This is a genomic window from Leucobacter celer subsp. astrifaciens (assembly GCF_001273835.1).
Lineage (GTDB): Bacteria > Actinomycetota > Actinomycetes > Actinomycetales > Microbacteriaceae > Leucobacter > Leucobacter celer.
Genome location: NZ_JHEI01000135.1, coordinates 230,107 through 286,270, shown reverse-complemented (window position 1 = coordinate 286,270; position 56,164 = coordinate 230,107). Strand labels below are relative to the sequence as shown.

The 56,164-nt window shown below is 70.8% G+C and carries 53 protein-coding genes (2 of these 53 running past the window's edge); 36 read left to right on the top strand and 17 right to left on the bottom strand.

The window, feature by feature from the left end; translation table 11 throughout:
- The 5 genes in view from AMS65_RS07825 to AMS65_RS07805 are tightly spaced (at most 1 nt apart) and all read left to right on the top strand, a layout consistent with a single transcriptional unit that may run on beyond the window.
- Positions 1-113 carry the end of an ABC transporter permease gene (locus AMS65_RS07825; RefSeq protein ID WP_083451557.1) on the top strand. 739 nt of this gene lie to the left of the window's left edge, so the window shows 113 of its 852 coding nt (coding positions 740-852); its start codon lies off the left edge, out of view; the stop codon is at positions 111-113.
- Complete coding sequence (locus tag AMS65_RS07820) at positions 110-895, top strand: ABC transporter permease (RefSeq protein WP_053383583.1); 786 nt, start codon at positions 110-112, stop codon at positions 893-895. Before AMS65_RS07825 ends, AMS65_RS07820 begins: the two co-directional genes overlap by 4 nt.
- Complete coding sequence (locus AMS65_RS07815; protein ID WP_053383582.1) at positions 895-2,088, top strand: ABC transporter ATP-binding protein; 1,194 nt, start codon at positions 895-897, stop codon at positions 2,086-2,088. Before AMS65_RS07820 ends, AMS65_RS07815 begins: the two co-directional genes overlap by 1 nt.
- Positions 2,085-3,497, top strand: a complete 1,413-nt coding sequence (locus AMS65_RS07810; protein WP_241489377.1) for an NAD(P)/FAD-dependent oxidoreductase — start codon at positions 2,085-2,087, stop codon at positions 3,495-3,497. The genes AMS65_RS07815 and AMS65_RS07810 overlap by 4 nt, the downstream gene beginning before the upstream one ends.
- A 1-nt stretch (position 3,498) precedes the next feature.
- Entirely contained in the window at positions 3,499-4,191 is a 693-nt protein-coding gene (locus tag AMS65_RS07805; protein ID WP_053383581.1) for a TetR/AcrR family transcriptional regulator, read from the top strand.
- 32 nt (positions 4,192-4,223) lie between these two features.
- On the opposite strand, the gene AMS65_RS07800 is transcribed toward AMS65_RS07805, so the two are convergent.
- Positions 4,224-4,835 carry a class I SAM-dependent methyltransferase gene (locus AMS65_RS07800; protein WP_053383580.1) on the bottom strand — a complete coding sequence of 204 codons (612 nt, stop codon included), beginning with the start codon at positions 4,833-4,835 and terminating at the stop codon, positions 4,224-4,226.
- Between the two features lie 149 nt (positions 4,836-4,984).
- On the opposite strand from AMS65_RS07800, the gene AMS65_RS07795 reads away from it, so the two are divergent.
- The 4 genes from AMS65_RS07795 to hflX all read left to right on the top strand — a co-directional run bounded on the left by AMS65_RS07795 (position 4,985) and on the right by hflX (position 11,561).
- The gene (locus tag AMS65_RS07795; protein ID WP_053383678.1) at positions 4,985-5,959 is read left to right on the top strand and encodes an AAA family ATPase; all 975 of its coding nucleotides are present in this window, start codon (positions 4,985-4,987) and stop codon (positions 5,957-5,959) included.
- Positions 5,956-7,341 carry a DUF58 domain-containing protein gene (locus tag AMS65_RS07790; RefSeq protein ID WP_053383579.1) on the top strand — a complete coding sequence of 462 codons (1,386 nt, stop codon included), beginning with the start codon at positions 5,956-5,958 and terminating at the stop codon, positions 7,339-7,341. The genes AMS65_RS07795 and AMS65_RS07790 overlap by 4 nt, the downstream gene beginning before the upstream one ends.
- On the top strand, positions 7,334-9,757 hold the full coding sequence (locus AMS65_RS07785; protein ID WP_053383578.1) for a transglutaminase-like domain-containing protein: 2,424 nt from the start codon (positions 7,334-7,336) through the stop codon (positions 9,755-9,757). The genes AMS65_RS07790 and AMS65_RS07785 overlap by 8 nt, the downstream gene beginning before the upstream one ends.
- A 169-nt stretch (positions 9,758-9,926) precedes the next feature.
- Positions 9,927-11,561: a GTPase HflX gene (gene hflX, locus AMS65_RS07780; RefSeq protein ID WP_157502141.1), complete on the top strand. Its 1,635-nt coding sequence runs from the start codon at positions 9,927-9,929 to the stop codon at positions 11,559-11,561.
- Between the two features lie 116 nt (positions 11,562-11,677).
- Here hflX and AMS65_RS07775 read toward each other — a convergent pair whose 3' ends face one another.
- Entirely contained in the window at positions 11,678-13,081 is a 1,404-nt protein-coding gene (locus AMS65_RS07775) for an aspartate aminotransferase family protein (RefSeq protein WP_053383577.1), read from the bottom strand.
- A 212-nt stretch (positions 13,082-13,293) separates the two neighbouring features.
- On the opposite strand from AMS65_RS07775, the gene AMS65_RS07770 reads away from it, so the two are divergent.
- From AMS65_RS07770 to AMS65_RS07755, 4 genes are all read left to right on the top strand, one after another.
- Positions 13,294-14,862: an S-layer homology domain-containing protein gene (locus AMS65_RS07770; RefSeq protein WP_053383576.1), complete on the top strand. Its 1,569-nt coding sequence runs from the start codon at positions 13,294-13,296 to the stop codon at positions 14,860-14,862.
- Positions 14,863-15,084: 222 nt separating this feature from the next.
- Entirely contained in the window at positions 15,085-17,436 is a 2,352-nt protein-coding gene (gene metE, locus AMS65_RS07765; protein ID WP_053383575.1) for a 5-methyltetrahydropteroyltriglutamate--homocysteine S-methyltransferase, read from the top strand.
- Positions 17,433-18,737 carry a uroporphyrinogen decarboxylase/cobalamine-independent methonine synthase family protein gene (locus AMS65_RS07760; RefSeq protein ID WP_241489376.1) on the top strand — a complete coding sequence of 435 codons (1,305 nt, stop codon included), beginning with the start codon at positions 17,433-17,435 and terminating at the stop codon, positions 18,735-18,737. Before metE ends, AMS65_RS07760 begins: the two co-directional genes overlap by 4 nt.
- The gene (locus AMS65_RS07755) at positions 18,734-19,639 is read left to right on the top strand and encodes a methylenetetrahydrofolate reductase (RefSeq protein WP_053383574.1); all 906 of its coding nucleotides are present in this window, start codon (positions 18,734-18,736) and stop codon (positions 19,637-19,639) included. The genes AMS65_RS07760 and AMS65_RS07755 overlap by 4 nt, the downstream gene beginning before the upstream one ends.
- Positions 19,640-19,921: 282 nt before the next feature.
- Here AMS65_RS07755 and lipA read toward each other — a convergent pair whose 3' ends face one another.
- The 3 genes from lipA to lexA all read right to left on the bottom strand — a co-directional run bounded on the left by lipA (position 19,922) and on the right by lexA (position 22,423).
- Positions 19,922-20,941: a lipoyl synthase gene (gene lipA, locus AMS65_RS07750; RefSeq protein WP_193787012.1), complete on the bottom strand. Its 1,020-nt coding sequence runs from the start codon at positions 20,939-20,941 to the stop codon at positions 19,922-19,924.
- Positions 20,938-21,651, bottom strand: a complete 714-nt coding sequence (gene lipB, locus AMS65_RS07745; protein ID WP_083451555.1) for a lipoyl(octanoyl) transferase LipB — start codon at positions 21,649-21,651, stop codon at positions 20,938-20,940. The genes lipA and lipB overlap by 4 nt, the downstream gene beginning before the upstream one ends.
- A gap of 106 nt (positions 21,652-21,757) precedes the next feature.
- A complete protein-coding gene (lexA, locus tag AMS65_RS07740) occupies positions 21,758-22,423 on the bottom strand; it encodes a transcriptional repressor LexA (RefSeq protein WP_053383573.1) in 666 nt (221 codons plus the stop codon).
- Positions 22,424-22,676: 253 nt separating this feature from the next.
- Here lexA and AMS65_RS07735 point away from each other — a divergent pair, with 253 nt between their 5' ends.
- Positions 22,677-23,150 carry a LysM peptidoglycan-binding domain-containing protein gene (locus AMS65_RS07735; RefSeq protein WP_083451554.1) on the top strand — a complete coding sequence of 158 codons (474 nt, stop codon included), beginning with the start codon at positions 22,677-22,679 and terminating at the stop codon, positions 23,148-23,150.
- A gap of 120 nt (positions 23,151-23,270) precedes the next feature.
- Here the strand turns inward: AMS65_RS07735 and AMS65_RS07730 are convergent, their stop codons facing one another.
- Positions 23,271-23,609 (bottom strand): DUF7882 family protein, encoded by a 339-nt coding sequence (locus tag AMS65_RS07730; protein WP_075200905.1) that lies wholly within the window; start codon positions 23,607-23,609, stop codon positions 23,271-23,273.
- 244 nt (positions 23,610-23,853) lie between these two features.
- Between AMS65_RS07730 and AMS65_RS07725 the strand changes: the two genes are divergently transcribed.
- The gene (locus AMS65_RS07725; protein ID WP_053383571.1) at positions 23,854-24,489 is read left to right on the top strand and encodes a flavodoxin family protein; all 636 of its coding nucleotides are present in this window, start codon (positions 23,854-23,856) and stop codon (positions 24,487-24,489) included.
- A 98-nt stretch (positions 24,490-24,587) separates the two neighbouring features.
- Here the strand turns inward: AMS65_RS07725 and AMS65_RS07720 are convergent, their stop codons facing one another.
- Positions 24,588-25,241, bottom strand: coding sequence for a response regulator transcription factor (locus tag AMS65_RS07720; RefSeq protein ID WP_075200904.1), 654 nt, complete (start codon positions 25,239-25,241; stop codon positions 24,588-24,590).
- A 28-nt stretch (positions 25,242-25,269) separates the two neighbouring features.
- Between AMS65_RS07720 and AMS65_RS07715 the strand changes: the two genes are divergently transcribed.
- The 7 genes from AMS65_RS07715 to AMS65_RS19390 all read left to right on the top strand — a co-directional run bounded on the left by AMS65_RS07715 (position 25,270) and on the right by AMS65_RS19390 (position 31,295).
- A complete protein-coding gene (locus AMS65_RS07715; protein ID WP_053383570.1) occupies positions 25,270-26,349 on the top strand; it encodes a histidinol-phosphate transaminase in 1,080 nt (359 codons plus the stop codon).
- Between the two features lie 43 nt (positions 26,350-26,392).
- Positions 26,393-27,001, top strand: coding sequence for an imidazoleglycerol-phosphate dehydratase HisB (hisB, locus tag AMS65_RS07710; RefSeq protein ID WP_053383569.1), 609 nt, complete (start codon positions 26,393-26,395; stop codon positions 26,999-27,001).
- Positions 26,998-27,723, top strand: coding sequence for an imidazole glycerol phosphate synthase subunit HisH (gene hisH / locus AMS65_RS07705; RefSeq protein ID WP_053383568.1), 726 nt, complete (start codon positions 26,998-27,000; stop codon positions 27,721-27,723). The genes hisB and hisH overlap by 4 nt, the downstream gene beginning before the upstream one ends.
- An 88-nt stretch (positions 27,724-27,811) precedes the next feature.
- Entirely contained in the window at positions 27,812-28,558 is a 747-nt protein-coding gene (gene priA / locus AMS65_RS07700; protein WP_053383567.1) for a bifunctional 1-(5-phosphoribosyl)-5-((5-phosphoribosylamino)methylideneamino)imidazole-4-carboxamide isomerase/phosphoribosylanthranilate isomerase PriA, read from the top strand.
- Between the two features lie 15 nt (positions 28,559-28,573).
- Positions 28,574-29,455: an SseB family protein gene (locus AMS65_RS07695; RefSeq protein WP_053383566.1), complete on the top strand. Its 882-nt coding sequence runs from the start codon at positions 28,574-28,576 to the stop codon at positions 29,453-29,455.
- Positions 29,456-29,520: 65 nt separating this feature from the next.
- Complete coding sequence (locus tag AMS65_RS07690; protein WP_053383565.1) at positions 29,521-31,125, top strand: sodium-dependent transporter; 1,605 nt, start codon at positions 29,521-29,523, stop codon at positions 31,123-31,125.
- Positions 31,122-31,295: a methionine/alanine import family NSS transporter small subunit gene (locus AMS65_RS19390; RefSeq protein ID WP_075200903.1), complete on the top strand. Its 174-nt coding sequence runs from the start codon at positions 31,122-31,124 to the stop codon at positions 31,293-31,295. Before AMS65_RS07690 ends, AMS65_RS19390 begins: the two co-directional genes overlap by 4 nt.
- A gap of 48 nt (positions 31,296-31,343) precedes the next feature.
- On the opposite strand, the gene AMS65_RS07685 is transcribed toward AMS65_RS19390, so the two are convergent.
- Together AMS65_RS07685 and AMS65_RS07680 are read right to left on the bottom strand one after the other, a co-directional pair.
- Complete coding sequence (locus AMS65_RS07685) at positions 31,344-31,676, bottom strand: branched-chain amino acid transporter permease (RefSeq protein WP_053383564.1); 333 nt, start codon at positions 31,674-31,676, stop codon at positions 31,344-31,346.
- Positions 31,673-32,497, bottom strand: coding sequence for an AzlC family ABC transporter permease (locus tag AMS65_RS07680; protein WP_206541977.1), 825 nt, complete (start codon positions 32,495-32,497; stop codon positions 31,673-31,675). Before AMS65_RS07680 ends, AMS65_RS07685 begins: the two co-directional genes overlap by 4 nt.
- Positions 32,498-32,576: 79 nt before the next feature.
- On the opposite strand from AMS65_RS07680, the gene AMS65_RS07675 reads away from it, so the two are divergent.
- Both AMS65_RS07675 and AMS65_RS07670 read left to right on the top strand, forming a co-directional pair.
- The gene (locus AMS65_RS07675; protein WP_053383563.1) at positions 32,577-33,011 is read left to right on the top strand and encodes an Lrp/AsnC family transcriptional regulator; all 435 of its coding nucleotides are present in this window, start codon (positions 32,577-32,579) and stop codon (positions 33,009-33,011) included.
- A 72-nt stretch (positions 33,012-33,083) separates the two neighbouring features.
- The gene (locus AMS65_RS07670; RefSeq protein ID WP_053383562.1) at positions 33,084-34,139 is read left to right on the top strand and encodes an aldo/keto reductase; all 1,056 of its coding nucleotides are present in this window, start codon (positions 33,084-33,086) and stop codon (positions 34,137-34,139) included.
- 259 nt (positions 34,140-34,398) lie between these two features.
- On the opposite strand, the gene AMS65_RS07665 is transcribed toward AMS65_RS07670, so the two are convergent.
- Positions 34,399-34,776, bottom strand: a complete 378-nt coding sequence (locus AMS65_RS07665; RefSeq protein ID WP_053383561.1) for a DUF1844 domain-containing protein — start codon at positions 34,774-34,776, stop codon at positions 34,399-34,401.
- A 177-nt stretch (positions 34,777-34,953) separates the two neighbouring features.
- Between AMS65_RS07665 and infC the strand changes: the two genes are divergently transcribed.
- The 5 genes from infC to AMS65_RS07640 all read left to right on the top strand — a co-directional run bounded on the left by infC (position 34,954) and on the right by AMS65_RS07640 (position 38,847).
- On the top strand, positions 34,954-35,616 hold the full coding sequence (gene infC, locus AMS65_RS07660) for a translation initiation factor IF-3 (protein ID WP_075200919.1): 663 nt from the start codon (positions 34,954-34,956) through the stop codon (positions 35,614-35,616).
- 79 nt (positions 35,617-35,695) lie between these two features.
- Positions 35,696-35,890 (top strand): 50S ribosomal protein L35, encoded by a 195-nt coding sequence (rpmI, locus tag AMS65_RS07655; protein WP_024356294.1) that lies wholly within the window; start codon positions 35,696-35,698, stop codon positions 35,888-35,890.
- A 45-nt stretch (positions 35,891-35,935) separates the two neighbouring features.
- Entirely contained in the window at positions 35,936-36,319 is a 384-nt protein-coding gene (rplT, locus tag AMS65_RS07650) for a 50S ribosomal protein L20 (protein ID WP_053383560.1), read from the top strand.
- A gap of 263 nt (positions 36,320-36,582) precedes the next feature.
- The gene (locus tag AMS65_RS07645) at positions 36,583-37,395 is read left to right on the top strand and encodes a TrmH family RNA methyltransferase (protein WP_193787011.1); all 813 of its coding nucleotides are present in this window, start codon (positions 36,583-36,585) and stop codon (positions 37,393-37,395) included.
- Between the two features lie 270 nt (positions 37,396-37,665).
- Positions 37,666-38,847 carry an S-layer homology domain-containing protein gene (locus tag AMS65_RS07640; protein ID WP_053383559.1) on the top strand — a complete coding sequence of 394 codons (1,182 nt, stop codon included), beginning with the start codon at positions 37,666-37,668 and terminating at the stop codon, positions 38,845-38,847.
- A gap of 102 nt (positions 38,848-38,949) precedes the next feature.
- Here the strand turns inward: AMS65_RS07640 and AMS65_RS07635 are convergent, their stop codons facing one another.
- From AMS65_RS07635 to AMS65_RS07620, 4 genes are all read right to left on the bottom strand, one after another.
- Positions 38,950-40,224 (bottom strand): Dyp-type peroxidase, encoded by a 1,275-nt coding sequence (locus AMS65_RS07635; protein WP_053383670.1) that lies wholly within the window; start codon positions 40,222-40,224, stop codon positions 38,950-38,952.
- On the bottom strand, positions 40,211-40,837 hold the full coding sequence (locus AMS65_RS07630) for a copper chaperone PCu(A)C (RefSeq protein WP_075200902.1): 627 nt from the start codon (positions 40,835-40,837) through the stop codon (positions 40,211-40,213). The genes AMS65_RS07635 and AMS65_RS07630 overlap by 14 nt, the downstream gene beginning before the upstream one ends.
- Positions 40,834-41,562, bottom strand: a complete 729-nt coding sequence (locus AMS65_RS07625; RefSeq protein WP_053383558.1) for a copper resistance CopC family protein — start codon at positions 41,560-41,562, stop codon at positions 40,834-40,836. The genes AMS65_RS07630 and AMS65_RS07625 overlap by 4 nt, the downstream gene beginning before the upstream one ends.
- Positions 41,563-41,656: 94 nt before the next feature.
- Entirely contained in the window at positions 41,657-42,283 is a 627-nt protein-coding gene (locus AMS65_RS07620) for a hypothetical protein (protein ID WP_053383557.1), read from the bottom strand.
- 131 nt (positions 42,284-42,414) lie between these two features.
- Between AMS65_RS07620 and AMS65_RS07615 the strand changes: the two genes are divergently transcribed.
- From AMS65_RS07615 to pheT, 6 genes are all read left to right on the top strand, one after another.
- Entirely contained in the window at positions 42,415-43,170 is a 756-nt protein-coding gene (locus AMS65_RS07615; protein ID WP_053383556.1) for a LamB/YcsF family protein, read from the top strand.
- Between the two features lie 128 nt (positions 43,171-43,298).
- Positions 43,299-45,014, top strand: coding sequence for a 5-oxoprolinase subunit B/C family protein (locus AMS65_RS07610; RefSeq protein WP_241489382.1), 1,716 nt, complete (start codon positions 43,299-43,301; stop codon positions 45,012-45,014).
- A gap of 326 nt (positions 45,015-45,340) precedes the next feature.
- The gene (locus AMS65_RS07605) at positions 45,341-46,603 is read left to right on the top strand and encodes a low temperature requirement protein A (RefSeq protein WP_241489375.1); all 1,263 of its coding nucleotides are present in this window, start codon (positions 45,341-45,343) and stop codon (positions 46,601-46,603) included.
- Between the two features lie 35 nt (positions 46,604-46,638).
- Positions 46,639-48,018 carry a DUF2252 domain-containing protein gene (locus AMS65_RS07600; RefSeq protein ID WP_053383555.1) on the top strand — a complete coding sequence of 460 codons (1,380 nt, stop codon included), beginning with the start codon at positions 46,639-46,641 and terminating at the stop codon, positions 48,016-48,018.
- Between the two features lie 156 nt (positions 48,019-48,174).
- On the top strand, positions 48,175-49,224 hold the full coding sequence (gene pheS / locus AMS65_RS07595) for a phenylalanine--tRNA ligase subunit alpha (RefSeq protein WP_053383554.1): 1,050 nt from the start codon (positions 48,175-48,177) through the stop codon (positions 49,222-49,224).
- Positions 49,224-51,830, top strand: coding sequence for a phenylalanine--tRNA ligase subunit beta (gene pheT / locus AMS65_RS07590; protein ID WP_053383553.1), 2,607 nt, complete (start codon positions 49,224-49,226; stop codon positions 51,828-51,830). Before pheS ends, pheT begins: the two co-directional genes overlap by 1 nt.
- A gap of 18 nt (positions 51,831-51,848) precedes the next feature.
- On the opposite strand, the gene AMS65_RS07585 is transcribed toward pheT, so the two are convergent.
- The 3 genes from AMS65_RS07585 to AMS65_RS07575 are packed head-to-tail and all read right to left on the bottom strand — an operon-like array spanning position 51,849 to position 54,879.
- Positions 51,849-52,709, bottom strand: a complete 861-nt coding sequence (locus AMS65_RS07585) for a sulfurtransferase (RefSeq protein WP_053383552.1) — start codon at positions 52,707-52,709, stop codon at positions 51,849-51,851.
- A 26-nt stretch (positions 52,710-52,735) separates the two neighbouring features.
- Positions 52,736-53,527 (bottom strand): SDR family NAD(P)-dependent oxidoreductase, encoded by a 792-nt coding sequence (locus AMS65_RS07580; protein WP_053383551.1) that lies wholly within the window; start codon positions 53,525-53,527, stop codon positions 52,736-52,738.
- A complete protein-coding gene (locus AMS65_RS07575; RefSeq protein WP_053383550.1) occupies positions 53,524-54,879 on the bottom strand; it encodes an aspartate aminotransferase family protein in 1,356 nt (451 codons plus the stop codon). Before AMS65_RS07575 ends, AMS65_RS07580 begins: the two co-directional genes overlap by 4 nt.
- A 140-nt stretch (positions 54,880-55,019) precedes the next feature.
- Here AMS65_RS07575 and AMS65_RS07570 point away from each other — a divergent pair, with 140 nt between their 5' ends.
- Positions 55,020-56,164, top strand: the 5' portion of a protein-coding gene (locus AMS65_RS07570) for a M20 family metallopeptidase (protein WP_075200899.1). 100 nt of this gene lie beyond the right edge of the window; the window shows 1,145 of its 1,245 coding nt (coding positions 1-1,145); its start codon is at positions 55,020-55,022; the stop codon falls past the right edge of the window.

The window sequence follows — 56,164 nt, the reverse complement described above, 5'->3', positions numbered from 1 at the left end:
GGCCCGTGATGGCGAGCGCCCTCGGACTGGTCCTGCTCGTGGGCACACTCGTCTCGCTCGCTCTGCTGCTCGCCCTGCGACGTATCGGTTCCGACAGGAGGATCGTACGATGAGACGCATCCCGCTCCGCTGGCTCTTCCTCGGCGCGTTCGCCGCACTGGTCGGTGTCTATCTGATGCTGCCGACGCTCATCGTCATCCCGATGTCGCTGAACGCGTCCTCGGTGCTCGGGGTCTTCGGCGACGGCTGGACGCTCGCCTGGTTCGAACAGATCATCTCGGATCGGAACTGGGGGAGGACCGCGTTCACCAGCCTGCAGGTCGCGCTCGGCACCGTGGTGCTCGCCACGTCGATCGGCACCGCCGCGGCGCTCGGGCTGCAACGGGTGGCGGCGAGATGGCGCCTCCCGATCACGGCGGTCATCGTGAGCCCGATGATCATTCCTCCGGTCATCATCGGCATCGGCACCTACGTGCTCTACCTGAAGTGGTACCTCGACGGCTCGGTGATCGGTCTGATCCTGGCGCACAGCGTGCTCGCTCTGCCGTTCGTCGTCGTCACGGTCACCGCGACGCTGTCGCAGCTGGACCCGGTCTACGACCGGGCGGCGGCGAGCCTCGGGGCCGGGCCCTGGACGCGGTTCCGCCGGGTCACGGTGCCGCTCATCGCCCCCGGCATGTTCGCGGGCGCGCTGTTCGCGTTCGTCATGAGCTGGGACGAGGTCGTGGTCTCGATCTTCCTGACCGACGCGCAGAGCCGGACGCTGCCGGTCTTCATGTGGACGCAGATCCGCACGCAGCTCACGCCCACTCTCGCAGCGGTCGGCGTATTCCTCACCGTCCTCTCCATCGTCGCGCTCGTCTCGATGCGTCGACTCCAGAAGGGAAACGACTGATGTCGCACAACACGAACGCCCGTTCGGGCGCGCAGGGACCCGCCGGGTCCGCCTACGCGCTCGAGGTGAGCGGCGTATCGAAGCACTACGGATCGCAGACGGCGGTGGACGACGTGTCGTTCGCACTCGAGCCGGGCACGTTCCTCACGATGCTCGGCCCGTCCGGGTCGGGCAAGACCACCACGCTCAGCATGATCGCCGGATTCACGATGCAGGACCGCGGCACCATCACGGTCGCGGGTCGCGACATCTCCGCGATCCCGCCTCACCGGCGCGGTATCGGCGTCGTCTTCCAGAACTACGCGCTGTTCCCGCACCTGACCGTGGAGCAGAACGTCGCCTTCCCGCTCGAGATGCAGGGGATGCGGCGTCGCGAGGCGCTGGCGAAAGCGCGGGAGGCGCTCGAGATGGTCGAGCTGGGCAATCGCGCGACCTACAAGACCCGCGAGCTCTCCGGCGGACAGCAGCAGCGAGTCGCACTCGCTCGGGCCGTCGTCTTCGAACCGCTGCTGCTGCTCATGGACGAGCCGCTCGGCGCGCTCGACAAGCGCCTGCGCACGCAGATGCAGATCGAGATCATGCGGATCAGCCGCAACCTCGGCTCGACCGTGGTGTATGTGACGCACGACCAGGAGGAAGCGCTCGTGATGAGCGACCTGATCGCGGTCTACAACAACGGTGGAATCGAGCAGCTCGGGACGAGCCGCGAGCTCTACGAGACGCCGAGGACGCGCTTCGTGGCCGACTTCATCGGCGAGTCCGTACTGCTGCCGTGCATCGCCGAACCCGATGGCAGCTGCCACGGCGTCGGCTGGCACGGCCGGCTTCCGAGCCGTTCCGAGCTGCGTGACGGTCGTGGTGTGCTCGTGCTGCGGCCCGAGGATCTGACGCTTGTCCGGGACGTCGATCCGGGGCGCGGAGCAGCGTCCGACGTCGCGCACAGCATCGCGGGCGTTGTGACCGATGTGATCTACGTCGGTTCCGCGCTCATCTCCTTCGTGAAGACCGGCGACGGAGTGGAGCTCGAGGTGCGGACGCCCCGGTCCGAGGCGGCGCTGTCGGTGCGCCAGGGCGACCGGGTGCGCGTGCGGTGGCAGGCGGAGCACGCGGTCGTCGTGCCGGACGAGGAGCGCACGGCGCGCGGCGGAGACGGCGAACTCACCACCCGGCAGCTCCTGGCGTCCGGACGGTGACCGGGGCCATGAAGAACGGCGAGATCTCGCACTGGATGCGGTCGCGCGGGCTGTCCGCGGGACAGCCGACCGCTGCGCGCCCCGAGCTCGCGGGGGACATCGACGCCGACGTCTGCATCGTCGGCGCCGGCTACACCGGGCTGTGGACGGCCTACCACCTGCAGCGTCTGGACCCCGCGCTCAGGATCGTGCTCCTCGAGCGCGAGATGGCCGGGTACGGCGCTTCCGGCCGCAACGCGGGCTGGCTCTCGCCGCTCGTCCCCGGCAACCGGCGAGTCTTCTCGCGCACGGCGGGATCGCGGGAGGCGGGGACGCAGCTGCAGCGCCGCATGCTGGAGGCCGTGGACGAGGTGCTCGATATCGTGCGCGCGGAGTCGATCGATGCGGCCGCGATTCGGAGCGGCAATGTGGTCGTCGCCCGCAACCAGGCGGCGATGCAGCGGCTCCGCGATCGGCTCGCGAGCGATCGCAGCTGGGGCTACGACGACGAGGAGGGCATGGAGCTCTCCTCCAGAGAGGTCGCGGAGCGGATCCGCGTGCACGGCGCGGTCGGGGGTCTCTACTATCCGACCGTCGGTCGCGTCGATCCCGGGGGACTCGTGCGCGGACTCGCCGAGCTCGTGGAACGGCGCGGCGCGGTCATCCACGAGCAGAGCCCGGTCACGCGGATCGAATCCGGTGTCGCGCGCACCCCGCGGGGCTCGGTGCGCGCCGGCGCGGTGCTGCGATGCACCGAGGGGTACTCGGCCGAGGTGGCCGACGATCCCCGTCGGATCATCCCGATCAACAGCTCGATCATCATCACGGATCCGCTTCCTCAGAGCGTCTGGGACGAGATCGGATGGGCGGGCAAGGAGCTCTTCAGCGACGCCGCTCACGTCTTCAGCTACTCGCAGCGCACCGATGACGGTCGTATTCTCATCGGCGGTCGGGGCAATCCGTACCGCTTCCGCTCGGGCACCGGGGGAGCCGGCGAGGTCGACCGTGCGACCGTCGACTCGCTCGTGCGCAGGCTGCACGCCATGTTCCCGGTGGTCGAGGGGCACGGGGTCGCGCACGCGTGGTCGGGGGTGCTCGGTGTCACGCGCGACTGGTGCGCGTCGGTGCGCTTCGACGACACGAGCGGGCTCGGCCATGCGCAGGGATACGCCGGCCACGGGGTCACCTCGGCGTATCTTGCCGCCAAGACCCTCGCCGAGCGGATGACCGGGCAGGCGGGCGGAGACGCCTCGCTGCCGTGGTCCGGACGCCAGACGCGCAGCTGGGAGCCCGAGCCGATCCGCTGGATGGGGGTGCACGCCATGTACCGCATGTTCGCCTTCGCCGACTGGTCCGAGGAGCGTGGCAGCGCCACGAAGACCTCGCTGTTCGCGCGCATCGGCTCACGTCTCGCCGGCCTCCACGAGTAGGGTGGAGCTGTTCGGCGGTGAGGCCGCCATCGAGGTCGAGGAGTGGGGCATGGCGACAACGGCGCTCACGGAGGTTCCCGCATCCGGTGAGACGCGCGGGCTGGATCCTGTCGCGGAGGAGCGGCGGCGTACGATCCTGGCCGCCGCTTCCGAGTGCATCGCTCTGCAGGGCTACGACGGGGTGCGGCTCCGCGATGTCAGCAAGCGGGCGGGCGTCTCCGTCGGACTGATCCAGCACTACTTCGAGACGCGCGATGAACTGCTCGCCCAAGCCATCCGGCATCTGAGCGAGGAATTGCTCGCCGGCTTCTCCCAATCCGAGGCGGGACCGCTCGGCGCCTGGGAGCGCATCGAGGCGCTCGTCGACCGGCTGTGCTCGGTGTCGGACCTGCAGGAGCACAGCTTCATGTGGATCGCGTTCGGGTCGGCGGCGGCCGGACACCCCGAGCTGCGACCGCATCTCGAGCGGGTCTACCGCCTGTGGGAAGCGTATGTGAGGCACGCCGTCGAAGCGGGCATCGAGAACGGCGAGCTGTCGCCAGTCGGAGACCTCGACGACACGATCGCCGTCTACCTCGCGTTCTTCGACGGGTACGAGTACGACATGGGCGCGGGGCTCGTACCCGCGGATGTCGAGGATCTCAGGCGCCGCGCGCTCCTGCTCGGCCGCGCTCTCCTCCGACCCGCCGGGTGAGACGCGGCGCTCCGGACGGACCCGCGGCGCGGTCAGGCCGCGGAGCGGATGGCGCGGATCACGTGGAAGCCCTTGTCGCGGGCCGCGCGATCCACGTCCAGCTCGGGGAACTCCGCGCCGATCCAGCGCTGCAGCGAATCGGCCCCGAGGTGCTTCGCCACCACGAGGTGCGCCGCGCCGCCCTCCGCGAGCCGGGGGAGCCACTGCCGCAGGATCCCGTGCAGCGCGTCCTTGCCCACCCGGATCGGGGGGTTCGAACGGATCTCGGCGAAGCGCAGCTCCTGCGGCACCTCGTCGGGGGCGGCGACGCGCACGTTCGCGAGGCCGAGACGCGCCGCGTTCTGGAGCGTAAGCTCCCGCGACCGCTCGTTGACATCGATCGCCCACACCGCCCGCTCGGGCGCGCGCAGTGCCGCGTCGAGCGCGATCGGCCCCCACCCGCAGCCGATATCGAGGATCGGGCCGGATCCCTCGCCCGCGTCATCGAGCGCGCGCAGCAGCACGGCGGTGCCGCGGTCGAGGTGCTCGGGGCTGAACACGCCGCCGGCGGTGGTCACGGTGCGGGGAGCGCCGGCGAGGTCGACCTCGATCTCGCGGGCCCGGTACTCGCCCGCGGGCGTCTCTGAGAAGTAGTGCTGCGTCACCCCTCAAGTATTCCAGGCGGCCGTGTGACTTTCTCAGTCTGGGCTGCGAGCATAGACAGCACGGTCCCATCTCGCGTCCGGCGAGCACCGGGGCGGACCGGGCAACGGCGGCGGCGACGGCGCAGACGACAGGACTGATGACGGAGCTGATGACGCAGACGACAGCACGGGAGGCGGCGGCCGTCGCGGCGATCGCGCGCGGGATCGCCGACGAGGTCGGCAAGGCAGTGGTCGGCAAAGCGGCCGAGGTCGACGCCTCGGTGGCCACGCTGCTCGCGGGCGGGCATCTGCTCATCGAGGACGTGCCCGGTGTGGGTAAGACCACCCTGGCGTCGGCGCTCGCCCGCAGCTTCGGCGCGCACGCTGCGCGCATCCAGTTCACGTCCGACCTGCTGCCGACCGATGTCACCGGCGTCTCGGTGTTCGACCAGGCGACGAAGGAGTTCCGGTTCCACGACGGGCCCATCTTCGCGAACGTCGTCGTCGCCGACGAGGTGAACCGCTCCACGCCCAAGACGCAGTCCGCCCTGCTCGAGGCGATGGGCGAGGCGCGGGTGACGGTCGACGGCACCACGTACCCGCTGCCGAACCCGTTCATGGTGGTCGCCACCCAGAACCCGCAGGACATGGAGGGCACGTTCCCGTTGCCGGAGGCGCAGCGGGACCGCTTCATGACGCGCATCTCGCTGGGGTACCCGTCGCTGGAGGCGGAGGTCTCCCTGCTCGGGCCGCGCTCCGCCGAGGGAGTGCTCGCGGAGGTCGACGCCGTGGTGCCGCTCGGCCAGGTCGTCGCGGCCAGGCGCGCGGTATCCCACGTGCACCTCGCGCCGGAGGTGGCCCACTACCTGGTGTCGATCGTCTCGGCGACGCGCGAGCATCCGGGAATCGCGCACGGGGCGAGCCCGCGGGCCTCGCTGCACCTGGCGCACATGGCCCGGGCCCGGGCGGCGATGTCCGGCAGGGCCTACGCCTCTCCCGATGACGTGGCGGCGATGGCCGGGATCGTGCTCTCGCACCGCATCGTCACCGGCGACATGCACGCCTCCGCGGCCGACGCGCTCGCGACCGCGGAGCAGATCGTCCGCGGTGTGGTCGCTCGCACGCCGGTCCCCGGCTTGCGATGACCGGGCCGCTGCGGTCGCTGCGCGCGATTCCGCTGACCCTCACCCGCCGCGGCCTGGCACTGCTCGGACTCGTCGTCTCGGTCTGCGCGCTCTGGGCCGCGGTGCGGCTGCGGGATCTGCTGGCCCTCGCGGCGCTCGCCGCCGCGGTGCTCCTGGTGGCTCTGGTCCTGGTGCTGCTGACGCGTGCGCGCGTTCGGGCCCGAGCCGAGATCTCGAGCGACGTGCTCACGCCCGCAATGGGAGAGATCGTGACGACGACCGCCTCCGTGCGGCACGCGCTGCCGTTCTCGCAGAGCGCCGCGCTCGTGTGGGAGGGGCCGAGCAGCCGCAGGAGCCTGCCGCTCCTCCTGCCGCGTCGCGGTGAGGCGCGGCAAGCCGTGCACTGGGGTGCCGAACGGCGCGGCCCGCTCCCGCTCGCGGCCGCCGCGCTCATCATCACGGATCCTCTGGGCGTCGCGAGCATCAGGGTCCCGCTCGCCGCCCGCGTGGAGGTGCTCGTGCTGCCGACTCTGCTGCCCGCCGAGCGCCTGCCGTCCGAGCTCACGGGGCGGGGCGGGGCGCGCGGCCCCGGCGGCGGGCGCGCCTCGGACGCGGCGTCCGGATCCGGCCGCGGTGGGAGCAGCGCCGAGGAGGCCGGTGGCGGGCTGCGCGAGTACCGCGCGGGGGACCCTCCGCGGCGCGTCCACTGGAAGCAGAGCGCCAGACAGGACCGTCTGCTGGTCAACGTTCCCGAGCACGGGGCGGGGGAGCACCTCGCGATCGCGCTGATGGTGGAGGCCGGCGCGTATCGAGGATCCGCGGAGGACCGCGAGCGGGCGGACTTCGAGCACGCGGTCTCGCTCGCCGCGACGCTCGTGACGCTGCGCACGGGACTCGGCGGTGCCCGCGGGACGCGCAGCGGGGCTCATGGCGGAGGAGGAGGTCGTACCTCCGTCACGCTGTGCACGGTGCGCGGCGGAGGCGGCGCGCCGGAGGTCGAGCGCTCGGCCTCCTCCGCGGCGGAGGCGCTCCGCACGCTCGCGCGGGTGCAGCTGGTGAGCGATTCCGCGTCCTCCCGACGCGGAAGGGTCGGGAGGAACGGAAAGACCGACCGGAGCAGAGACGTCGACGGCGGAGGACTCGTTCGTGAGCCGCTCCCGGAGGCCGCCTCATCCGCGTTCCGCCCCACCGTGATCGTCACCGGCGCGCTCACCCCTGCAGCGGCGGCGCTCGCATCTCGATCCTCGGCCGGGATCGTCATCGCGGTCTCGCCGGCCGAGGGAGCAGGGGCGCCCGGCGGGATCCTCCCCTCGGGGTGGCGGCTCGTGCGCTCGCCTCGGCCCGAGGGCACGGCGGTGGCACGCGCGGCGGCGGTTCCCGCGGAGGAGAGGCGTCATGGCTGACACTCGTGCCCGGCGATCATGGCGCCCGCTCCTCGGTGCCGCGCTGCTGTGCGCGCTGTGGGTCGTGTGCCTGGTCGCGCTGCGCGAGCTCTTCGTCGGCGACGCCTGGACGTGGCGCGCCCTGGGCTCCGCCGGCGCGGTGGTGCTCGTGGCCGGCGCCGTGCGGACGACGCTGCCCGCGTACCGCACAGCGGCGTGGGCGCTCGGAGTGGTGGCGGGCGCCGGACTGCTCGTCTGGTGGTTGGCGCAGGAGGGACGCCTCGCGGCCTGGCTCCGCGAGCCGCTGCGGCTGATCCAGGAGACGTGGCTCGCGGTCTCCGAGGGGGTGCCGCCGGTCGAGCTGACGGGCCCGCTGCTCGATGTCGTGCTCTCGGTGTGGTTCGTCGGCCTGGCGCTGTCTTCGCTGCTGCTCACGCGCTTCGGCATGTTCTTCGCATCGGGCATCGTACCCGCGCTTCTCATGCTCGCTCCGGTGACCGTCACCTCGCTGCGGGTACCGGCTCCGCAGCTGCTGTGGTCCGGCGCACTGCTGCTCCTGCTGCTCTGGGCGGGTGCCCCGCGGGCGGCGGGCCGATGGCGGGGGATCGCGGCGGCCGGGATGGCGCTCGCGCTCGCCGCCGGATTGATCGCCGCCCTGCCGCCGAGCCAGGATCGCATCTGGAACTCCGCCGCGGTCACCGTATCGCCGGTCTCGTCGAGCGTGCCGGACGTCACCATCGCGCTGGCGCGGGATCTGCAGGAGCGCAGCGAGACCGTCGCCTTCGACTACCGATCGACGGAATCGGACCAACCCGTCAGATTCACGCTGGCGGTGCTCTCCGATTTCGAGCGGGGGACCTGGCTGCCGGAGGACGAACTCGGCGCGGCCGACGACACGGTCGAGACGCCCAGAGGCGCGGGGCCGGACACGGAGAGCGCGGGTGCAGAGCCTACCGGAGCCGCTCCCTCCATCACCGTGCGCACCAAGGGGCTCCTGAGCGCCTGGCTCCCGCTGCCGCAGGGGGTCGAGCGGGTCGAGGCGGTGGGCGGATCCTTCGACCCGTCACGGTGGATCTGGGTCGACGGCACGGCGACCGCACGCTCCGACACCGCGCTGACACGACCGGGCGACGAGTACCGCGCCATCACGGAGACGCGGGCCTTCGGCGAGTTCTGGCAGCCCGAGCAGCTCTCCCCGGAGCAGGAGGAGTCGTTCGATCCGGAGCGCTATCTCGCGCTGCCGGAGGGCGCTCCGGCGGCGATCGCGGAGGCCGCACGAGAGGTCACAGCGCCGTTGGACCTCGGGGCGACCGCGCTGTGGGATCCGGGCCAGGGACCGACCGCGTCAGAGATATCCTCCGGATCATACGTGGAGGTCCACGTGACCGACGGCACCGTCGTATGGACGTCCGAGGAGCCGCGGGGGATGAGCAGCGATGCGCGCCAGGGACTGGGCACCGCCAGCCTGCTCGAGGCCTGGTTCCGATCGGGGGAGTTCGTGTACGACGAGCGTGCGCCATACGAGCCCGGCGCCGATCCGGATGATCCCTACGCCGTGATGGAGGCCTTCCTCGAACAGCGATCCGGGTACTGCGTGCACTTCGCCTCCACCTACGCGGTCATGGCCCGCTCGCTCGGCCTGCCGAGCCGGGTGGCGGTGGGATACGCCTCGCGGCCCGCGAGCAACGCGGGGTGGACGTCGGTGCGGGCCCGCGAACTCCACGCCTGGCCCGAGGTCCACATCGACGGGCTCGGATGGATCGCCTTCGAACCGACCCCGGGCGGTGCGGGGTACCGGGCCGAGACGGGGCAGCCCTACCGGGCGGAAGATGCGCCCACCCCCGACCTGTCGGCACTCGTCGACACGCGGGACCCGTCGGTGCAGACCGACGATCAGCCGGAATCGGCTGAGGAGCCGGAGGAACTCGCGGGCGACGGTGTCGCCGCAGGCGAATCGGGCGACTCGGGCGCCCCCGGGCCGCTCGGCCTCGGGATCCCGCTCGCGGCGCTCGGCCTGATCCTGGGCCTGCTGTGCATCGCTCCCGGCGTGCGTCTGGGGCGCAGGCTGCGCAGGAGGCGCCGCATCGGGCGCGACGAGGACCCCGCAGCGCAGGCCTGGGCCGAACTCGTGGACACCGCGGTCGATCTGGGGCTGTACCTCCCGGCCGAGGGCGCGGCGCGGGCGCGCACGCCCGAGGCCGTCGCCGAGCACCTCGCCGGGCGGGGTCTGCTGAGCGATGGGGCCGCCGCCGCTCGCACCCTGGCCCGCGCCGTCGTGGAGGAGCTCTACTCGGGCGCGGCGGGCGGCGCATCGCCGCGGGATCCCGGATCCCTCGTCGCGGCAGCGGATCTGGCAATCGGCTCCCTCCGATCCCGGGCCGGATGGCGGGCGCGGTTCCGCGCGGCGGTGCTCCCACGATCCGTGATCGGGAGGTGAGGGAGCCGCGCAGGGGCGGTGCCGGGGTGGCGCGGGAGCGCGGGAAACGCGTGCGGATCCCGAGCTCTGCCGTCGGCCTCCGCCTTGCGGCGCGGTGCCGGACCGGGGGTCTGCGCCCAGGGCGAACGGCCGACACGCCCGGCCCTGATCCGCGTACACTGGAGGCCAGATGACGAAACGCTTCACAGACGATTCAGCCCGCACGTTCGATACCGACGAGTCGCGCGACGACGCGCTCGACTCGATCGCGCCCGAGACGACCGCCGAACCCGGCACGCCCGAGGCGAGCGACGACCCGCTCGACCGAGTGCTCTCGCGCACCGCGAGATCGGGATCCGCCACGGTGATCCGCGATCGCGGCGCCGACCTGCTCGGCCGGGGCGCCCAGGCGCTCGGCGACGAGGCCCACGATCAGCTCGCAGAGGATCTTGAACTGATCCGCATGGAGCGCGAGGATCGCGCCTCGCTCAAGCGCGTCGTCGGGCTCTCCACCGAACTCGAGGACGTCACCGAGGTCGAGTACCGTCAGCTGCGTCTCGAGAACGTGGTACTCATCGGGGTCTACACGGGCTCGAACCGCAACAGCGTCGAAGACGCCGAGAACTCCCTGCGCGAGCTCGCCGCGCTCGCCGAGACCGCGGGCGCCCGCGTGCTCGACGGCCTGCTGCAGCGCCGTGCCACCCCCGATCCTGCGACCTATCTCGGAAAGGGCAAGGCCCAGGAGCTCACCGAACTCGTCGCGGCGGTCGGCGCGGACACGGTCATCGCCGACACCGAGCTGGCTCCCTCGCAGCGCCGCGCCCTGGAGGACGTGGTGAAGGTCAAGGTGATCGATCGCACCGCCGTGATCCTCGACATCTTCAGCCAGCACGCGAAGAGCCGCGAGGGCAAGGCCCAGGTCGAGCTCGCGCAGCTCGAGTACCTGCTGCCGCGGCTGCGCGGCTGGGGCGAGTCGATGTCGCGCCAGGCGGGCGGTCAGGTGGGCTCCGCTGGAGCCGGCATGGGATCGCGCGGCCCCGGCGAGACCAAGATGGAGCTGGACCGGCGCAAGATCCACACCCGCATGGCGAAGCTGCGCAAGCAGATCGCGGGCTTCGCACCGGCGCGCGATGCCAAGCGCGCCAACCGCAAGCGCGGCGAGGTGCCCTCGGTCGCCATCGCCGGCTACACAAACGCCGGCAAGTCGAGCCTGCTGAACCGCCTCACGGGCACGCAGGAGCTCGTGCAGAACCAGCTCTTCGCCACGCTCGACACGGCCGTGCGCCACGCGGAGACCGCGGACGGGCGCCGCTTCACCTACGCCGACACCGTCGGCTTCGTGCGCAACCTGCCGCACCAGCTGGTCGAGGCGTTCCGCTCGACCTTCGAGGAGGTGGGCGAGGCCGACGTGATCCTGCACGTGGTCGACGGATCCCACCCCGACCCCGAGGCCCAGCTGCGCACGGTGCGCGACGTGATCGCCGAGGTCGATGCCCAGGGCATCCCGGAGCTGGTGGCGTTCAACAAGGCCGATCTGCTCGACGAGTCGCAGCGCATGGTGCTGCACGGGCTCGCACCCGACGCCGTGTTCGTCTCGGCGCGCACGGGCGAGGGGATCGAGGAGCTGCGGCGGCGGATCGACGCGGCGCTGCCGGTTCCGGATCGCGAGGTCACCGTCGTGGTGCCCTACGACCGCGGCGAGCTGGTGGCCGAGATGCACGAGCGCAACCGGGTGCTGTCGACCGAGTACGTCGAGCACGGTACGCGTGTGCGCGCCTACGTGACGGCGGAGATGCTGGCCAAGCTCGAGCCCTACGTGGAGTAGGGCGGCCTTCGCCGTCCGCTCCGCTGGTTGAGCGAGCGGAGCGAGTCGAAACCGAGGATCCCGGGCCCTCGGTTTCGACTCCGCGCTGCGCGCTCCGCTCAACCAGCGGGGTTCGCCTACGCCCGCAGCTCCTGCGCCAGCGAGCGGAAGTCCTCGATGAGGATCCTCATGTCGTCCTCGGTGTGCGCGAGCGACACCAGCCACTGCTCGTCCAGGCCGGGAGGGGTGAGCACACCGCGGTTCACGCCCCACAGCCACGAGAGTTCGGCGACGCCGAAGTCGGTGGCCTTATAGTCGCGGTAGTTGCGCACCGGTGTGGTGGACCAGGTGACGCAGCCCTTTGCTCCGAGACCGACCGTGTGCGCGGGCAGCTCGTACTCGGCGATGATCGAGTCCATGGTGTCGAGAGTACGGTTGTTCAGATCCTCGAGCCGCTGGCTCGCCTCGGGGGTGATGAGCTTGTCGACGGCGCTCGCTGCGGCCATCACGAGGGCGTTGCCGTTGTAGGTGCCGAAGTGGTCCATGCGGCCGTCCACGACGACGTCCATGATCTCCTGCTTGCCGCCGAACGCGGCGAGCGGCAGGCCGCCGCCGATCGACTTCGCGAGCGTGATGAGGTCGGGCTTGACCCCGAGGCGCTGCGCGGCTCCGCCGTGGCCGGCCGTGAGGCCGGTCTTGACCTCGTCGAAGATGAGCACGACGCCGTACTGATCGCACAGCGCGCGCACGCCCTCGAGGTACCCCTCGTCCGGCAGCACGATGGCGAGGTTCTCGATCACGGGTTCCACCACGAACGCGGCGATCTCATCGCCGTGCTCGCGGAATGCTCGCTCGAGCTGGCCGAGGTCGTTGTAGGCCACCACGTGGACGTCGCCGGTGATGGCGTCGAAGGGAGCGTCGGGGGTCGGATTGTCGGCCGGGCCGATGTCCGCGAGAGCCGGCTTCACCGACACCTGCAGCGCGTCGTAGCCGCCGTGGTATCCGCCCTCGATCTTCGCGATCGCCCGGCGCCGGGTGTAGGCGCGCGCGGTGCGGATCGCGTACATGAGCGACTCGGTGCCCGAGTTGGTGAAGCGCAGCATGTCGAGATCGAAGCGCTTCTTGAATCGCTCGGCCATATCGGTGGCCTGCGGCGAGGGCGTCACGAACAGGGTGCCGGTGTGGTTGAGCGCGTTCGTGACCTCCTCGACCACCAGCGGGTTCAGGTGCCCGACGAGTCCCGCGCCGAAGCCCATGGAGAGATCGAGCAGCTTGTTGCCGCCCACGTCGGTCAGCCAGGCGCCGCGAGCCGTCTCGACGGTGATGGGGTAGGGATCCCAGTACTGGAAGGAGCTGGTCACGCCGAGCGGAAGCGACTCGGCGGCGCGCTTGTTGTGCTCGCCCGAGGCCTGCGACCAGGAGACGAAGCGCTCCCACTCCGACGCGAGCAGCTGCTGCACGCGGCCGGGGTCTACGGGCTTCGACTCGGCGGGGAGTACGCGTCGGGTTCCCGGGGCGTTGGACGGGGTGCGGTCGGTCATGGAATTCTCCTCCTTCGCAGCGGCGGACGCCGTGCGGCGCCGCCTCGCTCAAGGTACCCCGCTGGCGGCCCCCAGAACAAGGGGATTCGGAGAGCTCGCACGTCATTCCGCCGGGGTTCGGCTTGGGGTGGATGCATCCTTCGGGTAGCGTGCTGTGGAGCCGTTTCTCACAGGAGATCCGGGGGGATGACCAGGTATCGAAAGGGAAACGCATGAGCACGTTGCCGAAGACCGAGCTGTTCTCGCGCGGACGCGCACTGGCGATGGGGGTGATCGCCGCGCTGGCGTTGACGGCACTCGGGGTGCTGCCCGGTGCTTCCGCCTGGGCCGAGGAGGACGCGGTTCCCGGTGCCCCGGCGGTCGAGGAGACGGTCGCGCAGGATGTCACCGAGCCCGATCCCGCGGAGCAGGAGCCTGCTGCGGAGGAGAGCGGATCGGCTGAGGCGCCGGGTCTCGACGAGGATCTGAGCGCCCGAGTGCCGGGCGAGGCGCCGTCCGAGGGCGAGGTGCTGACGCAGCAGGCGCCCGCTCCGAGCGCTGCGGCCGCGGTTGCCCGCACGATCAGCGGCAAGGTGACGTTCCCCGCCGGTGCTTCTCTGGCGCAGAAGAAGGCGTTCAGCGTGTATGCCAACGAACCGGGGAAGGAGGGGAAGCTCTACCAGCATGGAGTCGCAGGGTTCACCTACAACCCCAACGGCTCGGGCACCCTCGACTGGGCCATCTCGAACCTCAAAGCGACCAAGTACTACATCTGGGTCGATCTGAGGGACGCGAACGGGTACTACAGCGCCCCGTTCGCCCTCGGGCTCAAAGCCTGGACCAATGCACCGGGCGGCGACAACGCCGCCATCGACCTCTCGGGCGGCAACGCGACGGCGCAGATCCTCGACGCGAACATCGGCAGCATCTCCGTCGGGATGGTCTCGCCCTACACCAACGCCGGCAACTACAAGCTCATGCTCGTCGACGCGGCGGGCAGCGCGAAGAACATCACGAACTCCGTGTATTCGGGCGACAGCAGCTCGTCGTACCCGCTGCGCAACCACGACTTCAACGCGAAGCCGGGCAATTACACGCTGCGCGCCGATCTGCCCAACGGCCTCAAGATCTACTACGACGGCACGCCCTTCGGCACGCAGAAGGCCTCCGCCGCGAAGACCATCACGGTCGAGCTCATGAAGCGGATCAGGCTCGGCAACTTCGATCTGCGCGAGTTCACCGACGTGCCGAAGAGCCACAAGTTCTACACCGACATCAACTGGTTGGCGCAGAAGGGCATCACGACCGGAGTCAACCAGCCGAACGGCACGCTGAAGTTCCTGCCGAAGGGCGAGGTGTCGCGCGAGGCGATGGTGGCGTTCCTGTACCGCATCGAGTCGCCGAAGAACTACAAGGCCCCGGCGAAGAGCCCCTTCACCGACGTGAAGCCCGGCCACAAGTTCTACACGCAGATCATGTGGGCCTATGAGAACAAGGTGACGACCGGCATCAAGCAGCCCGGCGGCAAGCTGAAGTTCGCGCCGGGCGACCGCATCACCCGCGAGGCGATGGCAGCCTTCATGTACCGGCAGTACAAGGATCAGCTGCCGAAGACGAGCGGATCGCGCTCCTTCACCGACGTGCCGAACAACCACAAGTTCGCGAAGGAGGTCAAGTGGATGGCCGCGAACGGCATCACGACCGGCGTGAAGCAGACGGGCGGCAAGGTGGCGTTCCAGCCGAAGGCGACCACGACGCGTGAGGCGACCGCCGCGTTCCTGCACCGTGCGGAGACGAAGTAGCGGCTGCGGCGATGCAGCGGCCGGCCGGCGGCCGGTGATCCATCGATCCGCGCGGCGGGGCCCGAACCGGGGCCGCGCCGCGCGGATCGCGGCGTATCGGGCGTAATACTTCGTCATTCATACGGCGCAACATGCGGGCCGGATGTCCGGGGCTCGGGATACCTTGAGGTTGGCCCGAGGCTCCTCGGACGCCGCAACCCGCTCACGAGTCGAAGGACCCGCATGCCCGCAACGACGACCCTGCCCAACGCAACGATCCTCGGTTACCCGCGTCTCGGCCGCCGCCGTGAGCTCAAGCGCGCCGTCGAGTCCTTCTGGAAGGGCAGCACGAGCGAGGCCGAACTGGTCGAGACCGCTCGCGAGCTGCGGGCGGCGACCCGCGCCCGCCTGGTCGAACTCGGTCTGCCGGCGACCGGTGCCGCTGTGCCCGAGAGCTTCAGCTTCTACGACCAGGTGCTCGACGCCACGCTCGCCCTGGGCGCGATCCCGCACCGATTCGCCGACGTGGTGGCCGACGGCGCGAGCGACCTGGCCGTCTACTTCGCACTGGCGCGTGGCGACAAGGACCACCAGCCGCTCGAGATGACGAAGTGGTTCGACACGAACTACCACTACAGCGTGCCGGAGATCGACGAGCGCACGCCGCTCGCCGCGAACGCGGGGGCGCTGCTCGCGCAGATCGCCGAGGCGAAGGATCAGGGCATCGAGTCGCGCCCGGTGCTCGTCGGCCCCGTCACCTATCTGCTGCTCGCCAAGGCCTCGGACGAGGCGGGAGAGGGCTTCCGACCCGTCGACCGTCTCGACGAGGTGGTGGCGGTCTACGCGCAGCTGCTGGCGGCGCTCGCCGGAGCCGGTGCGGCGTGGGTGCAGCTCGAGGAGCCCGCGCTCGTCTCGGACTCGCTCTCGGTCTCGCGCGAGGAGGCGCTCGCGCTGGTCGAGCGCGCCTACGCGGTGCTGGGCGCGGCCGAGGAGCGGCCGCGGATCCTGCTCACCGCCCCGTACGGGGACTCCTCGCGTGCACTCGTGCGCCTGGGCGCGCTGCCGGTCGAGGCCGTGCAGGCCGACCTGGTGCGCGGCGCGCTGCCGCAGGACGCGCTCGCCTCGGGCGAACTGGCACGCGCGTTCGAGGGCACGCAGCTCGTCGCGGGCGTCGTCGACGGCCGCAACATCTGGCGCACCGACCTGCGCGCGGCGTTCGAGCTCGCCGCGCAGCTGCAGCGGGCGGGCATCGACACGGTGATCGGCACCTCGAACAACCTGCAGCACGTGCCCCACGACGTGAACGACGAGGCGAAGATCGACGAGCGGCTCAAGTCGTGGCTGGCCTTCGCCGATCAGAAGGTGGAGCAGGCCGCGATCCTGGCCCGCGGCCTCACCGAGGGCGCAACCGCGATCGAGGCCGAGCTGGCCGAGGTCGATCGGGTGCTGGCGGATCGCGCGGCGGCCCCCGGCGTGCGCATCGACGGCATCCGCGAGCGCGTCGCCGCGGCGACGGAGGCGGACCGGCGCCGCGCGCCCGAGCAGGAGCGCCGGGAGGCGCAGCTCGCGCTCGGCATTCCGCAGCTCGCCACCACCACCATCGGCTCGTTCCCGCAGACCGGGGAGATCCGCAAGGCGCGCGCCGCGTTCACGAAGGGCGAGATCGACCAGCAGGCCTACGACGGCTTCCTGCGCGAGGAGATCGAACGCGTGATCCGCCTGCAGGAGGAGATCGGACTCGACGTGCTCGTGCACGGCGAGGCCGAGCGCAACGACATGGTGCAGTACTTCGCCGAGCACCTCGACGGCTTCGCGGTGACCGAGCACGGCTGGGTGCAGTCGTACGGCACGCGCGCCACGCGCCCGTCGCTGCTGTGGGGCGACGTCTCGCGCCCCGCCCCGATCACCGTCGCGTGGTCGTCCTACGCGCAGTCGCTCACCGACCGCCTTGTGAAGGGCATGCTGACGGGGCCCGTGACCATTCTCGCGTGGTCGTTCGTGCGCGACGACCAGCCCCTCGGCGACACCGCATCGCAGGTGGCGCTCGCGCTGCGCGACGAGATCGACGACCTCGTGGAGGCCGGCATCAAGGTCGTGCAGGTCGACGAGCCCGCGCTGCGCGAGCTGCTGCCGCTCGATGCCGAGCGCCAGGCGCCCTACCTCGACTGGTCGGTCGGCGCGTTCCGTCTCGCGACGAGCGGCGCGGCCCCCGAGGTGCAGATCCACACGCACCTCTGCTACTCGGAGTTCGGCGAGATCATCGACGCGGTCGACGGACTTGACGCCGACGTCACCAGCATCGAGGCGGCGCGCAGCCGCATGGATGTGGTGGAGCCGCTCGGTGAGCACGGGTACTCGCGCGGGATCGGCCCGGGCGTGTACGACATCCACTCGCCGCGCGTGCCGAGCGTCGAGGAGCAGACCGAGCTCATCAAGATCGCCGCCGCCCGAATCCCGGGCGAGCAGCTGTGGGTCAACCCCGACTGCGGGCTCAAGACCCGCGGCTACGAGGAGACCGTGGCGAGCCTCACCAACCTCGTGCTGGCGGCGCAGGCCGTCCGTGCGGGCCAGCTGAGCGGCGCGGGGGTGGCGTGACGCCCCCGAACCCGAGCGAGGAGGCCGGCGCGGCCCCGGGAAGCGTTCCCGGGGGCGTTGCCGGCCCCTGGCCGGTCGGCGAACTCCCCACCGAGCCGGTCGGCTCGCTGCCCCGCCCGGCGCGGCTGCAGCGGGTGGTGCTCGACGCCGAGACCGGGCTCGCATCGCAAGCCGAGCTGCGCGAGGAGCAGGATCGCGCGGTGCGCGACACGCTCGCGCGGCTGACCGCGACCGGTTCGCCGATCATCAGCGACGGCGAACAGCGGCGTCAGAGTTTCGCGAGCTACCCCCTCGGCACCGGCAGCGATACCGTCGACGTCGAGGAGGGGCCGGTGTTCGCCGTGTTCGCCGACGGGCATCACCGTGTGATCCCGAGCCTGGCGCGGGCTCCGTTCCGTTTCCGCTCCTGGGCCGCTGACGACCTCGCGGCGGCGCGCGCCCTCACGGCGCTTCCGCTCAAGCAGGCCGTGATCTCGCCCTCGATGCTCTCGCTCATGGTTCCCGCGGAGGGCCTCGGCGATTACTCGCGCGAGGAGTTCCTCGACGACGTGGTGTCCGGCTGCGCCGAGGACATCAGGCGCTGCTTCGAGGCTGGAGCATCCCGCGTCACGATCGATTTCACCGAGGGCCGGCTCGCGCTGCGCCGCGACGTGCGGGCCCCCTGGGCGGGCCCCGAGGCGCTCGGCGGATTCATCGAGCTCATCAACCGCGTGCTCGAGCGGCTCGCTCCCGCCGAGCGCGCCGCCGTCGGGGTGCACACCTGTCCCGGCAACGACAACGATTCCGCCCACAGCGCCGACGTCGACTACGCCGAGCTCATTCCCGAGCTCTTCCAGATCGAGGCGGGCTACTTCCTCGTGCAGGCCGCGAGCGAGAAGGACCCGGATCGGGTGGCCCGGCTGATCGGACGCCAGCTGCGGCACCGCGCCCGCTCGGAGGCCTCGGCCCCGCGCGTGCTGCTCGGCGTCACGAAGCCGACGAGCCCGAAGCTCGAGACCGCCGAGGAGATCCGGGACCAGCTGGTGCGCGCCGCGCGGTTCATCCCCGCGGAGCTGCTGGGATCCACCGATGACTGCGGCTTCTCGCCCTATCTCATCGACGAGAAGCCGCGCCACGGGTCGCCCGACTTCGCGCGCGACGTCGCCTTCGCCAAGATCGCCGCGCGTGTGCGGGGCACCGCGCTGGCGAGCGAGGAGCTGGGCGGGGGAGCACCCGCAGAACCGCTCTCCTACGCCGGATACGGGGCCACCGGGGAGCCCGCGTCGCGGGCGCCCGCGGTGAGGAACGGAGCCGTTTCGTGAACGCCGTGCTGCTCACCGGGAGCGCCCCGACGCGCGCCCGCTTCTCCTTCGAGGTCTTCCCCGCCCGCAGCGGCGCGGCCGCGCTCGCGCTCGGGCATGCGGTGCAGCACCTCTCGGCGGCCGAGCCCGATTTCATCTCGGTGACCTACGGGGCCAACGGGTCGAACCGGGATGCATCGCTCGACCTGCTGAAGTATCTGCGCGACCGCACCGACGCGCTGCCGCTGGCGCACCTCACCACCGTGGGCGAGAGCCGCGAGGCGGTGCGCGAGACGATCCACGGCATCATGGACGCGGGCGTGCACGACTTCCTCGCGCTGCGTGGTGACCCGCCTCGGGGGCTGGGGGAGGACGACCCGAGTGTGGCCGGTTCGCTCAGCTCGCTCGAGCTCGTGGAGCTCATCACGGAGGCGCGTGCGGAGCGGCCGCCGCTCACGAGCGTGGGACGCACATCGGTCGCGGCCTATCCGAACGGGCATCCGCTGTCACGCTCGCGGGCCGAGGACATCGAGTGGCTCATCGCGAAGCAGGAGGCCGGGGCGCAGTTCGCGATCACGCAGCTGTTCTTCCGGGCCGAGGAGTACCTGTCGTTCGTGAGCGACGCGCAGTCGGCAGGGCTGCGGATCCCGATCCTGCCCGGTCTCATGCCGGTGTCGACGAGCGCGCAGCTGCGCAAGGTCGCCTCCCTCGCCGGCCGCCCGGCCCCCGCGGGGCTCGAGCAGGAGATCGAGGAGCTCGGCGGGTATGCGCCCGAGCTCGGCGTCGAGCACACGGTCGAGCTGGCGCGCGAGCTGCTCGCCGGCGGTGCGCCGTCGATCCACCTCTACACCTTCAATCGGCACGAGCAGGTGCTCGCCGTGCTGCGCGAGCTGCACCTGCTGACGCCGGACCCGGTGCGGTAGGGCGGCTGCGTCGCACGGCCCGCTGCTCCGTTCGCCTACCGCTCCGCCCGTCTGCGCGGTGCCCGTTCGCTCCCTGCCCCGTCCGCTCCGCGTCCGTTCGCCCGCCGCGCTCTGTTCGCCTGCCGCGCTCCGCCCGCTCCCCGCCCCGCCCGCCGCCCCTCGGCCCCGTCTACGCGCGCCAGCAGTTGTCGCCAAACGGCCGCGGAGCCGACATCTACTGACGCGTTGAGGAAGTGCGGGCGCGATTGAGGTGCGGGTGAGCGCGCGAGGACGGACCGGGGCTCACACCGCCTGCGGGAAGGACTCCGCCGCCCGGTCGGCGAGGTGCTGCAGCGCCTCGGGGATGGACCGACCCTTGCGCGCCATCGTCTGCGCCCAAAGCCTGCCGGCGCGGTAGGAGGAGCGCACGAGCGGACCCGCGAGCACGCCGGCGAACCCCATCGCGTCGGCTTCGGCCTTCAGCTCGACGAACTCCTCCGGCCGCACCCACCGGTCGATGGGGTGGTGCAGCTTCGACGGTCGCAGGTACTGCGTGAGCGTGAGGATGTCGCACCCGGCGTCGCGCAGCTCCCGCATGGTGCTCGTGATCTCCTCGCGGGTCTCGCCCATGCCGAGGATCAGGTTCGACTTGGTGATCATGCCGGCCGCGCGGGCCTGCGTGAGCACGCCGAGCGAGCGGTCGTAGCGGAAGCCCGGGCGGATCCGCTTGAAGATGCGGGGCACAGTCTCGAGGTTGTGGGCGAAGACCTCGGGCGCCGCTTCGAAGACCTGGGCGAGATCCTCGGGACGGCCGCCGAGATCGTCGGCGAGTACCTCGACGCCCGATCCCGGGTTGAGCTCGTGGATCTGGCGGATCGTCTCGGCGTAGAGCCAGGCGCCGGTGTCGGGGAGATCGTCGCGGGTGACCCCGGTGATGGTCGCATAGCGCAGCCCCATGGTGCGCACCGACTCCGCGACACGGCGCGGTTCATCCGTGTCGAGGGGCAGCGGCTTGCCCGAGGTGATCATGCAGAAGTCGCAGCGTCTCGTGCAGATGGAGCCGCCGATCAGGAAGGTGGCTTCCCGGTCCTCCCAGCACTCGAAGATGTTCGGGCAGCCGGCCTCCTGACAGACGGTGTGCAGGCCCTCCTTCTGCACGAGTGCGTGCACATCTTGATACTCGGGGCCGAGGCGGGCACGGGTCTTGATCCACTCCGGCTTCTTCTCGATCGGCGTCTCCGCATTGCGGGCCTCGATCCGCAGCAGCTTGCGTCCCTCCGGCTCGGGACGGGTCCCGGTGGACGGCAGGATCCGCGCGCTCACTCGGCGGCCTCCTCGAGTGCGATCTCCAGCCGAGCCGATATCACCGGGGCGATGTCGGCCGGCGAGATGCTGCGACCGGCCAGTTCGGAGAGCGTCGTCACTCCCGCGTCGGTGATGCCGCAGGGGACGAAGCCTGCGAAAGGGGCGAGATCGTTGTTGCAGTTGACGGCGAGGCCGTGCGTCACGATTCCTCTGCTCGTGTGGATGCCGATCTGGGCGAACTTCGACGGCTCTGGATTGCCCGCCTCGGCCCAGACCCCGGCGCGGCCGGGGATCCGGAATCCCGCGACGCCGAATTCGGCGGCGGTCTCGACGATGACGCGCTCGAGCAAGCGTACGAAGTCGACGACCCTGAGCCGCTCGCGCAGGCGGATCACCGGATAGACGACGAGCTGTCCGGGTCCGTGCCAGGTGACCTTGCCGCCGCGATCGACCGGCACGACCGGGGTGCCGTCCTGCGGGTACTCCTCGGGAAGGGCCCGCTTGCCCGCGGTGTACACCGGGGTGTGCTCGAGCAGGAGCACCGTGCCGCTATCCACGTCGTCGATGATGCGGTGCGCGGCCTCGCGCTGCAACTCGAGTCCTCGTGGATAGGGAACGAAGTCGGGTGCCAGCCCGGCGGTGACGAAACGCGCCGCGTGAGAGGGGGTGCGATCGGTGCCGTGGCCATCGGCGTGCGCGGCAGGAGACGTGGTGAGTGAGGACGACATACTCTCAACATTATTTATACCCGGTTCAACAAATCAAGTCGAGCACGCAGAAGGGCCGCGGATCCGAATGGATCCGCGGCCCCGGGTGCTGTCTCCGAGCGGTTCGTCAGACGGAGCGGAACACCGCCACGACGCGGCCGAGCACCTCTGCGTGATCTCCGAGGATCGGCTCGAACGCGCTGTTGCGGGGGAGCAGCCAGGTGTGGCCGTCGCGTCGACGGAACACCTTGACCGTGGCCTCGCCGTCGAGCATCGCGGCGACGATGTCCCCGTTCTCCGCCTCGCGCTGCTGGCGCACCACCACGAAATCGCGGTCGCAGATGGCGGCGTCGATCATCGAATCGCCCACCACGCGCAGCATGAAGAGCTGTCCGTCGCCCACCAGCTGGCGGGGGAGCGGCACGATCTCCTCGACCTGCTGCTCGGCGGTGATGGGCACGCCCGCTGCGATCTGGCCGACGAGCGGTACGTACGCCGCCTCTTCGACCTGCTGCGTCGGGGAGTCGGCGATGGCGCTGCTCGTCTCCGAGAGCTCGACGAGGATCTCGAGGGCGCGGGGCCGGTTCGGGTCGCGGCGGATGTACCCGCCGAGCTCCAGTCGGCTGAGCTGGTGGGTCACGCTGGAGAGTGACGAGAGGCCGACGGCATCGCCGATCTCGCGCATGCTCGGTGGATATCCGCGGCTCTCGACGGAGCGTGCGATGTATTCCAGGATCGCCTGCTGCTTCTCGCTCAGGGGCTTCGCGGAGTGGGGCGCGGCAGCGTTGCTCATCGCTGTCCTTTCTCGGCCGGGCGGTGCTGGGGCGGCGCGATCCGTGAATGTCAGTGGTTGCTGATTCAGTGATCCCGTTGCTCGAAACCCTAGTCGCTGAGTTCGAACACGGGCAAACATGTGTTCGAGTGTCGTGGAAAAGATCGAAACGTGTGTTCGATGAATTGCTTGCGATTTCGAGTTATCGAAGATATATTCGAAACAGATGTTCGCCCGGCGGAGCCGGCGAGTGTCGAGCAGAAAGGACACCACCATGAATGCGCAGACGGTTCTGGTTCAGGGCACGTTCGAGACCGCTTCGGTTGCGGGCTCCGCGATCGGCCGCGGCTCGGTCGATGCGACTGCGACCGCAGGCGGACGGGCTGGCGGGGGCGACACGGTCAAGCTGCGGCTCACTCGCCGAGGACGTGTGGTGTTCGGCGGCCTCGCAACCGTGCTCGTGGCAGGTCTGCTGGCGTTCATCGCCGCGCTCGGGGCCCCGCAGGCGATCGCCTCCGATGCCGAGGGCGGGCAGCAGTTCGCCTACGCGGTCGTGCAGCCGGGATCCTCGCTGTGGTCGCTCGCTACCGAGCTCGACCCCTCGGCCGACCCGCGGGACCTGGTGGCCGAGATCGTGCAGCTGAACCAGCTCGAGGGGTCCGGGGTCGATGCCGGTCAGCCGCTGGCGGTTCCGCTGCGCTACTCCGAGAGCCCTGCGGTCGTGTCCGCTGACGAGCTGGGTATCTGAGCGATCGCGCGGGTATCGCGCTCCGCGCGGTGTCCGTCCGCGCGGAGAAGGCTGACCTCGAGCGGCGCCGTGCTGTGGCGAACCTGCGGAGCCTCGCGCTCGCGGAGGGGCTGGGCCGGATCAACCGGGCGGCGTCCGGTTGGCAGGCACTGCGCGCTCGGGGATGACGACAAGGCCGCGGTTGCCGTAGGACGTCCGCGTCAGCGCCGCGATCCACTCTCGCGACAGGGGCCCTTGGGTGCTGCCCGAGAACTCGAAGGCGATCGGCGAAGCAGGCGATATCCACAGAGAGAGCGTCGCGGCTGAGCCGGTGACAGCCGCTCCGGCGTCGCGCGGATTCCAAGTCAGGAAGAACGACTCCTTCTTGCGCAGCTTCATGGCGATAACGTGTCGGACATGCTCGAGCGTTCGATCCTCGAACTCGTATCGCTGCGATTTTCCATAGAGGAGCGTTCCCAATGAGGAGCCTTCGTGTCGTATCCCGGCCGCCCGCCCGAACGGGCATGAGCGAACAGGGACTGCCCTGCGAATTCACGGTAGCAACGACCCCTCCCACCCTGAGGGGTGTAATTTTCCGTTCGGGATCCCTCTACAATTCGCCCGCTTCCGACCGGCAGCAGGCGGACTCAGCCGGTCCTAGCGTCGAGAGCCCGAAAGCGAAACCCCCTGATCGCCCATTGCGCGTCCGTCTAGCGTGGAGGTCATGGATACCTCTGCGGATACACCGTTGAGGGCGCTCACGATCAACTGCACGCTCAAGCCCGCGCCCGAATCGTCGAGCGGCGACGTGCTCGGCGGCCAGGTCCTGGCCGCCCTCGAGCGGCACGGTGTGAGGGGAGACACCCTGCGTGCGGTGGACCATCGCATCCTTCCCGGAGTGCTGGCCGATATGGGAGAGGGCGATGCGTGGCCGCCGATCAGAGAGGCCGTGCTCGACGCCGACATCCTCGTGTTCGTCACCCCGACCTGGCTGGGCCAGCAGTCGAGCGTCGCGCAGCGGGTGCTCGAGCGGCTCGACGCCGAACTGGGCGAAACGGACGCCGACGGCAGGCCCACTCTGTTCGACAAGGTCGCCATCCCGGTCATCGTCGGCAATGAGGACGGCGCGCACCACATCTCCGCCGTCCTCAGCCAGGCGCTCGGAGACGTCGGCTTCACCATTCCGGCGCAGGCCTCGGTGTACTGGAACGGCGAAGCCATGCAGAAGATCGACTATCGGCAACTCGATTCGATCCCGGAGCCGGTTTCGAGGGCGACGGCGACGGCGGCCGCGAATGCCGCCCATCTCGCCCGCCTGCTCCGGGCAGAGCCCTATCCGGCTGAGAGGTTCCGCCAATAGGCCTTCGTATCCGCTGATTGAGCGAGCCGTGGGCGAGTCGAAATCAAGGGTTTCGACTCACTTCGTTCGCTCAACCGGCTGCCTATTGGCGGAGCCTCTTAGGAATCCCGGGGCGCTTCCGCGGGCAGCATGCCGTGCTCGATACCCCAGCGGACGGCTTGCGAGCGGCGCTCGACACCCATCTTGCGATAGGCCGAGCGGATGTAGGACTTGAGCGAGTTGAGCGTGATGTAGCTCAACCCGGCGATCTCGGGATTGGTCAGTCCCTGCGTGATCAGCGCGATGACCTCCGCCTCCCGGGCGCTGAGGCCCTCTCGCTGGCCCGGCCATGCGCCCTTCGACACCGCGGTCTCCTCGGCAGGGCGATCGCGTGTCGGGGAGGTGACGATCTCCCCGGCGCAGATCCGCTCGAGGCAGCCGACCAGCTCGGCGGCGCTCAGCGACTTGTCGAGATAGCCGCGGCAGCCGCTGTCCAGCGCTCGCGCGACGAGGGTCTCGTGCATGTTCCAGGTGTACACCGCCACGGCGCCCGATCGGGGATCGGCGACGACCTCGCCGACGCCGTCCCGACCTGTCGGAGGCCGTCCGAAGGTGTCGTAGAGCGTGAGATCGACCCGGCGGTCGGCGGTGTCGCGCACATCGGCCTCGACCACTTCGACCCGTGAGGCGAACGGTTCCAGAATGGTGCGCAACCCCATGACCACGAGCTCGTAGTCGTTGAGCAGGCGTATGCGCAGGGGCTGAGGAGTCACAGCCTCAGTATCGCAATAGACTGTCCTGGTGACCAGCCTGAGCGACCTGCCCCTCCGCGCCAATCTCGTCGGCAAGCAGCCCTACGGCGCTCCCCAGGATCCCGTGCCGGTGAGCCTCAACGTCAACGAGAACACGCACCCCATCCCGGAGAGCGTCGTCGCGGACATCGTCGAGTCGCTCGCCCAGGCCGTGCACGGGGTCAACCGATACCCGGATCGCGAGTTCATGGGGCTGCGCGGGGCACTCGCGGGCTACCTCGGTCACGGTCTCTCGGCCGAGCAGCTCTGGGCCGCGAACGGCTCGAACGAGGTGCTGCAACAGATCCTGCAGGCGTTCGGAGGGCCGGGGCGCTCGCTGCTCAGCTTCACCCCGACCTACTCCATGTACCCGCTCCTGGCATCGGGCACCGACACCGATTGGATCGCCGTCCCGCGTCCCGCGGACTACGCGCTCACGCCGGAGCTCGTCGTCGGGGCGCTGCGTGAGCACAGCCCCGATATCGCGATCCTGTGCGGCCCCAACAACCCCACGGGCACCCCGCTCGATCGCGACGTGATCCTCGCCGCCTACGACGCCTTCGACGGCATTCTGATCGTGGACGAGGCCTACCAGGAGTTCGACGCCGAGCGGGAGAGCGCCGTGACGCTGCTGCCCGGCCGTCACCGGCTGCTGGTCTCGCGCACGATGAGCAAGGCCTTCGCCTTCGCCGGCGTGCGCCTCGGCTATCTCGCGGCCGATCCCGCCGTGGTCGATGCGCTGCGTCTCGTGCGCCTGCCGTATCACCTGTCGGCGCTGACGCAGGCCGCGGCGACCGCAGCGATCCGGCACGCCGACGAGATGCTGGCCACCGTCGCCGACATCCGGTCCCAGCGCGATCGTCTCGCGGCGGCGCTCACCGACCTCGGCTACGACGTGCACCCCTCCGGCGCCAACTTCCTGCTGGTCGGCGGCTTCTCCGATCCCGACGCCGTCTTCGATGCGCTGCGCGCGCAGGGCATCCTCATCCGCAACCTCGGGATCCCGGGGCACCTGCGTATCACCGCTGGCACGGAGTCGGAGACCACCGCCGTCATCGATGCGATCGCGGCGCTCACTCCCGCGGGCTGAGCCAGGCAGGGGATCCGCACCGAAGCCCGATAGAATCGAGCATATGACCGCTCTCCCACGCACCGCCTCGCTCGAACGCTCGACGAGCGAGTCGCAGATCAGCCTGAGTCTCGACCTCGACGGTACCGGCGAGTCCGACATCGACACCGGTGTGCCGTTCTTCGATCACATGCTTACGGCGCTCGCGCGGCACTCGCTCACCGATCTCACGGTGCGCGCAACGGGCGACGTGCACATCGACGTGCACCACACCGTCGAGGACACGGGGATACTGCTGGGGCAGGCGATCCTCGAGGCGCTCGGCGACAAGAGCGGCATCTCCCGCTACGGCGATGCGTTCGTGCCGCTCGACGAGGCGCTCGCGCAGGCGGTCATCGACATCTCGGGCCGCCCCTACCTGGTGCACTCGGGCGAGCCGGCAGGCTTCGAGTTCCACCTCATCGGCGGGCACTTCACCGGGTCGATGGTGCGGCACTTCTTCGAGGCGCTCGTGCTCAACGCGCGTCTCACGGTGCATCTCGAGCTGGTCGAGGGGCGGGATCCGCACCACATCGCCGAGGCCGAGTTCAAGGCGTTCGCGCGTGCGCTCCGTCAGGCCAAGGCGAAGGATCCGCTCGTCTCGGGCATCCCGTCCACGAAGGGCGCTCTGTGACCGCGAAGCGCGTCGTCGGTGCTGATGAGTCGCCGCGCAAGCGCGTCGTCGTCCTCGACTACGGGTCGGGCAATGTGCACTCCGCAGTGAAGGCGCTCGCGCAGGCGGGCGCCGAGGTCGAACTGACCCGAGACCCCCGGGCCGTCGCCGAGGCCGACGGCCTGCTCGTGCCCGGTGTGGGCGCCTTCGACGCGGTGATGCAGCAGTTGCGCGCCGTGCGCGGGGACGAGCTGATCGATCGTCGACTCGCGGGCGGGCGACCCGTGCTGGGCATCTGCGTCGGCGAGCAGGTGATGTTCGAGCGCGGCGTGGAGCGCGGCGTCGAGACCGAGGGCCTCGGGCAGTGGCCGGGAACCGTGCGCGAACTGCGCGCGCCCGTGCTGCCGCACATGGGCTGGAACACGGTCGAGGCGCCCGAGAACTCCGTGCTCTTCCGCGGCATCGCCGACGAGCGCTTCTACTTCGTGCACAGCTACGCCGCGACCGACTGGACGCTCGAGGGCAGGACCCGATCAGGCGGAAACGCGGAGCGTCTCCGCTCGGATCCTGCTGGCGCCGCAGCGCCGGTCGGGGCTACGAGTCCGGTCGTCACCTGGGCGGAGCACGGCGAGCGCTTCGTCGCCGCCGTCGAGAACGGGCCGCTCAGCGCCACTCAGTTCCATCCCGAGAAGTCCGGCGACGCCGGCATCCAGCTGCTGCGCAACTGGATCTCCACCCTCTAGCTCGCGTCACCCGGGCGTCAGCGACGATCCCGAGCCGACAGACGCGCTTTCCGCATTCGCAACCCCGACACTGAAGGAGACCGTAGACATGAGTGAGCTCGCGCACGGCCCCAAGCTGCAGCTGCTGCCGGCCATCGACATGGTGGACGGCAAGGCCGTCCGCCTCACGCAGGGCGAGGCGGGTACCGAGACCAACTACGGCAGCCCGGTCGATGCCGCGCTCGACTGGATCGAGCAGGGCGCCGAGTGGATCCACCTCGTCGACCTCGACGCCGCGTTCGGCCGCGGCAGCAACGTCGCCGTGGCGCGCAAGATCATCAAGCGCGCGGGAGACGTGAACATCGAGTTCTCGGGCGGCATCCGCGACGACGCGAGCCTCGAGGCGGCGCTCGAGATGGGCGCGCGCCGCGTCAACCTCGGCACCGCCGCCCTCGAGAACCCCGAGTGGACCCGTGCGGTGATCGCGCGCTACGGCGAGCAGATCGCCGTCGGCCTGGACGTGCGCGGCGAGACCCTCGCCGCTCGCGGCTGGACCGAGGAGGGCGGCAACATCTGGGAGGTGCTCGAACGCCTCGAGGACGCGAACTGCCCCCGCTACGTGGTGACCGATGTCACGAAGGACGGCACGCTGCGCGGCCCCAACATCGAACTGCTCAAGGGCGTCTGCGCGCGCACCGAGCGGCCCGTGATCGCCTCGGGCGGGGTGTCGAGTCTCGACGACCTGGCCGCGCTGCGCGAGATCGTGCCGCTGGGCGTCGAAGGGGCGATCGTCGGCAAGGCGCTCTACGACGGCGCCTTCACCCTGCCGGCCGCGCTCGACGTCGCCGGCAGGTAGGCTCCGAACCTCTTCATGGCCATCAAACGTCTCCCATCCACCGGCGACGCCCCTCGCTCGACGGGTGTGCCCGAGAGCCTGGTCGCGGGCGGCTCCGTCGACTCCGCGGGGTTCCCGTGGGCCGGCCGCAGCTTCGACCACCACGGCACCGCGTTCGCCGGCGATGACGGAGCGACGCCGCCCGAGTTCGCGGCGGCGGTCGCCGCGGTGCGCGAGTCCGCCGGGCGGCTCGGCCCGGCCGATGGCGGCGAGGAGCTCTCGCGTCTCGCCGAGGCCCACGCGCAGGCGATCCTCGCCCTCTCCGGCTGCCGGGTGCTGATCCCCCTGCTCGCCGAGGCGGGCGACACGGGCCTCACCCCCGAGGGTCGGGTGGTCGAGAAGTCGCAGGAGCTCTCGATCGTCACGGTGGCGGCTCCCGACGGACGCCGCGTGATGCCCGTGTTCAGCTCGGTCGAGACGATGCGAGCCTGGAACCCGGAGGCCCGTCCCATCCCCGTGCCCGGCCCGCAGGCGGCACTCGCGGCGGCACAGGAGCAGACGGACCTCATCATCGTAGACCCGGGCACCCCCGAGCGAGAGTTCGGGGTGCGCCGCACCCAGCTCGAGGCGATGGCGCTGGGGGAGAGCGTACTGCCGGCCTGGGCGGACCCGGAAGTCATCGCCGCGTTCCGCGCATCGGTCTCGGGGGATCCTCGGATCGCCCGGATCACACTCGCGCCGGGGGATCCCGAAGCGCGCCTGCTCGCCCCCGAGACCGACGTCGTCCTGGGGCTCGTGCCGGGCCTGGACCGGGAGTCGTTGCAGGAGCTCGTCACCGCGGCGCAGCAAAGCTGGGCCGTCGACGCGACCATCGCCGGGCGCGTCGACTCCCTGCGGGTGCGTCCCGTCGCCGCCTGAGCGTCGGAGGAAGCTGCTACGCTCGCGTACGCGTCCCGGCGATAGCGAGATAAGGAGCCCGTTCCATGACCCAGAGCGCGACCGTGTCGTCCGCGCCCCAGCCGCGCGCGGAGTGGACCGGCCAGATCGGGTTCATCGTCTCGGCGATCGGATCCGCCGTCGGCCTCGGCAACATCTGGCGCTTCCCCGGCGTCGCCTACGAGAACGGGGGAGGCGCGTTCCTCATCCCGTACATCGTGGCGCTGCTCACCGCGGGCATCCCGATCCTCTTCCTCGACTACGCCATCGGGCACCGCTTCCGCGGCTCCGCCCCGCTCGCGCTGCGGCGCCTGGCGGGTCGGCTCGGCGAGGGGATCGGCTGGTTCCAGGTGATGATCTGCGTGTTCATCGCGATCTACTACACGGCGGTGCTCGCCTGGGCGGCGAGCTACTTCGTGTTCTCATTCGATCTGCGGTGGGGCGACGACGCGACGGGCTTCTTCGTCGGCGACTACCTGCGCGTGTCGGACGCATCGTTCACGCTGGACTTCGTGCCGGGCGTGCTGATCTCGCTCGTGCTGATGTGGTTGATCACCCTGGTGGTTCTGGGCGCCGGCGTCGTGAAGGGCGTGCAGCGGGCCAACATGATCGCCATGCCGCTGCTGGTCGTGGGCTTCCTCGCCCTCGTGATCCGCGCGCTCTTCCTGCCCGGCGCGGCGGATGGTGTCAACGCGCTGTTCACTCCCGACTTCGCGGCGCTCGCCAACCCCGGCGTCTGGGTGGCGGCCTACAGCCAGATCTTCTTCTCGCTCTCGGTCGCCTTCGGCATCATGATGACCTACGCCTCATACCGCAAGCGGCGGTCGAACATGACGACACCCGGGCTTGTGGTGGCGTTCGCGAACTCCTCGTTCGAGATCCTCGCGGGCATCGGGGTATTCGCGACGCTGGGGTTCTTCGCCTTCCAGCAGGGGGTCGCGGTCGGTGATCTCGAAGGACTGACCGGCGTGGGTCTCGCCTTCATGACCTTCCCCGCGATCGTCGCGGAGATGCCAGGCGGACCGTTCTTCGGGGCGCTCTTCTTCGGGTCGCTGACGCTGGCCGCGCTGACATCTCTGATCTCGATCCTCGAGGTGGTGTTCGCCGGAGTGATCGACAAGTTCGGTCTCCGTCGCAAGACGGCCGCGTACGGACTGGGCGGGGCGCTCGCGCTGATCTCGTTGCTGCTGTTCGGCACGACATCGGGGCTCACCGCGCTCGACACGATCGACAACTGGGCGAACAACATCGGCATCGTCGCATCCGCGGTCGTCATGAGCATCACGGTGCTCTGGATCCGGCGCGCGGGTCGCGAGCTGAGCGGGCATCTCAGCTCGCTCTCGACGTTCAAGGTCGGCCGGCTCTGGCTCATCCTGGTCACCGTGCTCGGGCCCGTGGTGCTCGGATACATGCTCGTGGCGACGGTGATCGACCTGATCTCCACCCCGTACGGCGGGTACGACACGGGGTATCTGCTGATCGTCGGCTGGGGCTCGGTGCTGCTGATGATCGTCGGATCCATTGTGCTCACGGCGCTGCCGTGGCGGACCGACCCTCTTGCCTTCACCCCCTGGCCGCCTCTCGACCGAGCGGGAAGAACGGTCTCGCGCGCGACCCCGATGCGGGATGACCTCGAAGGAGGTGCACGATGACCCCGGTGGCGATCCTGTTTCTCGTGATTTCGACCGTGATCGTCTGGGGCGGCCTCATCGCGAGCGCGGTGTTCCTCGGCCGGCGCCCGGAGATCACGGACTACCCGCAGGGAGGGGATGACCTTCTCGGCGAGGAGGTCTACGACCTGCCGCCGATCAAAGACACGTGACGGGCAGGACCGCCGCCCGGGAGCGGGACAGCCATCGAGTCAGGGGCCTCAGACGAGATTGAGCAGCACCACGTAGCAGGCTGTTCCGGCGGCGATGCTGAGCAGCGCGCGTCGCTTGCACGTGAGGTGCACGACGACGGTGACGACCGAGGCCGCCGCGATGGCCCAGATCTCACCCGGCCGGGCGATGATCTCGTCTCGCAGCACTGTGATCACGAGGATCAGCAGCAGGCCCGCCGGCATCCAGAGCCCGAGCTTCTGCACCAGTTTCGACTTGCGCAGCGGCTTGAGGATCGCGAAGGGGAGCGCGCGCAGACCGAGCGTGATGAGTCCGCTGATCGCGATCGCGGCGATCAGATACCAGAGCGTCGCCTCGGTCATCGTCCTTCTCCGCTCGGGGTGTCGTTCCGCGGGGTGTCGCCCTGCGTCGCCTCGCGCTGCGGTGCCTCCCGCAGTGCTTCGCCCGGCGCCGCCCCGCCGCGCTCGGCAGTGCGCCGGGTCCACAGATACCGGAGCACGAGCAGCCCGGTGAAGAGTGCGAGCCCGACCAGCAGGGCTGAGCCAGGGGCGACGAGGATCGCGACGGTCATGGCGAGACCCGCGAGCAGGATCGACGGGATCTCCCGGCGGCTGCGCGCCGCGTCGAGCGTCATGACGATGAAGAGCGAGTAGAGCGCGAACTCGAAGCCCTCGATGGGTTCGGGCAGGGCCGCGGCGATCGCCACGCCCAGGAGTCCGCCGCCGACCCAGTAGGCCTGCATGGCGAGCTGTCCGGTCACGATCCTGGCCGAGCTCAGCTTCTCGGCCGGCAGCAGCGCGTAGGTCGCGTAGGCCTCGTCGATGAGCGCGTACACGGAGTAGGCGCGGGGGAGACCCGGCCGCACCCGCGCCAGGGGGAAGGAGAAGGCGTAGAAGACGTGGCGGAAGTTGAGTGCGAACACCGTCGCCGCGATGGTGAGCAGCGGGGCCGCCGACGCCAGCATGCTCACCAGGAGCAGCTCGACCGAGCCCGCGAAGACGCCGATCGAGAGCGCGGGGGCGAGCCACCACGGCAGGCCGGCCTGCACCACGAGCATGCCCAGCGCCACACCGAGGGGGAAGATCCCGATCCCGACCCCCAGGGAGTCGGCGAGTCCCTCGCGTACCTGTGCGCTCCGGGGCGCTTCCGCAGCGCCGGCTGGAGGCGGAGCAGAAGCGGGCATGTGACCATCCTGCCGCATCGCGTGCGCAATGTGGGTGCTCATATGGCCGGGTTCCAGGGGTTTGCTGCAAGATATATGCATGGATAGCCTGGATCGCGCAATTATCGATGAGCTCGAGCGGGAGGGGCGACTGACCAACGTCGATCTCGCGGCCCGAGTCGGCCTGACTCCCGGACCGTGTCTGCGGCGCGTGCAGCGGCTCGAGGCGAGCGGAGTGATCCGCGGATACCGCGCGGTCGTCGATCCGGTCGCGACGGGGCGGGGATTCGAGGTGATCCTGCACGTCGACCTCGCCACGCAGGAGGCGTCGGTGGTCGAGACCTTCGAGCGCGAGGTGGCCGAGTACGACGAGGTGGTCGAGTTCAAACGGCTCTTCGGCACACCCGACTACTTCCTGCGGGTCGCCGCAGCGGACCTGCCCGCCTACGAGGAGTTCCTGACCCAGCGGATCATGCCGGTGCGAGGAGTCGGGAAGGTGAGCTCGCACTTCGCGATGAAGAATCTGAAGGGGTAGACCCCTCCGCGCGCTCCGACTGGGCGTGCCGGACCGGACCGGGAGCCGCGAGAGGCGCTACGATCGGGGACCATGAGCTTCGACGACGAGACCTCCCGCTATGACCGCACCGCCGTGCGCCGCGTCGGGAGGAGCGGTCTGCATCTTCCGCTCCTCTCGCTCGGACTGTGGCAGAACTTCGGGGACGACCGGCCGCACGCGACCCAGCGCGAACTGGTGCTGGGCGCCTTCGAACGGGGGATCTTCCACTTCGATCTCGCCAACAACTACGGTCCGCCGTACGGGGCGGCCGAGCGCAACTTCGGGCGGATCCTGCAGAGCGACCTCGCGGCGCACCGCGACGAGCTCGTCATCTCGACGAAGGCCGGTTGGGAAATGTGGCCGGGCCCGCACGGTGCGGGCGCCAGTCGCAAGCACCTGGTGGCGAGTCTCGACCGCTCGCTGGAGCGGCTCGGCGTCGAGCGCGTCGACATCTTCTACACGCACCGGCCCGATCCCCGCACGCCGCTCGAGGAGACCGCAGCCGCGCTCGACCACATCGTGCGCTCCGGCCGCGCCGACTACGTCGGCATGTCCTCCTACTCCGCTGCCGCGAGCCGTGAACTCGCCGGACTGCTGCGGCAGCTCGGCACGCCGGTCACGATCCACCAGCCCTCCTACAGCATGCTGAACCGGTGGGTCGAGGAGGAGGGCCTGCTCGACGCCGCGGCGGAGGAGGGCTTCGGAGTGATCGGCTTCACCGCGCTCGCTCAGGGCATGCTCACCGACAAGTATCTCGAGGGGGTGCCCGAGGGATCGCGCGCCGCGAGCCCCGGCAGCTTCTCCTCGTCGGCGCTCACCGACGAGCTGCGCGAGAGCCTGCGCGGACTCGCCGAGATCGCGGCCGGGCGCGGGCAGAGCCTTGCCCAGATGGCGCTCGCGTGGGCGCTGCGCGATTCTCGGGTGACGAGCCTCGTGGCCGGGGCGAGTCGCCTCTCGCAGCTCGACGAGAACTGGCGCGCGCTGGAGCGGCTCGATTTCGAAGCGGGTGAGCTCGCCGCGATCGACGAGCTGCTGGGTCGCGCGGACGCCGACGTGGATCTGTGGCGCGATGCGCGCCAGGGCGGTGAGGTGCCGCTGCTCGGGTGAGGCGGCGCCGCTGAGTGAGGAGCGCAGCGAGTCAGCCGCTGACGGGCGGGGCAGGGGCGCTCGCGGCGGGGAATCGAGGCTCCGGGTTTCGACTCCGCTGCGCTTCGCTCAACCGGCGGGAGTGCTCCCCGCTGAGTGAGCGAGCGCAGCGAGTCGAAATCCTGCCCGGGTCCGGACCCCGGACCGGGCGACGGCGGTCACCCTGCGACGGCGTGCAGGAGGACCGCCGCGGCGTCGATCGCCGAGTCGTGGCTGGTCGTCAGATCACGGATCCGGTGTACTTCTCGCCGGGCCCCTTTCCCGGCTCGTCGGGGATCGCGGAGGCCTCGCGGAACGCCAGCTGCACGGAGCGCAGCCCGTCGCGCAGCGGGCGTGCGTGCGAGTCGCTGATCTCCGGGGCGCCGGCGGTGATGAGGCCGGCGAGCGCGTTGATGAGCTTGCGCGCCTCATCCAGATCGGTCTCGTTCTCGGGGGCGTCGGAGAGTCCGCACTTGATCGCGGCAGCGCTGAGCAGGTTCACCGCCGCGGCGGTGATGATCTCGACCGCGGGGACCTCGGCGATGTCGCGCGCAGCCTGAGCGGCGACATCCGCTTCGCTCTCCGTGGTCGACGCGTCGTGCTGCGGATTCTCGCTCATGGTGTCCTGACTGTCTGGATCGTATGTGTGCTAAGATGATCTGTGGTTCTCGGCGTCTCGCCGAGATGCGGAAGAGGAGATACTCCCACCCGGCACCGCCTACTAGGTTACCGGGTAGTTGGCACCCCGTCGTTCACGCGACAGCTGAAGGGTGCGGGCAGCGCGTGCGCGGCCCTGATCTCCGTCCGTCGCTCGGCGAGCGCCCATCACACGAGATCAGAGGAGCTTGCGATCAGCGATCCCCGTACGAATGACAGAATCCGCGTCCCCGAGGTACGACTGGTAGGACCCAGTGGCGAGCAGGTCGGTGTCGTGCCGATCGAGACTGCGCTGCGCCTGGCGGCAGACGCCGATCTCGATCTCGTCGAGGTCGCCCCGAACTCGAAGCCGCCCGTCGCCAAGATCATGGACTTCGGCAAGTACAAGTACGAGGCCGCCCAGAAGCAGAAGGAAGCTCGCCGCAACCAGGCGAACACCGTCCTCAAGGAGGTGCGCTTCCGCCTGAAGATCGACAAGCACGACTACGAGACGAAGACGAAGCGCGCTGTCGGCTTCCTCTCGCAGGGCGACAAGGTCAAGGCCATGATCCTGTTCCGCGGCCGCGAGCAGTCGCGTCCCGAGATGGGCGTGCGCCTGCTGCAGCAGTTCGCGGAGGACATCGCCGAGTTCGGCACCGTCGAATCGACTCCTCGTATCGACGGCCGCAACATGGTGATGGTCATCGCCCCGCTCAAGAACAAGTCCGAGGCCAAGGCCGAGCAGAACGCTCGTCGGGCCGAGGAGAAAGCCACTCGCAAGGCGGATAAGGCGGCAGGCACCGCCGCTCCCGCCGGCGAATAATCTGCGGCGGGCTGCCTCGGCAGCCGCAGCCGTGCACCACGCAGCCGTTCGCGGCGCGCACACAATCAAGGAGAAATCGATGCCCAAGCAGAAGACCCACTCGGGGGCCAAGAAGCGCTTCAAGCTCACCGGCTCCGGCAAGCTGATGAAGCAGCAGGCCGGTATGCGCCACAACCTCGAGGTCAAGTCCTCGAAGCGCAAGCGCCGCCTGAACGCCGAGCAGGTGCTCGCCAAGGGCGATGCCAAGCAGGCGATGAAGCTCCTCGGCCACTGAGCACGGCCCGTCAACACCCAAGACTTTTCGTAAGGAAGAACTGAAATGGCAAGAGTCAAGCGGGCCGTCAATGCCCACAAGAAGCGTCGCGTCATCCTCGAGCGCGCCGAGGGCTACCGCGGACAGCGTTCGCGTCTGTACCGCAAGGCCAAAGAGCAGGTCATTCACTCGCTCGTCTACTCGTACAACGATCGCCGCAAGAAGAAGGGCGACTTCCGTCGTCTGTGGATCCAGCGGATCAACGCCGGCGCTCGCGCCAACGGCCTCACCTACAACCGCTTCATCCAGGGTCTCGGCCTGGCGGGTGTCGAGGTCGATCGCCGCATGCTCGCCGAGCTCGCAGTGAACGACCAGGCCGCTTTCGCCACCCTCGTCGAGGTCGCGAAGAACGCCCTGCCCGAGGACACCTCGGCTCCCAAGGCGGCGTAAGCGAGTCTTTCCGCGAGAACCCCTCCGATCATCGAGCCCGTCGAGATGATCGGAGGGGTTCTGCTGTGTCCGGGCGCGTACGGGGCGCGCCGCCCCGTACGCGTCCGAGCAGGGCGACCCAGCCGCTTCTCGTGCGGTCCCCGTGCTTCGGACCTCACCGATGCTTCGGACCGATGCGGTGAGTTGCATCCGAAATGCGGGTGAGCGCCGAAGTACCGGGCGAGAGCGAGGCGGTCGAGCTGGTGCGCGGGTAGTGTGGTGGGGTGTACGACGAGATCCTCAGCAACCCGAAGGCCCCCCGTGTCAAGCGCGTCTCCGCGCTCGCGCGCAAGAAGGAGCGCCTGGCGCAGGGGCGTTTCCTGGTCGAGGGCCCGCAGGCGGTGCGCGAGCTGCTCGCGTACCGGCCGCAGCTGGCCGACGCGGTCTACGCCACGATGGGCAACGAGCCGTGGCAGTTCGAGGTGGATCGCCTGGCCTCGGAGGCGGCGGTGCGCCTCGAACGGGTGACCGACGAGGTGCTCGCGGCGATGAGCGAGACGGTGAACCCGCAGGGTGTGGTGGCGGTCGCGCGCACCTGGGAGACGTCGGCCGCCGATGCGGTGCGGGGCGCGCGGCTCGTGGTGGTGCTGCACGAGGTGCGGGATCCCGGCAACGCCGGAGCGGTGCTGCGCGTCGCCGATGCGGCCGGCGCCGACGCGGTGATCTTCGCGGGGGAGAGCATCGACCCCTTCCACCCGAAGGTGGTGCGCTCCACGACCGGGTCGCTCTTCCATCTACCGGTCGGGGTCGCGGGTTCCCTGGAAGAGGCGGCCGGAGCGGCTCGGGAGGCTGGTCTTGCCGTGCTCGCGGCGGACGTGCGCGGCTCGGATCTGCTCGAGGCGCGTGGCGAAGGCGCGCTCGACGGGCCGGTGGCCTGGGTGTTCGGCAACGAGGCGCGAGGCCTCAGCGATGCGGACCGTGCGCTCGCCGACCGCTCGCTCAAGCTGCCCATCTACGGCGCCGCGGAATCCCTCAACCTGGCCACCGCAGCGAGCGTCATCGTCTACGAGACGGCGTTCGCGCAGAACGCCGACTAGACTTCGCCAAGGGCTGATCTCATCCGAGGAATCCCGTTCAGACCGTTCTCGAGTGGAGGATCCTTCTTGATGTCGTTCCCTGGTTCACGCACGTTCCGAGGGCTCGTGATCTTGACGACGCTGATCGTCGCACTGTCCGCGATGATCTCTCACTCCTCGGCGACAGCGCTCGCTGTGGTAGAAGAATCGCCATCGGGCGGGGCGTCTTCCGCAATCGTCGGCAGGATATCCGGGCTCGGGGAGCTGCCCGCCGGCGAGTTACGGCTCAGCTTGACGCACCTCGACGGCTCGCCGGTCTCCGACGCGAACCATGAGGTGCCGATCGATCGAGCCGGTGGCTCGTTCCGACTCTCGGGCGTTGCCAGTGGCAGTTACCTGCTCCGACTGGATTCTCCTGGCGGAGCGCAGTTCCTGGCCTCGGGTCCGAAGTATTCGTTCGCAGTGAAGGGGCACGGTGAGACGTCGCTGCAGGTGACCGCGCTGAACCCCAATGCGAAGGTATCGGGAACTGCTGAGTTGCGCACCCCCTTCAGCCCCGGGGAGCTCGCCGATTGGGATCCGTACAGCAGTGTCGGCATCTACCGTCTCGTCGAGGGCCGGTGGGCCGAGGTGACGCGGGTGCCGGTCGCTGCGCCGAAACGCGCCTATCTCTCGGCGCTGCTCGTGCCCGGCAGCTACACCGTGCAGTTCACCGGGTTCCGTCCGTGCGTCGGTCCCGAGCGCGTCGGTGACGAACACGGATGGGAATGCAGCAGAGCGCTCATTCCGCAGTGGTGGCCGGGCCGAGCCTCTTCTGCAAGTGCGACCAGGTTCGAACTCGGGTCGGGCCAGCATCGTGACGGCATCGACGGGGTGGTGACGGAGAAACACCGCGATGTGCTGACAGCGTCTCCGGGAAGCGGGCGCGCTCCACACAAATTCTGGGGAGACGTTGTCTGGATGTATGATCGGGGCTTGTCGACGGGGGTGAACCGCGGGGCTGACAACTACTATCTGCCGCAGCAAGCGGTCACCCGCGAGGCGATGGCCGCGTTCATGTATCGCTATGCGGGCGCGCCCGAGTTCACGCCTCCGGCGAAGCCGTCGTTCACCGACGTGCCGCGAAACCACAAGTTCTATCGCGAGATCGAGTGGATGAAGAAGCAGGGGCTCACCACGGGCATCAGGGAGGGCGGCAAGCTCGCCTACCGTCCGAAGAGCAGCGTTTCGCGCGAGGCGATGGCCGCGTTCCTGTACCGCTACGCCGGGAAGCCCGCCTTCGACGCGACGCAGGCGCAGACGTTCCGCGACGTGCCGCGCGGTCACCAGTTCGCGCGCGAGATCAACTGGATGTCGAGCACCGGGATCACCACCGGCGTGCAGGCGAGCGGCGGTCTCGTGTATCAGCCGCTCACCTCGGTGAAGCGCGACGCGATGGCGGCCTTCCTGCACCGCTACGACCGGAGCCGCTGACCCCGTACGACGCCGGCACCCGGCCCTGCACGATCTCTTGCGGAGACTCCATGCAGAGCCGAGTGCTGAACGGTGTCCGGGCCCGACGAGACACGCGCAGCGCTATGCCAGCAGCGAGGCCCCGAGCATCTCGCCCGCCTCGAAGCCCGGCAGGATCGCGAACACGGCGGAACCGGTGTGCGCGACCCACTCGTTGAGCAGGTCGAGTTCGTCGAGTCGGCGCTGGATCGGCACGAACTGGCGCGTCGGGTCGCGCTGATAGCAGGCGAACAGCAGGCCCGACTCGCCGCCCTCGTCGTAGTTCGCGCTGCGGCGGAAGATGCGCTCCGACGGGTCCGTGGAGTGCGCGCGCCGGATGTGCGCGAAGCTCGGGATCACCGGGAGCCCGTTCGCGGTCGAGGCCTCGAAGTCCGCCGGCGTGTGCTCGTCGGCGTCCGGGGGCGCGGTGAGCGGCGAACCGTTCGACAGCCGCCGGCCGATGGTCTGCTCGCGACCGGGCCGATCCACCTGATCCCAGGTATCGAGCTCCATCCGGATGCGCCGCAGCACGAGCGCCGTCCCTCCGGCGAGCCAGCCGCCGTCGCCGTCCACCCACACGAGCCCGCCGAAGTCGTCTTCGCCGGGCGCCGGGTTGACGGTGCCGTCGACCTGACCCATCAGATTGCGCATGGTCGTTCCATGCGGCTCCGAGCCGCGCGCCTGCCGGAATCCCTGCTGAGACCACAGCGGCTCGACGAAGCTGCGCAGATCCCGATCGATCATGCGCGCCGCGTGGGCGATGGGCAGCGGATCGTCGCCCTGCAGCAGCACCAGGAGGTCGCCGCCGTCGTGGCGTCCGTCGAGCCGGTCCCGCTCGAAGGCCGGCAGGGGAGCGAGCCACTCGGGGCGCAGCGCAGGATCCACTCGGTTCACGAGCCCGGGCCCGACCCCCACGGTCACGGAGAGCGCGGAGGGTCGGGCTGCGAGTTCGGGCTCGGGGTCGGCGAGCGGGGCCGCACCGGAGGTGAGCCCCTCGACATCCCCCGTGAGGACGCGGAACATGCGACCGAGCGCGGCCCGGTCCGTCTCCGGTTTCAGCGCGTATGCGACGAAGCGCACGTGCGCCGCCGCAGGCGTGACGATCCCGGCCTGGTGCTTGCCGTGGCAGCTGAGCGCCTCCCCGCCGAACGGCAGCGGCTCGGGCGGAGGCCCGTCGGTCTCGCTCGGGCCGCTGAGCACCCCGAGCGCCGCCCCCAGGCTCAGAGCCGCTCCGACTCCGGCCCCGGCCGCCCCGCTCGTGAGCAGGGCCCGCCGGCCGAAGCGCCGCGGCCCGGAGGCCGCGGTCGCTTCGGCGACGGGGGTGTTCGTGCGATCCGGGGCGGGGTCAGTGCTCCGCATGATCTGCGTCGTGCTCGGCGTCGTGCTCCGCGTGCGAGCCGTGATCGGAGCCGTCCCCGTGGGCATCCGAACCCTCGTAGTTCTCCTGCGCGCCGGCGAAGTCCTTCACGAGCACGGTGACCTCGAGTTCCGAGCCGTCGTCGAAGCGCAGGGTGAGGGGCACCTCGTCGCCCGCCAGCAGCGGCCCGGTCATGTCCATGAACATGATGTGGTCGCCGCCCGGCTCCAGCACGAAGGCGCCGCCCGCGGGGATCGTGAAGCCGCCCTCGACCGGTCGCATGGTCGCCGCGGCGCCCGACGTGACGGTCTCGTGCAGTTCGACGGTGGCGGCCGCGGGGCTGTCGACGCCCGTGAGGGTGATGTCGGCGTCGCCGTGGTTCTCAAGGGTGCCGAACACGCCGGTCATGCCCTCTCCGGCCTTCGCCCAGCCGCCGGTCAGCACGACCGGCTCGGCGTGCGCGGCGTCGGCGGTGTGCTCTGAAGCGTTGGCCGAGGGCGCGGGATCGGCCGGCGAAGCGCACCCCGCGAGGAGCAGCGCGGCGGCCAGCGCGACGACCGCACCCCGTGCGGCTGCGGTGCGCGATCCGATGGGAGCGACGATGCCGCGGCTCATGCCCGGTCCTCGCGACCCTCGTTCGAAGCCTCGCGCTGGCGCTCGGCATCGGCGGCCATGCCCCGTGCACGGCGTCGGTTGCCGGCGGTGGCGACGGCGATCCCGCCCGCGATGACCGCTGCACCGCCCACGACGACGGCGATGACGGCTCCCACCGGTGCGCCGGATTCCGCGGCATCGGAGTCCTCGGCCGCGGTATCGCCGTGGTCGTGATCGTGGCCGTCGTCGGCGCCCGCCGCGTCCGCGGTCTCTGCCTCGTCATCCGCGAAGCGCGGATCGTCCTCGGTGATCGCCTCGTCGCCGATCGTCGGCTCGCCGCTCTCGGGCACCGTGAGCGCGAAGGCCCCCTCGATGGGGTGGCCGTCGCTCGACACGACCCGCCAGGCTGCGCTGTAGACGCCCGGCGCGAGATCGTCCGCGAGCGGCTGGGTGACATCGGGACCGTCGACCAGCGGATCGCCGTCGGTGGCGTCGTCGCCGTCGGGCGAGGTGATCACGATCTCGGTGCCCACCTCGATGATGCTGTTGCTGAAGGTGAGGCGCACCGCGTCGGCCGAGCCGTCTGCGGGATCGACCTCGACGGCGGTGCCGATGAGCTGGTCGTGGGCGAGTGCGGGGCTCGCGACGCCGAGCACGGGGACGACGGCGAGTGCCGCGGCGCCGACGATCAGGGTCGCCGTCGCCGCGCGCGAGAACAGGGGATGGGTGGTGATGGTGCGAGACATAGGGGTCTCCGAGTTTCTCCGGGCATACCCGGGCAGGCGCGCAGCAGCGGACGCCGCGCGCGATCGAATGAAGTGAAGAGTCTGAGGCGCCGGTTCAGGCGGAGGCCGCGGCGGGCGGGCCGCGGTGCGTGATCACCGTCGACAGGAGGCGGCTGCGCACGGAGGCGATGGGCCCCCAGGAGAGGAGCTGCGGCACCCGCGGCGGCACGGGAACGGCCGAGGCACGGCGGAGCGGCAGCGCTCGCCGCACCAGTCGCACGAGCGCCAGGAACGCGCGCTCGCCGCGATGCAGCAGGGCGATGGTGATCAGCGCCGCGATGGCGTGACCCGCCCACATCGCGGTGTCGGCCGATGCGGTCTGCCCGAGGGCGCCGATCTCGGTGGGCGCGAGCTGTGCGCCGAGGTGGGCGGCGTGCGGCGAGACCGGCTCCGCGCCGGTGCGGGACGTGCCGCCCGCACCGACCCAGGAGAAGAGCCAGTGGTACATGAACTGCGACGCCGAGACCGCGATGGCGAGGCGCCAGAGAGAACCGACTCGGCCCGCCAGCGCGGTGCAGATCGGCAGCGCGAGGATCGCGGTGGCCGTGATCGCGAGCCAGGAGATCGCTCCGCCGGCGAGGCCGTGCGATGCGGCTGCGAGCAGTGTCGCGGCGAGCGCACCGCCGAGTCCGCGCCAGGCGCGGGCTGCGCGGCTGGGGCGCGCGCTGTCGATGGTGCTCACGCCTCCAGTGTACGAGGTCGGACCCGTGAGCCGGGACGGCGCCGATCCTCAGCCGGATGCCCCAGAATGGGAGCAGGGACGGTGCGGGCGTCGTGTCGTGCACGGCCCGGGCGACCTTTTCGAGGAGGGACATGTCGGCGATCGACCTCAACAGCGACCTCGGCGAGTCGTTCGGCGGCTACCGCCTGAGCGACGATGCGGCCGTGCTCGCGTCGGTGTCGAGTGCGAACGTGGCCTGCGGCTTCCACGCCGGCGACCCGCTGGGCATCCGCGCGACCTGCCGTGCCGCGGTGGCCGCCGGCGTCACCATCGGCGCCCATCCGGGATATCGCGACCTGGCGGGTTTCGGACGGCGCTTCATCGACGTCGAGCCGCACGAGCTCACCGACGAGGTGATCTACCAGATCGGCGCGCTGCAGGCGCTCGCCCGCAGTGTGGGCGGGGAGGTGCGCTACGTCAAGCCGCACGGCGGGCTCTACAACGCCATCGCCGTGCACGAGGGGCAGGCGCTGGCGGTCGTGCGCGCCGTGCTCGAGGTGGATGCCGGTCTGCCGCTCATGGTGCTGCCCGGTTCGGTCGCCGAGCGGGTGGCGCGCGACGCCGGTCTGCGCACCGTGGCCGAGGCGTTCGCCGATCGCGGGTATCTTCCCGACGGCACGCTGGTGAAGCGCGGTGCGCCCGGTGCGCTGCTCGACGGCGACGCCGCGATCGCCCAGGCGCTGCGTTTCGCGCGCGGCGAGCCGATGGCCGCCGTCGACGGCAGCCTGCTGCGCCTGGCGACCGAGAGCATCTGCCTGCACGGCGACAATCCCGAGGCCGTGCGCCTCGCGCGCCGCATCCGGAACGAACTCGAGCACGAGGGCGTCGAGATCCGGAGCTTCGTCTAGATGACGCTCAGCGGCTCGGATGAGCGGCCCGCTGCGGGGCCGGCCGCACCGAGGATCTTGCCGGTCGGGGATCTCGCGATCCTCGTGGAGCTGCCCGATCTCGACGCCGTGCCGCGACCGCCGCGGCCCTGCGGCGGCTCCGGCTCTCCGGCGTCATCGACATCGTTCCCGCCGCGCGCACCGTGCTGGTGCGCTGCGAGGGGCGAGCCGCCGTGCGGCGGGTCGCCGAAGCGGTGGCGGAAGCCGACCTCACGACGCCGCCGGGCGGGGACGCGGCGCGCGATGTGACGGTCGAGGTCGTCTACGGCGGCGCCGATCTCGAGGCCGTGGGAGAACTCACGGGGCTCGGGATCGACGGAGTCGTGGCGGCCCACACCGGCACCGCGTGGCGGGCGGCCTTCGGGGGTTTCGCTCCCGGCTTCGTGTACCTCTCCGGCGGCGACCGCCGGCTCGAGGTGCCGCGGCTCGACTCGCCGCGCACAGTCGTTCCGGCGGGGTCCGTCGCGGTCGCGGGCGGCTTCTCGGCCGTCTACCCCGGCGAGTCGCCGGGGGGATGGAGGCTGCTGGGGCGCACCGGACAGCGCATGTGGGACGAGACGCGGGATCCGCCGGCGCTCATCGCGCCGGGCGACACGGTGCGGTTCCTCGCCGTGCGCGAGTCGCTGGCGGTGGGGCGGGCGGCGACGGGCGCCGGCGGGACGGCACGCGAGGCCGGCGATCCGGGCTCGCAGGCCGGGGTGCCGGATCCGGCACTCACCGTCGCCGACCCCGGACTGCTCACGCTGGTGCAGGACGCCGGACGGCCGGGCCACGCGGACGTGGGCGTCACCGAAGCCGGGGCGCTCGACCGCGCCGCCCTGCGCCGGGCCAACCTCGCCGTCGGCAACCGCCCGGGGGCGGCGGCCCTCGAGAACCTGAACGGCGGCCTCGCCCTGCGGACCGGGCGCGCGCTCCTCGTCGCGGTCACGGGCACCGACGCCGAGGTGCGGGTGGAGGACCCCGGGAGCGCCACGACTCGCCTGATACCGGCCGGACACCCGTTCGAGCTGCTGCCCGGAGAGACGCTGCGGCTCGGCGCCCCGTCCGGAGGGCTGCGCTGCTACGTCGCCGTGCGCGGCGGGGTGGCGGGGCGCCCGGTGCTCGGCAGCGTCTCGCACGACAGCCTGTCCGGGCTCGGTCCGGCTCCGCTCCGAGCGGGCGACCGGGTGTCCGTCGGCCCGGACCCCGGCGGCCATGCGCGGGCGATCCCGGAGCCGCTGCCGGGCGGAGAGATCGCGGTGCTGCGCTTCGTGCCGGGCCCCAGAGCCGACTGGTTCACGGCCGGATCCGCGGCCGCATTCGCCTCGCGGACGTGGCGCGTGACTCCGCAGTCCAACCGGATCGGCCTGCGCCTCGAAGGCGAGTCGCTCGAGCGCGAACGCACGGGGGAGCTTCCCACGGAGGGCATGGTGCGCGGTTCGGTCCAGGTGCCGCCGAACGGCCTGCCCGTGCTCTTCCTCGCCGATCATCCGGTCACCGGGGGCTATCCGGTGATCGGCACGGTCGTCGACGCCGATCTCGACCGCGCGGCTCAGCTGCGGCCCGGAGCCGAGGTGTGGTTCGTCTCGGTCGACCCGGACGACCCCGGCGCAGCACGCGCCGCCGAGGCCCCGGTGCCCGAGCGGGTCTCCTTCTCCATCGAGATCGAGGGTCGCCTCTACGGGGTGACTGTCCCGGGGGTGCTCGCGGTGGCACTCGAGGACGCGCTGTCGAGGGGCGACGACCCGAGCCTGGAACTTATCCTGCGCCCGCTCGTCGTGTCGATCCTGGCGCAGGGACCGGGCGGTGTCGATCCGCTCGGTTAGGCGCCCCCTGCGGCTTCTTCGCTTCTCGGGCTCTTTCGACTTATAGGCTCGCGCCGATAGGCAGCCGGTTGAGCGAACGAAGTGAGTCGAAACCCTTGATTTCGACTCGCCTACGGCTCGCTCAATCGGCGGACACGAACGCCTATTGGCGGAACCTCTTATCCGCTTTCATCGGCGCATCGGCGCGCCGGGTGCGGCTCCCATGAGGCCCGTATGGGGGTCTTCTCGCGCGGACCCGGCTGCGACGCTCCCGCCCGTCAACCCGTCGATGGTATGTTTCTCGTCCGTTTCCGGTACGCAGACGGCGCGGTCGAAGGGAGGACGGGGTGACGCAGCCGATGGACCAGCCCGCGAGGGCATCCGCCTTCCGAGGATCGCCGAGCGTGGCCCGCCGCACGCCCGAGGTCGGGCCGGTCGAGCTCTTCTTCGACCTCGTCTACGTCTTCGCGATCATCCAGCTGTCGCACCTGCTCATCGACCGCCTCACCTGGGAGGGAATGGCCCAGACCGCCGTTCTGTTCGCCGCCGTCTGGTGGGGATGGAACTACACGGCCTGGGCGATGAACTGGCTCGACCCCGGCCGGATCCCGGTGCAACTGCTCACGGGCGTGCTCATGCTCGCCGCGCTCGGCATGGCGATCGCGATCCCCGGCGCGTTCGGAGCCGGCGCCGGGATGTTCGTGGCCTGCGCCCTCTTCATGGGGGTGCTGCGGCCGCTCTTCATGATCGTGGCCTTCCGCGGCAGCGTGCTCTCCGGCAACTATCGACTGCTGCTGATCTGGACGCTCGCCGCCGGTGCGTTCTGGATCGCGGGATGCTTCGTCGAGCCGGCGTGGCGTCTGCCGATCTGGCTCGTCGCGGTCCTGCTCGACTACGCCGCGCCGCTGTTCCAGTTCCGGGTTCCCCTGCTCGGATCCGCGCCGATGGAGACGTGGGACACCGATCCCGAGCACCTCGCCGAGCGCAACCGGCTCGTCTTCATCATCGCGCTGGGGGAGTCGGTCCTGCTCATGGGAGGCGCGGCGGTCTACGCGGGCGGCCTCGACGCGCGGCTGGGCCTCGACCTGGTGCTCGGCTTCGCCACGCTCTTCCTGCTGTGGTGGAACTACTTCGCCGTCGCGCGCCACGACGTCCGGGGTGAGGACGAGTCGACCGCAGCGCTGCGCACCGCCTACGCGTATGCGCACGCCGCCATGGTGTTCGGCGCGATCCTGATCGCCGTCTCCATCGAGCTGCGCCTCTCGCACGATCACCTGACCCCGGCCATCGTGCTCGTCAGCGTGGCCGGACCCGCCGTCTACCTTGTCGGCAACCTGCTCTTCCTGCGTTCGCGCCCCGGCGGCTTCGGGCGGCTCGCCCGTTCCCGTGTCGCAGCCGTTGCCGCGCTGGCGGGGATCGGCGCGGTGGGCGTGCCCCTCGCCGATGTGCTCCCGCCGGCCGCGCTGGGCCTCGGTGTGCTCGCGGTCATGCTCGTACTCGCAGTGCTCACGGGCCGCCCCAGCCCGGCGCCCTCCGATCCCGATGCCCTATCCGATCCCGATTCCGATGCCGCCCCTGGGGTCGGCACCGGCACCGCATCCGCGCGGTGAACCCCACGCCCACACCCCGAGGCAAAGGAGCCGACATGACTGGAACCGCGAACGGACCCACGACCCGAATCCTGCGCGAACGACTGCCGCGCCGGCAGTTGGGCGCGCTCGTGCTGCCGCAGCACCGGGATCCCGTCGGCATCCTCGAGCGCCAGCACGACGCCCGCCTGCCCGACCTCGTACCGGTGCGCGTCGGGCGCATGCTGCAGTCGGCGTTCGCCTTCTACCGCGGCACCGCGGCGATCATGGCGAGCGACCTCGCCGCCGCGCCCACGACCGGCATCGACGTCGTTTCCTGCGGTGACGCGCACATCTCGAATTTCGGCTTCTACGCCTCACCCGAGCGGGAGCTGGTCTTCGACCTCAACGACTTCGACGAGGCCGGGATCGCGCCCTGGGAGTGGGATCTGCGCCGCCTCGTGGGGAGCGTGCACATCGGCGGACGCGATATCGGCCTCAGCGAGGACAACTGCCGCGAGGCCGTGGCGCGGGCTGCCGCCAGCTATCAGGAGACGCTGCGCGAGTTCACGGTGCTCTCCGCCGCCGATCGCTACTTCACCAGGGTCGACACCTCCGAGGTGGCGCGGCGCCTCGGCACAGCGGGTGCGAAGACCGTGAAGAAGGCCGAGAAGAAGGCCCGAGGCCGCACCTCGGAGCAGGTGCTGCGGAAGCTCGCCCTGCGCAGCGAGGACGGGGCGACGCGGATCGTGGACCAGCCACCGGTGCTGCGGCACGTGGATCACGCGAGCCTCGAGGAGCTCGACGGGCTGTTCGCGCAGTACCGCTCCACGGTGCGCGAGGACATCGCCTACCTGCTCTCCCAGTACCGGCTCGTCGACTACGCGCTGCGCGTGGTCGGCGTCGGTAGCGTCGGCACCCGGTGCTACCTGCTGGCGTTCGAAGGGCCGACCGGAGAAGCGCTGTTCCTGCAGGCGAAGGAGGCTCCGGCCTCGGTGCTCACGAGCCACGGGGGACGCCCCGAGGCGATCCCCGGCGACGAGACGGGGGCGGCCCACACCGAGGGGCACCGCGTCGTCGCCGCGCAGCGCATCCTGCAGGCCAACTCGGATCCGTTCCTCGGCTGGATCACCGGTTGGGCCGGCGAGCGGGAGGACCGGCACCGCGTCGACTACTACTGGCGTCAGTTCCGGGACATGAAGGGGTCGATCGAGCCCGACACGCTCGACAAGGAGCAGTTCGTCGCCTATGGCGGGCTATGCGCCGCGCTGCTGGCCCGTGCGCACGGCCAGTCGCCCGATGCGCGTGCGATCTCGGGATATCTCGGCCGCGGGGACAGGCTCGCCGAGGGCATGGCCGACTGGTCGGCGGCCTACGCCGACGTGGCGGAGGCCGATTTCGAGGCGCTGGCGCAGGCGGTGCGCGCGGGCCGCGTTCCCGCCGAGACCGGAGTCTGAGTGCAGCCCGACGGGGCCCTGAGGGGATTCTGACCGGAGTCTGACCGCAGCCCGACGGGGCCCTGACCGGATTCTGACCGGAGTCTCAGCGCCGCCCGGCGAACCCGGTGGCTCGGAGGCCCCGGTGGTCGGGCGAGACGGGTAGGATGGATCCTTGTGTCAGACACCACCAGCAGCAATCCGATCACCCGGGAAGCCGCCGATGCGGCCGTCGACGCGGCGCTCGCCGCTTTCGCCGCCGCCGGCTCCGTCGCGGGGCTGAAAGCGGCCCGCACCGAGCACGCCGGCGACGCCTCGGCCATCGCCAGGCTCAACGCGCTCATGCGCGAGGTGCCGAAGGACGAGAAGGCCGCCACCGGCAAGCTCATGGGCCAGGCCCGCGGACGCATCGAGGGCGCCTACAAGGGGCGGGAGGCCGAGCTGGTCGAGAAGGAGGCGGCGGAGCGCCTCGTCGCCGAGACCGTCGATGTCACGGCAGCGCCCGTGCGCCGCCGGGCGGGCACCCGTCACCCCCTGGCGCAGCTCCAGGAGGAAGCCGCCGACATCTTCATCGGCATGGGCTGGGAGATCGCCGAGGGGCCCGAGATCGAGCACGAGTGGTTCAACTTCGACGCGCTCGGATTCGATCCCGACCATCCCGCCCGTGCGATGCAGGACACCTTCTTCGTCGATCCCGCGGATCGCCATCTGCTGCTGCGCACCCACACCTCGCCCGTGCAGGTGCGGTCGCTGCTCGGCCGCGAGCTGCCCGTCTACGTGGTCGCGCCCGGTCGCGTCTACCGCACCGACGAACTCGATGCGACCCACACCCCCGTGTTCCATCAGATCGAGGGCATCGCGATCGATCGCGGTCTGACGATGGCACACCTGCGCGGCACGCTCGAGCACTTCGCCAGGCAGATGTTCGGCGAGGAGGCGCAGATCCGCCTGCGCCCGAACTTCTTCCCCTTCACCGAGCCCTCCGCCGAGATGGACGTGTGGCAGCCGCACGCCAAGGGCGGCGCGCGCTGGGTCGAGTGGGGCGGTTGCGGCATGGTCGACCCTAAGGTGCTGCTCGCCGCGGGCATCGATCCCGAGGAGTACCAGGGCTTCGCGTTCGGCATGGGCATCGAGCGCACGCTGCAGTTCCGTCACGACCTCAACGACATGCGAGACATGGTCGAGGGCGATGTGAGATTCAACCGTCAGTTCGGAGGACTGGTCTAATGCGCGTTCCACTCAGCTGGCTCGGCGAGTTCGTCTCGCTGCCCGAGGACGTCACCCCGGAGCAGGCGCACGCCGATCTCGTGCGCGTGGGCTTCGAGGAGGAATCGATCCGCCGCTTCGAGGTGTCCGGTCCCGTCGTAGTGGGCCAGGTGCTCTCGCGCGAGCCCGAGGAGCACTCCAACGGCAAGACCGTCGGCTGGTGCCAGGTGCGCGTCGCGCCCGAGGGGCAGCGCGCGGCCGACGGCGGCGAGGACGTGCGCGGCATCGTCTGCGGCGCCCACAACTTCGAGGCGGGCGACAAAGTCGTGGTGACGCTCCCGGGCGCCGTGCTGCCCGGCGGCTTCGAGATCGCGGCCCGCAAGACCTACGGCCACGTCTCCGACGGCATGATCGCCTCGGCGCGCGAGCTCTCGCTCGGTGAGGATCACGACGGCATCATCGTGCTCTCGCGCCTGGGCCTCGACCCCGAGGTGGGCGAGGACGCGAAGGCGCTGCTGGGTCTCGACGACTCGGCCGTCGAGATCAACGTGACTCCGGATCGCGGCTACGCCTTCTCGATCCGCGGTGTCGCCCGCGAGTACGGCCACTCGACCGGGGCCGCGTTCAGCGATCCCGCGCTCGCGGTGTCGCCGGGACCGGCGTCGGGGTTCCCGGTGACCATCGATGACGAGGCGCCCATTCGCGGCCGCGCCGGCGCATCCGGCTTCGTGGCGCGCGTGGTGCGCGGCATCGATCAGTCGCGCCCGACGCCCCCGTGGATGGCGGCGCGCCTGCAGCTCGCCGGCATCCGCTCGCTCTCGCTCGAGGTCGACATCTCCAACTACGTGATGCTCGAACTCGGGCAGCCGTTGCACGCCTACGACCTGGCGAAGCTGCAGGGCGGCATCACCGTGCGGCGCGCTCGCGCGGGGGAGACCCTCGTGACGCTCGACGGCCAGGAGCGCACGCTGCACCCGGAGGATCTGCTGATCACCGACGAGTCCGGGCCCATCGGCCTCGCCGGCGTCATGGGCGGCGAATCGACCAAGGCCGATGAGTCCACCATCGACGTGCTCGTCGAGGCCGCGACCTTCGACCCGGTGTCGGTGGCGCGCACGGCCCGCAGGCACAAGCTGCCCAGCGAAGCCTCGAAGCGCTTCGAACGCGGCGTCGATCCGCTTGTCGCCCGCGCCGCCGCGCAGCGCATGGTCGATCTCCTGGTCGAGCTCGCCGGAGGCACCGCCGACGAGCTGGGGGCCGAGATCGTGCCCGAGTGGGAGCCCCGGGTCGTGCGTCTGCAGGTCTCCGGCGTCAACGGGCTGCTCGGCACCGACTACAGCGACGAGGAGATCCGTGACGCGATCGAGATGGTCGGCTGCACCGTCTCGCTCGGCACGGCGGGCGACCCCGATCTGCTCTTCGTGACGCCGCCCAGCTGGCGCTCCGACCTCACTCGGGCAGCCGACCTGATCGAAGAGGTCGCGCGCATCGTCGGGTACGACCGCATCCCCTCCGAGCTGCCCGTGGCGCCTCCCGGCCGCGGCCTCACCCGCGATCAGCGCCTGCGTCGCCGCGCCGCGAACGTGGTGACCGCTGCGGGCTTCGACGAGGTGCAGAGCTATCCCTTCGTGTCCCGTGCGCAGCTCGACGCGTTCGGTGCGGGCGCTTCGGCCCCGGCGCCCGTCGAGGGGGCCGACCCGATCCCCGCGATCCGCCTGGCCAATCCGCTCGACGGCGAAGCGCCGTTCCTGCGCCGCTCGCTGCTGCCCGGCCTCGTGACCGCGGCGCAGCGCAACGTATCCCGCGGTCTCACCGACCTCGCGCTCGTCGAGTTCGGCGCGGTGTTCGCGCCGGCTGCCGAGGGGGCCGTCCTCGGTACCGAGTCGGTGCCGGCGCTGGCCGAGCGGCCGAGCGATGAGGTGCTCGCGCAGCTCGACGCCTCGATCCCGCGCCAGCCGCGCCGGGCCGCCGGGCTGCTGCTCGGCGACGCCGTGGCCAAGCAGCCGGGCGAGGCCGAGCGCGCCTACGACTGGGCGGATGCCCTCGACGCCGCTCGCACGATCGCCGGGGCCGTGTCCGCCGAGCTGATCGTGCTGCAGGGCTCGCACCGGGCGTTCCACCCGGGCCGCACGGCGGAGCTCGCGATCCGCGTCGGCGGCGATGGCGACCCGAGCGACGCGGACGGCGATGAGGGCGGCCTCGAGATCGTCGGCGTCGCCGGCGAGCTGCTGCCCGAGCTGGTGGCCGAGCACCACCTCCCCGGACGCGTGGCCGCCTTCGAACTCGATCTCGAGCGCATCATCGAGCTGGCGCCGCGCGCGCCCGAGACCTCCCCGCTCTCCGGTTACCCGGCGGCGACGCAGGACCTCACCCTCGTGGTCGCGGACGACGTGCCGGCGGGTGATGTGCTCGCCGTGGTCGAGGCCGGTGCGGGCGAGCTGCTGGAGCGCGCGAGCGTGGTCGACGATTATCGAGGCGCCGGCATCGACGACGGGCAGAAGGCGCTCACCTTCGCACTGCGCTTCCGCGCGGATGATCGCACGCTGAAGGCCGAGGAGGCCAGCGAGGCGAAGCTCGCGGGTGTCGCCGCGGCCGAACTCGCCTTCGGCGCCAAGCTGCGGGAGTAGCCGCCGACCTGCCCGTCGCTACCCGAGAGCGACGGGCAGGTCGTGGTTCGACCACTGGGACCACGAGCCCGGGAACAGGGCACCCGGCATGCCGGCCAGGGCGAGCGCCACCAGGTTGTGCGCAGCGGTCACCCCCGAACCGCAGTAGCTCGCCACCGGAACTCCGTCGCGCACCCCGGCATCGAGGAAGCGCTGACGCAGTTCGGCGCTCATGAGGAAGCGCCCGTCGGCGTCGAGATTCTCCCCGGTAGGGGTGTTCAGCGCGCCGGGGATATGGCCGGCGCGGGGGTCGACGGGCTCCTCCTCGCCGAGGTATCGCTCCGGGGCGCGGGCATCGAGGAGCGCGCCGCCCGCCGCGACGAACGGCGCCACCTCGGCCAGCTCGAGAACCGGCAGCCGACCGGGGTCGAGCACCACGTCACCCGGCTCGGGGCGAACATCGCCGGTCTCGAGCGGGTAGCCCGCCGACTGCCAGGCGGGCAGGGCTCCGTCGAGCAGGCGGACGTCTTCGAATCCGTGGGAGCGGAGCAGCCACCATGCGCGAGCCGAGGCCAGATTGCCCCAGCCGTCGTAGACGACGACGGCATCCTGCTTCCGCACGCCCCAGCGCCGCGCGGCGTCCTGCAGCGCGCCCGGTTCGGGTAGGGGATGCCGGCCGTGCTGAAGGCTCAGCCGCTGCGACAGCTCGGTGTCGAGGTCCACGTAGACGGCTCCCGGGATGTGCCCCGCCGTGTAGTCGGGCCGCCCGTCGGGCCGGGGGAGGGTCCACCGCACGTCGAGCAGGCGGGTGCGGGGCGCATCCGCGGGGAGCAGGGTCTCACGCTCCAGCTGTTCGGCGAGCTCCTGGGCGGTGATGAGGATCTGCGCGCGAGTCGTCATGGCTATGGACTCTATCGCGTCCGCCTCTAGAGTCCTCCGTCGATGCGGATCACCTGGCCGGTGAGGTAGGCGGATCCCGGGTCCAGGAGGAAGCGCACGAGCGGGACGACGTCCGCGGCGGTGCCGACTCGGCCCAGCGCATTGCGGACCTCCGCATTGGCATCCGGGCGCTCCGACATGCGGCGCAGCAGACGTCCGGTCGCGATCGGCCCGGGCGCCAGGCAGTTCACGCGAATGCCCTCGGGGCCGAGGTCGCGGGCCAGGTACCGCGTGTAGTGGGCTACGGCTGCTTTCGCGACGCCGTAGTGAGCGTAGCCGCCGTGAGCGGTCGGTTCGACCCCGTTCAGCGATGACATCGTGACGATCGCGCCGCCCGGGGCACTGGGAGCCCGCAACAGGTCGAGGCAGGCCTGCACCGTGTGCACGGTGCCGAAGAGGTTCCGCTCCAGCATCTCGTGGAGGTCGGCCACGCCAACTCTCGCGGCCCGGTTGCCGTCGAGCTCGCCGCTCCCGCCCCCGGCGTTGCACACGAGGCCGTCGAGGCCGCCCCAGCGCTGCGCGAGCTCCCCGGCGGCGGCCGCGAGCGCAGCGGGGTCGGTCACGCTCGCCTCGAAGCCGATGGCATCGGACCCGAGTGCGCGGAGCGCGTCGACGACGGGCTGCGCGAACGGCTCCTCGGGAAACTCCCGGTACGCCTCGAGGTCCCGGTCGATGACCGCGACATCCCAGCCGGACGCCGCGAGATCCTCCGCGAACGCGCGCCCGAGCCCCCGCGCGCCGCCCGTCACGAGGACGCGCCGCCGATCGGTGCCGGTCACGGGCGGACCCCGGTCGCCTCCGCGATCGCGAGCGCGGCCACCGACCGCAGCGCCTCGGCGAGGAGCTCGAGCGCCCGCTCGGTCTCCGCCGCCGTGATCGTCATGGGCGGAGTGACGCGCAGCACGTTCCCGTACAGGCCGCCGCGCCCGATCAGCAGCCCGAGCGCTCGGGCGCGCTCCACCGCGGCGATTGCGAGCCCGGGCGCGGGCTCAGTCGTGCCGGGGGCGACGAGTTCGACGCCGATCATGAGCCCCGCCCCGCGCACCTCGGCCACGACTTCGGGGATCTCGGCGGCGATCGCGCGGAGTCCCTCCCGCAGTCGGACCCCGGTCCGGTCGGCGTGCGCGATCAGATCGTGATCCTCGATGTAGTCGAGGGTGGCATTCGCGGCGGCCATGGCCACGGGATTGCCGCCCGCGGTCGAGATGCTGTGGGCCGGGAGGCTGTGCATGATCTCGGATTCCGCCACGACGGCGCCGATCGCGAGTCCGTTCGCGAGGCCCTTCGCGAGCGTCATGATCTGTGGCACGACGCCGTGGGCGTGGATCCCGTACGGCCCGCGCCCCGTGCGTCCCCAGGCGGTCTGAACCTCGTCGGAGATGAGCGGGATGCCGTAGTCGTCGAGCACCTCCTTCGTGCGCGCGAAGAACCCTGCCGGCGGTTCCGCGAACCCTCCTGCGCCCTGCACCGGCTCGACGAGCATGCCGGCGATCCGCCCGCTCGTGCTCGTCTCGATGATGGTGCGCATCTCGTCGATGCACGAGTCGACGAAGCGCGCGTCGTCGAGTTCCCGGAACGGGCTGCGGAGACGGTATCCGCTGTGCAGGTAGCTCACCTGCAGCGGGCTGAAGCCGGTGGCCGACCATGCCCGAATCCCCGTCGTCGCGACGGTTCCGAAGCTGCGCCCGTGATAGCTGCCGCGCAGCGCGAGCACCTGGTTGCTCGAGGCGTGGGCTGTCGCGATGAGCAGGGCCGTTTCGACGGCCTCGGTGCCGGAGTTCACGAAGAAGACCCGGGGGTCGCGCATCCGACTGGCGGACGCGAGGCGCTCGGCGAGGCGTACCTGCCCGCTCAGCAGGTAGAGCGTGGAGGAGTGCAGGATCCGCTCGGACTGCCGGCGGATCGCCTCGGTGATCTCGGGGATCCCATGGCCGACCATGGTCGCGAGCAGTCCTCCGAAACAGTCGAGGTACTCGCGGCCGTCGCTGCCGTGCACGGTCCGGCCGCTGCCGGAGACGAGTTCGAGCGGTTCGTCGTAGTAGAGCGATAGCCACTCGGGCATCACGGCGGCGTGGCGCTCGCGAAGGGTGCGTGATTCGGCGATGGGCGGGGCGGGGCGGTCGTTCGTCATGCGCTCACGGTAGGGCGGGCGCGGCAGGCACGGACGGCGGAGGGACCTATATTTCAGATAATCGAAATCTTTCTTCGAAGTATCGAACGGGGCACGTGCGGCCCTGAGGATGATCCAGGAACCAGAGAGGTGAACGCAGCATGACAACAGTGGAACAGCGCGGGCTCGACGCCGAGCTCGCCGCGCGCGGCGATGAACTCGCCGAGCTCCTCGCCGCGTCCGTGAGGACGCCGAGCGCGACGGGAGCCGAGCGCGCCGTGTGCGATTTCTACGCCGAGTGGATGCGCGCGCACGGCTGGGAGGCCGAGGTGCAGCCGCTCGCGGGTACGCCGTTCGCCGCCGACGAGGAGACGGTCGGGGATCGCGCGAACGTCATCGGGTATCCGTTCGGAAGACCGGCCCCCTCGGATCGGGTGATCGTGCTCAACGGCCACATCGACGTCGTGCCGGAAGGGGACCTCGCCGCCTGGGAGCACCCGCCCTTCGCAGGAGTCCGGGAGGGAGGGCGCGTGCACGGCCGCGGCACGGTCGACATGAAGGGCGGGATCGCCGCGGCACTGATCGCACTCGACGTGCTCAGGGACGACCCGGGCCGCGTGAGCCACGTGCCCGTGGTGCACCTCGTCATCGGCGAGGAACGGAGCGGCGTCGGCACTCGTCTCGCGCTTGCGCTCGCCGCCGAGCCGCCGGCAGCCGCGGTCGTGCTCGAACCGACGGGGAACGCCCTCGTCACGGTCTGCACGGGGCTCCAATTCTTCCGACTCGAGGCCTCGGGTGCGGCCGCCCACTCCTCGGCGCCCTGGGAGGGCATCGACGCGCTCGAGCGCCTGCTCAGGCTCCGGGACGCACTCATCGCCACCGCCGCCGACCGATCCGCCCGCTTCGCGCACCCGCGCTTCGCCGATGTTCCGACGGGCATCCCGTTCACCATCGGCCTCCTCTCGGCAGGCGAGTACCAGGCGGCCGTCCCCGAACACGCGAGCCTCACGGGGCGGATCGGCCTGATGCCCGGCGAGGCGCCGGGAGCGGCCCGCGATGCCTTCGCCGCGGCGCTTGCCGCGGCGGTTGGCGACGACCCTCACGAAGCCGCTCACCCTCACCGGCTGAGCTGGCTCGGCGAGCCCTACCCGGGGTGGGAGACACCCGAATCGAGCGACCTGGTGCGCGCCTTCGTGCGCGGGATCGCGGCCGTCGAAGGCGAGGCGGAACTCCGCGGCTTCACTGCAGGGAACGACGCCGGGCAGTACGCGGCCCTGGGCGTCCCGACGCTCGTCTTCGGTCCGGG

Bases quoted from the DNA above. Each gene is read 5' to 3' on its own strand.
- hisB (WP_053383569.1), top strand. From the start codon at position 26,393: ATGACCGCTCTCCCACGCACCGCCTCGCTCGAACGCTCGACGAGCGAG.
- AMS65_RS07735 (WP_083451554.1), top strand. From the start codon at position 22,677: ATGAATGCGCAGACGGTTCTGGTTCAGGGCACGTTCGAGACCGCTTCG.
- AMS65_RS07675 (WP_053383563.1), top strand. From the start codon at position 32,577: ATGGATAGCCTGGATCGCGCAATTATCGATGAGCTCGAGCGGGAGGGG.
- AMS65_RS07795 (WP_053383678.1), top strand. From the start codon at position 4,985: ATGACGCAGACGACAGCACGGGAGGCGGCGGCCGTCGCGGCGATCGCG.
- AMS65_RS07670 (WP_053383562.1), top strand. From the start codon at position 33,084: ATGAGCTTCGACGACGAGACCTCCCGCTATGACCGCACCGCCGTGCGC.
- AMS65_RS07630 (WP_075200902.1), bottom strand. From the start codon at position 40,837: ATGAGCCGCGGCATCGTCGCTCCCATCGGATCGCGCACCGCAGCCGCA.
- AMS65_RS07635 (WP_053383670.1), bottom strand. From the start codon at position 40,224: ATGCGGAGCACTGACCCCGCCCCGGATCGCACGAACACCCCCGTCGCC.
- AMS65_RS07695 (WP_053383566.1), top strand. From the start codon at position 28,574: ATGGCCATCAAACGTCTCCCATCCACCGGCGACGCCCCTCGCTCGACG.
- AMS65_RS07790 (WP_053383579.1), top strand. From the start codon at position 5,956: ATGACCGGGCCGCTGCGGTCGCTGCGCGCGATTCCGCTGACCCTCACC.
- rplT (WP_053383560.1), top strand. From the start codon at position 35,936: ATGGCAAGAGTCAAGCGGGCCGTCAATGCCCACAAGAAGCGTCGCGTC.
- AMS65_RS07690 (WP_053383565.1), top strand. From the start codon at position 29,521: ATGACCCAGAGCGCGACCGTGTCGTCCGCGCCCCAGCCGCGCGCGGAG.
- metE (WP_053383575.1), top strand. From the start codon at position 15,085: ATGCCCGCAACGACGACCCTGCCCAACGCAACGATCCTCGGTTACCCG.
- AMS65_RS07685 (WP_053383564.1), bottom strand. From the start codon at position 31,676: ATGACCGAGGCGACGCTCTGGTATCTGATCGCCGCGATCGCGATCAGC.
- rpmI (WP_024356294.1), top strand. From the start codon at position 35,696: ATGCCCAAGCAGAAGACCCACTCGGGGGCCAAGAAGCGCTTCAAGCTC.
- AMS65_RS07615 (WP_053383556.1), top strand. From the start codon at position 42,415: ATGTCGGCGATCGACCTCAACAGCGACCTCGGCGAGTCGTTCGGCGGC.
- AMS65_RS07815 (WP_053383582.1), top strand. From the start codon at position 895: ATGTCGCACAACACGAACGCCCGTTCGGGCGCGCAGGGACCCGCCGGG.
- priA (WP_053383567.1), top strand. From the start codon at position 27,812: ATGAGTGAGCTCGCGCACGGCCCCAAGCTGCAGCTGCTGCCGGCCATC.
- AMS65_RS07775 (WP_053383577.1), bottom strand. From the start codon at position 13,081: ATGACCGACCGCACCCCGTCCAACGCCCCGGGAACCCGACGCGTACTC.
- lexA (WP_053383573.1), bottom strand. From the start codon at position 22,423: ATGAGCAACGCTGCCGCGCCCCACTCCGCGAAGCCCCTGAGCGAGAAG.
- AMS65_RS07585 (WP_053383552.1), bottom strand. From the start codon at position 52,709: ATGACGACTCGCGCGCAGATCCTCATCACCGCCCAGGAGCTCGCCGAA.
- AMS65_RS07785 (WP_053383578.1), top strand. From the start codon at position 7,334: ATGGCTGACACTCGTGCCCGGCGATCATGGCGCCCGCTCCTCGGTGCC.
- AMS65_RS07575 (WP_053383550.1), bottom strand. From the start codon at position 54,879: ATGACGAACGACCGCCCCGCCCCGCCCATCGCCGAATCACGCACCCTT.
- AMS65_RS07665 (WP_053383561.1), bottom strand. From the start codon at position 34,776: ATGAGCGAGAATCCGCAGCACGACGCGTCGACCACGGAGAGCGAAGCG.
- AMS65_RS19390 (WP_075200903.1), top strand. From the start codon at position 31,122: ATGACCCCGGTGGCGATCCTGTTTCTCGTGATTTCGACCGTGATCGTC.
- hflX (WP_157502141.1), top strand. From the start codon at position 9,927: ATGACGAAACGCTTCACAGACGATTCAGCCCGCACGTTCGATACCGAC.
- AMS65_RS07600 (WP_053383555.1), top strand. From the start codon at position 46,639: ATGACTGGAACCGCGAACGGACCCACGACCCGAATCCTGCGCGAACGA.
- AMS65_RS07680 (WP_206541977.1), bottom strand. From the start codon at position 32,497: ATGCCCGCTTCTGCTCCGCCTCCAGCCGGCGCTGCGGAAGCGCCCCGG.
- AMS65_RS07725 (WP_053383571.1), top strand. From the start codon at position 23,854: ATGGATACCTCTGCGGATACACCGTTGAGGGCGCTCACGATCAACTGC.
- AMS65_RS07820 (WP_053383583.1), top strand. From the start codon at position 110: ATGAGACGCATCCCGCTCCGCTGGCTCTTCCTCGGCGCGTTCGCCGCA.
- AMS65_RS07625 (WP_053383558.1), bottom strand. From the start codon at position 41,562: ATGTCTCGCACCATCACCACCCATCCCCTGTTCTCGCGCGCGGCGACG.
- AMS65_RS07770 (WP_053383576.1), top strand. From the start codon at position 13,294: ATGAGCACGTTGCCGAAGACCGAGCTGTTCTCGCGCGGACGCGCACTG.
- lipB (WP_083451555.1), bottom strand. From the start codon at position 21,651: ATGTCGTCCTCACTCACCACGTCTCCTGCCGCGCACGCCGATGGCCAC.
- pheT (WP_053383553.1), top strand. From the start codon at position 49,224: ATGCGCGTTCCACTCAGCTGGCTCGGCGAGTTCGTCTCGCTGCCCGAG.